This is a genomic window from Paenarthrobacter sp. 10L412 (assembly GCF_056395565.1).
Map to the genome: position 1 here is coordinate 1 of NZ_JBFTJT010000008.1, position 57671 is coordinate 57671.

Genomic DNA, 57671 nt, shown 5'->3' on the forward strand with positions numbered 1-57671 from the left:
GCCGAAGGAAAACGCCACAACCAGGCAATCATTGCCCTGGCACGACGCCGCTGTGACACCCTCTACGCAATGCTCCGCGACGGCGCCCTCTACCAACCCCCAACACCCGCCACCACTTGACGAAAAACATAGGGGCACTCTCACATCCCCACCGCCTTTTCGCATCCCTCTCTCACATCCCCACCGCCTTTTCGCATCCCTCTCTCACATCCCCACACGTCTCCCCCAACGTTCTCTCACATCCCCACGGTGGCCGTTGCGGTCGGACTCTCCTCGCTGGCCCGTGGTTGCACGTCGGAATTGCGGCCCACTGGTCTTGGCAGAGGCAACCCGCTGAGGGGAAATGCAAGAGCATCCGGCAGAAATGGGCACGATGTGAGAGAACATCCGGTCCCCCAAATCAGCCCCTGACGGAAACTTCTGCTGACGCGCTGAAATGCAGGCTTCCGGGTGCCAGCCAGAACGTGCTTTCACATTCCGGGTGACCGCTCGGCCCGTTTCCCCTTCACCATCGAAAGAAAAATCAACCCAACCCCAGGATCCACCGCCAAACGGATGCTCCTCCGAGCAACGGCCAAAACCTTGCGGGACGCGAGAGAACGTTCCTCAAGAACCTGCAGGACGCGAGAGAACGTTCCGCAGAAACCTGCAGGACGTGAGAGAACGTTCAGAGGCGGGGCGGCGGGTATCCGGAAGCGTGCGTCAAAGCGACGAAGGAGCAGCACGCCGAGGATGCGCGCCGCCCCGCCGCCACCAACGACCCGTAGGACGTGAGAGAACGCCGGTCAAGAACCTGCAGGACGTGAGCGAACGTTCCTCAAAAACCCGTGGGATGTGAGAGAAACGTTCACAGGCGGGGCGGCGGGTATCCGGAAGCGTGCGTCAAAGCGACGAAGGAGCAGCACGCCGAGGATGCGTGCCGCCCGCCGCTACGAAACTACTCGCCGAGGATTTCGGCGGCCTCCAGCCATTCGAGCTCCAGGCCTTCTTTCTCCTCCAGGAGTTCCTGCAGCTTGGCGTTGAGTTCGCCCAGTGCGTCGAAGTCCCCGGATTCGGACTTCGCGGCCATCTGGGTGTGGAGCTTTTCCTCCTGCTGCGCTATCTTGCCGAGCTGGCGGTCGATCCTGTTGAGGTCCTTGCGGGCTTCACGCTTCTCGGCTTCACTGGCGCCTGAAGCAACGGGCGTAGAGCCACCGCCCGCCGCCGTCGGTGCACCGGATCCCCCGCCAACAGCGCCGGAAGCCAGCGCCGCTTCACGAAGTTCGAGGTATTGGTCCACGCCGCCAGGCAAGCCACGGAGTTTGCCATCGCCAAGGAGTGCCATCTGGTTGTCCGTGACGCGCTCAAGCAGATACCTGTCGTGGCTCACCACAACCAGCGTGCCAGGCCAACCGTCCAGGACATCTTCGACGGCGGCCAGGGTGTCAGTATCGAGGTCGTTGGTGGGCTCGTCGAGCATCAGTACGTTGGGCTCCCCTACCAGCAGGCGCAGGAGTTGGAGTCGACGGCGCTCACCTCCGGAGAGGTCGCTGACGGGTGTCCACTGCTTTTCCTTGGTGAATCCGAGCTGCTCTACGAGCTGGCCGGCGGTGAATTCCTTACCGCCTACGCTGAAGGACCGCTTTTCCCGCTCGATCACCTCAATGACGCGCAGGTCCGAGACGTCGTCGAGCTCTTTCACGTCCTGGGTGAGCACGGCGGTGACCACGGTCTTGCCGCGTTTGACTTTCCCTGACGTGGGCTGGATTTCGCCGTTGAGGAGCTTGAGGAGGGTGGACTTGCCAGCCCCGTTGACGCCCACCAAACCAAGTCGTTCGCCAGGTGCGAGCCGCAGGGTGATGTTGTCGAAGAGTTTCTGCCCGTCCGCTCCGTCGACAAAATCAAGGGTCACGTTCTCAAGGTCCAGCACGTCTTTGCCCAGGCGGGCAGTTGCCATCTTGCTGAGGGCGACGGAATCCCGGGGATCCGGCACGTCAGCAATGAGGTCGTTGGCTGCTTCGATGCGGAACTTGGGCTTGGCAGTCCGGGCCGGGGCGCCGCGCCTGAGCCAGGCCAGTTCCTTTTTAACGAGCTGCTGGCGTTTACCTTCGACGACGGCGGCCATCCGGTCGCGCTCGGCGCGCGCCAAAACGTAGGCGGCGTATCCGCCGTCGAACATGTCCACCATGGCGTCGTGGACTTCCCAGGTGTAGTTGCAGACTTCGTCAAGGAACCAGCGATCGTGTGTGACCACCAGGAACGCCCCTTGGTTGGCGCGCCAGCGCGTCTTGAGGTGTTTTGCCAGCCAGGCCACGCCCTCGACGTCGAGGTGGTTGGTGGGTTCGTCCAGCATGATGACGTCGTGGTCTTCGATGAGGAGCTTGGCCAGCGCTACACGGCGCTTTTGCCCGCCGGAGAGTGCATGTACGTTGGCGTGCCAATCGACGTCGGCAACCAAACCGCCCATGACTTCGCGGATCTTGGGGTTGGCCGCCCATTCGTGGTCCGCGCGGTCGCCGACGATCGCAGCGCCGACTGTCAGGTCGCCGTCGAGCACGTCGCCTTGGTCAAGGTAGCCGACGTTGACGTCCCCGCGTTTGGTGACGCGGCCGGAGTCGGGCGTCGAGCGCAAGGCGAGCAAACGCATGAGGGTCGATTTTCCGTCACCGTTGCGGCCGACCATGCCGATGCGGTCGCCATCCTCCAAACCGAGGGTGACGCCGTCGAGGACAGTGCGGGTCGCGAACGAAACGGTGAGGTTTTCGCCGCCAAGCAGGTGGGCCAATGGGTACTACTTTCTACTGCTGGAATGCGGGAGCTACTAAAGGAGGGTATCGGAGATGATCCGGGCGCCGGGCACGGGTCCGTGGACGGCAACTGCAGTGTGGCCTCGATGGCTCAGCTCTTCAGCGAGGACGCTGGCGGACACCGAGTCCCTGGCGAGCAGCGCGATGGTGGGCCCGGAGCCGGAGACCATACCTGCCAGGGCGCCCCTGGCTTCGCCCAAGCCGATGGTGTCCCTCAGCTGTGGGGCAAGCGCGATGGATGCCCGCTGGAGATCATTGATCAGCACCCGGCTGAGGGCCTCGGGATCGCCGTGGCGCAGGGCCTGGAGGATGGTGGGGTCAACGTCCACGGGCTCCGGAATTTCCACGCCTTCGGAGTCGCGGAGTCCGTCGAGGGTGTGGAACACGTCAGGCGTGGACAGCCCGTAGTCTGCAAATACCAGCACCCAGTCCATTTGTGCCTTCGCCAGTGCGGGCGACAATTTGTCGCCAACACCGAGTCCGACGGCGGTCCCGCCCAGCAGCGAGAACGGAACGTCCGCGCCCAGTTCGGCTGCCAGGTGAGCGAGTTCCTCACGGGAAAGGCCGCTGTTCCACAGGGCATCGCACGCAAGCAAGGTAGCGGCGGCGTCGGCGGAGCCCCCACCCATACCTCCGGCAACCGGCACGCGCTTGGTGATTTCAAGGTGGACGCCGGTTGGTTTCTCGGATAGCTCAGCCATGATGGCTGCCGCCTTGTACGCCAGGTTGCTTTCGTCCAGGGGAATATCGACGCCGTCCAGGTCCAGCGTGCTGTTGGGGCTGATGCTGACGGTAATTCCCTCAGCCTCGGTGCTGGTGGCTGCCACTTCCTCGTACAAGGAAACGGCCAGGTAGACGCTTGCCACGGAGTGGTAGCCGTCGGGGCGCAACGGACCAACGCTCAGGGAAACGTTGATCTTCCCGGGCGCTTTGACCCGGACTGTCCGGGCATGGAAGCGATCGCCTACGTATGGCAGGCCGCTGGGTTTGCGGGTGTTCGGACTCATGCGTCCGCTGGGTGGCGGGCTTCGGCAATCCGGACGTAGGCAGAGATGTCCAGGACCTCGCCCCGGGCTGTGGGATCAACGCCTGCGGCGACGAGGCACCGTTCGGCCTCTGCCGCGCTGCCGGCCCAGCCAGCCAACGCTGCACGGAGCGTCTTTCGACGCTGGGCGAAAGCGGCGTCAATGACAGCAAACACTTGCTCCCGGGTGGCGTGCGTGGCGGGTGGGTCATGGCGCGTAAAGGCAACGAGTCCTGAGTGGATCTTCGGAGCAGGCCAAAACACGTTCATGCCGATCACGCCGGCCTTGCGCATGTGCCCGTACCAGGCAGCCTTGACCGAGGGCACGCCGTAGATCTTGCTGCCGGGAGTTGCTGCCAGGCGGTCTGCGACCTCGTCCTGGACCATGACCAGGCCGTGCTGCAGGCTCGGGAAGTGTTGCAGTAAGTGCAGCACCACGGGGACGGCCACGTTATATGGGAGGTTGGCCACCAGTGCTGTCGGCTGCACTGGCAGTTCCGTGACCCTCATGGCGTCCGAGAGGACCAGGTGGAAGTTCTCTTCAGCCTCGGGTCGCCATGCACGAACAGTTTCGGGGAGCTTCCTGGCGAGCACGGGATCAATTTCAACGGCCACAACAGTCTTCGCCGCGTCCAGCAGGCCAAGCGTCAGGGAGCCGAGGCCCGGGCCCACCTCAAGCACGGTTTCCCCGGCGTCGATATTGGCGGCTGAGACGATCCTGCGGATCGTATTACCGTCAATGACAAAGTTCTGGCCCAACGTCTTGGTGGGGCGGACACCGATTTCCTCGGCTAACCGTCGGATATCTGTGGCGCCCATCAAAGGCACGACGGCGGCGGGTTCGGAATTCGGTTCAGTCACCTAGGTATCGTATCGTCTGTGCGGGGTCACGCTGCGTGCGCGCAGCCCCAGTCGCTGAGGCCGTTCCTGGCGTAGAGGCGGTTGGCGATATCGATCTGCTGTGCTTTGGTGGCAAGGTTGGCCGTGGGAGCGTAGGCGCCGCCGCCATTGGCCAGCCAGGTGGGGCTGGAGAACTGCAGCCCGCCGTAGTAACCGTTGCCGGAGTTGATGGACCAGTTTCCGCCGGACTCACACTGGGCGATCCTGTCCCACATGGCTTCGTTCGGGGCTCCGGTGGGACCACTGGAAGTGGCAGCCTTGGCAGCGACGGGGCGAGCCTTCGTTCCGACGGCGATCTTTTCGGTGACGGGCTGGGTGGTGACATTGCTGGAAACAAGGGTGCGGGAAGCTTCACGACCATCCACCAAGACCAGCTTGAAGGTCTTCACAACGGAACCTGCGACGCCCTTTTGGGTCACTTTCTCGTCGCCCTTGTAGAGCTCGGCACTATCGGTGCTCACGCTTTCGAACGGCACTTCCTCAGTGGCTTCGGCGGTCTTGCTGGTGTCCACGCGGGAGACCTTGATCACCATGTCCTGGATGACCGGTGCGTTTCCGGGCTGGGAGACGCGGTCGCTGGCGCCCAGTGTGACTCCGGCGTCCTTCAGGACGGTGGCGACGTCGGGCGCCGTCGTGGTGGTGCTGGTGTCCTTGCCGTCAGCTACCAAGCTGATGGTCTTGGGTGTGGAGATGGAAACGAAGGAGCCCGTGACGGCCAGGGAGGCGTCCTTGGGCTGGGAGATTTCGGAGGAGCTCGCGACTCCCAGTTCACTCACCAGGCCGGCGACGTCCGGGGCGTTGGTGTTGACGGTCTTGCGGGCGCCATCCAATTCGATGGAGACGGCCTTGGCGAGGTTGATGTTGACCACCGAGCCGTTTTCCACCTGGGTAGCAAGATCCGGGGAAACACGGTCTGCGTCCTTCAGCTCGACCTTGGCTGCTTTGACCACTTGGTCAACAGTGCCGCCGAAGGTCTGGATGGAGCTCACCTTGCCATCAACGTTCAGGGTGATGGTCTTGTTGTTGCCCACGAAGGCGACTACACCGACCACCAGTGCTGCAACAACCAGCAACTGGGCACCGACTTTGAGAAAGCTGAACTTGCCATCCGTTGTGAAGAACTTGATCACGATTGCCCATAACTCTCAGACCGTCCGGGCACGGGGAAAAGCGCAAAAAATAATGCCAGCCGCAAAACTGAGGGGCCAGGCAAAAAAGCCTGGTCCCACCCTCTGCTGCCGGCATCTGCGCCGCCAAATACATTCAACTAAAGAGCCCGGACGAATCCGGACCAGTTTTCCGAAGGCCTTCCCCGACCCCGGCTACTTGTTGTACACAGTAACCGATCTGTTATAAACGGACCAAGAATTCTACATACCGGGTATTCATCGCCGTCACTCCCACAGACGTTCGAATGCCCCCGATCAGCCCCAGGATCCGTAGGCATTTACGGTATTTTGAGCAAGCCTGGCGCAAAGTTCCGAAAGGTCATCTTCTGTCACTTCCGCCATTGAGCGAACTGTGTACGGCACCATGTAGCTCGCATTTGGCCGGCCGCGGTACGGGTGTGGCGTGAGGAATGGCGAATCTGTTTCCACCAGGATCCGGCTGGGCTCCGCAATGGACAACGCTGCCCTGAGGTTGCCCGCATTCTTGAACGTCATGGTCCCCGCAAAGGACATGTACCAGCCATTGTCATTGCAGATGCGGGCGAGTTCCTCGTCACCGGAGAAGCAGTGGAAAACTACCCGCTCAGGGGCGCCTTCCTCATTCAGCACCTGCACTACGTCATCGTGGGCGTCGCGGTCGTGGATCTGCAGCGTGAGGCCAAGCCGCTTGGCGATGTCGATGTGCCTTCGGAAGGAATACCGTTGATGTGTCAGGCCCTCACCGTGGGTTCGGAAGAAGTCCAATCCTGTCTCGCCGATGGCACGGATCCGCGGGTGGGCGGCCAGTTCCTCGATCTCTGCCAGCGCCGATTCCAGCTCCCCCCGCCCCGCGTAGACGGGTGCGTCGTTGGGGTGGATGGCAACGGCTCCCAACAAACGGGCATCGGCCTGGACGGCTTGCACTGTGAAACGCGAGGATTCCAGGTCGCAGCCAACCTGGATCGCCCCTTGGACACCAACAGCTTCGGCGGCATCCATGGCGTCCGCAACGCCGACTTCGATCAAACCGTGCCGGAAGTCCAAGTGGGTGTGGTTGTCCATCACCGGGACGGGAAGCGGTTCCGGGGCTGGCGGGTACTCTTTGCGGGAATCCGATGCTTCTGTTGCACCGGAGGACGCGCGGTAGGGAGCGGGAGCGAGGGAATTGCACATGTTCCCACCTTAATCGGACCGCGGTCCCCCATGCTTCGGGACAAATTCCAGTTGGCACATAAATTCCCGGAGCACTATGTCAGGGACGGCCAAAGTCTGGGTAGTCTGGAACGGACAGACGGCCGACACCGGCGTTGGCCACGGCTGAAGGGCAATCCATGGAGTCCAAGCGACAAGTCACCGTTGAACCTTCCCCACTTCAGGGCGAGGCGTACAGTGCGCTGCCCCGGGATGCCGCCTTGCTCAATGGACACAAGCCGCAGGTCATGGACGCCGAACGTTTCCACGACGCCAGCGAGCGCATCCTGGCATCCATCGGCAAGGTCATCGACGGCAAGGCGGACGCCGCAAAACTGGCCTTGACAGTTCTCCTGGCCCAAGGCCATCTCCTGCTGGAGGATGTGCCCGGTGTTGGCAAGACCTTGTTGGCGAAGACGCTGGCCCGGACCGTGGACTGCACTGTGTCCCGTATCCAGTTCACCCCGGATCTGTTGCCTTCTGATGTGACGGGCGTGTCCATCTACAACCAGTCTTCGCGGCAGTTCGAGTTCCGGCCGGGTGCCGTGTTCGCGAACATCGTGATCGGCGACGAAATCAACCGTGCCTCGGCCAAGACGCAATCCGCGCTCCTGGAGTGCATGGAAGAGCATCAGGTGACGGTTGACGGGCATTCGTACCAGCTGGGATTGCCGTTCATGGTGGTGGCGACGCAGAATCCCATCGAAATGGAGGGCACTTATCCGCTGCCCGAAGCCCAGCGCGACCGCTTCATGGCAAGGATTTCCATGGGCTATCCGGACAGGGATGCCGAGATCGAGATGTTGGAAACGCATCAGGCAGCCTCTCCCCTCATCAACGTAACCCCAGTGGTCACAGCGGCCGATGTGGCAGCCATGATTGCAGCCGTCCAGCAGGTCTACGTATCCACGGCCATCAAGGAATACACGGTGGCGATTGGCCGGGCCACGCGTGAAAGTGCCCGCCTTCGGCTCGGCGCAAGCCCGCGGTCCTTGCTGCAGTTGCTGCGCGCCGCGAAGGCCACGGCAGCTTTGGACGGACGCGATTTCGTCCTTCCCGACGACGTCGTGGACGTCGCCGAATCGGTACTCGCCCACCGCATCATCCTGGACCGCAAGGCTGCGAGTTCCGGCGATACGCCCCAAACCGTCCTGCGGGGCATCCTCGCTTCCCTCCCGGTTGCCCAGGAACCGCCTGGCGCGTGGCGCAGGGACAAGCAAAGCGCATAGGAGACAACGGGCATGGCACTCGTGGATCGGCTCCCCAAGCATTTGTTCACCAGCCGCGGCTGGGGATTGCTCTCCGCCGGGGTCCTCTCGCTGGTCTGCGCTTACATTATGGGCAGACGTGATCTCCTGACTCTGGCCGTCTTCTTATTGATCCTTCCCTTGGTTGCGTTGGCCGGTGTTCGGGTGTTGAAACCCAAGTTCCAGGTGTACCGGGAATTCAATCCCTCCACCGTGGAAACGTCCACCGCCACCACCGTTCGTCTGGCGGTTGCCCGGTCCACGTTCTCCACGGGCCACGTGATCATGGAGGAACAACTGCCTCCACGGTTCGGTGATCCCCCGGCTTTCCGCTTCCCGGCCCGGTCTGCAACAGGCGGCACCAGCCGCTACGAATACCATCTGCGATCCGGCAAGCGGGGACAGTTCCGCATAGGTCCTGTTACTGCCGAGTTCAGCGACCCCTTCGGCTTGTCCCTGCGGCGTCATGCCATCGACAACGGCGACCTCCTCACCGTGACGCCGGCCGCCGTCGAACTTCCCGTAACGGGACTCGCCGGGGCGCGTGGGAACGATGGCGTAACGGCCACCCGGATCAGGGCGAACCCCAGCGACGACGACATCATGACCCGCGAATACCGGCATGGGGATCCGATGCGCCGCGTCCACTGGCCCGCCACGGCGCGGCATGGACAGCTTATGGTCCGCCAGGAGGAATCGGTCACCACTCCGGAAGCCACCATCATCCTTGACCAACGGTTCGCGGCGTTCGCGTCCGGCAGTGGCTCGGTTTTCAGCTCGCACGACGACGACTCCGACCTCGTGACCAGCCCGAATTTTGAGTGGGTTGTGACCGCGGCAATGTCCATCAGCGCGCACTTGGCCGAACGGAACTACTCGCTGCGCGTCCTGGACGCCTTCGGCAGCCCCGCCTTCATCCGCTCGCCGTCGGCACCGGACCCGGGCGTGGAAGAGTTCAGTGGCGCTGCCGGCCTTCATGCCATTGCCGAAGGTTTGGCCGCCATTGAGTTGAGCGGCCCAAAACACCACTGGGTTGACCACCACAGGGCCGGAGAAAACAGTCCGGAGCATGCCCAGCGCTCCCCCGAACCCACCGGTTCCATGCCTAACCGCAGTGGGGCATCCAACCGCAGTGGGGCATCGGAGGTATCGGGCCAGGAAAGCGTTGATTCCGTCTTCGACGACCGCCTCATGGACAAGCTCGCTGCACATCGTTTGCGCGGGCCGCTTCTTGCCTTGCTTGGCAATCTGACCCTGGCCGAGGCCAAGGCACTTGCTCCGGCGGCCGGCTATGGCGCCAACGCCTTCGCGATTGTAGTCACGGACCCTCAAAGCAACAACGAGTCCCGCAACCACGACTCCCGGACTCCGGACTCCCGCAACCCGGACTCCCGCAGCAGGGACGATGTCCTGGAAACCTTGAGGCAAGGCGGCTGGAAGGCTGTCTCCGTCACGTCGAAGACACCACTGACAGCGGCGTGGTCCGGCTTCGACGAAGGCGGCCTGCTGGTTGCTGCGAGCGCTGCAATGGACGTACGGCGCGGAGCGGCGGTGCCGCGATGACCGCCACGTCCCATCGTGGGTCCCCCACCACGTACCAGCGGGGCCTACCCCAGCAGGGTGCCAGCGGAGACGGGCCTGCCCCCACTCCACTTCCACAACGACCGCAGGCTCCCGGCCTCTACCCGTGGATCATGGCTGGTTCGGTGGCCGTGGCTGTTCTCGGTGCAGCACTTTCACTGAATGGAGTATTCAGGGGCTGGGCCTGGTTCATGCCCCTGATCACCACGGTTGTAGCGGTGGCCCTGACGCTGGCCATCCTGCGGACCCTCCGGATCCAGCCTTTGGTTACAACGTTGGGCGCCTTGGCAGCGTTGGCCGGGATACTCAGTTTCACGTTCTGCCGGCAGGACAGCTTCCTGGGCTTTATTCCCACCACAGGGACCTTTGCCGCGGTAGGCCGGCTCATCAAACGGGCCGCCGAGACGGTTGTGTCCGAGAGCGCTCCGGTAGCCCCCAACGCGGGGATTGTCTTCGTCACCTGTGCCTGCCTGGGACTACTGGTGATCCTGATCGATGCTTTGGCCGTCCCGCTATCGATGCCGGCAGCCAGTGGAATCGGACTCCTTGCGGTCATGGTGGTTCCTGCAACCATTAAGCCGCAAAGCGTAGGTGTCGCAGGATTCGTTGGGGCCACCGTGGGATATCTGCTCATTCTTGGTTGCAGCCATTGGTTCGCCCCTGACGCCAGGCTGCAGTCCGGAGCACCACGAAGTTCCGGCCAGATCAGGCGTTCCCTGGTGACGGGGGCACTGGCCCTGGGTTTGGCGTTGGTTGTTCCGCTGGCCATTCCAGGGTTTGAAACCGGCACCTTCCCGCAAGGTTCACGGCTGAGCCCATGGGGTACCTCGAACGGCCTCAATCCGATGATCACACTGGGTAACAGCCTCCGGAGTCCCACGGGGGCAGGACGCATCACGTACTCCACCAGTTCCAGCGCAGCCACCTACCTGAGGTCCGTCACCGTTGACCACTTCGACGGCGAAACCTGGGCACCGGATGACCGCTCCGCCACAAGGCGGCCCGGCGTGGACCGGATAGAGCCGGGTTACTCCATCCAAGGAGAAGTCGTGAATGCGGTCACGTCCATCAACGCGGGTTTGTTCACCAGCCCGTACTTACCGGCGCCGTTCGCCCCCGTGTCCGTTAACGGGCTGAACGGCCGTTGGACCTGGGATCCGGCCACCCTCAGCATCATGAGCACCGAGACGAGCACACTGGCCCAACGGTATGTGGTCTTCTCGGCCGCACCCAAGATCACTGCACAGGCCCTGTCCCAAGCCACGGGTAAGCCAAAGTCCATTTCGGAGGACTTCCTCCGAGTTCCAGGGAACCTGCCAAGCATTGTGCGCCAGACGGCGGAGCAAGTCACGTCTTCGGCAGGCAACAACTACGCCAAGGCACTGGCCATCCAGAAATACTTGCGCTCCAGTGAATTCACGTATTCTCTTCAAGCTCCGGTGCAAAACGGGTATGACGGCAACGGGTTGTCCGTGCTGGCGGATTTCCTGGCGGTGAAGAGCGGCTATTGCGTCCACTTCTCCTCCGCCATGGCGGTGATGGCCCGCGTGGAGGGCATCCCCAGCCGTATCGCGGTGGGATACGCACCCGGCCGGCTGACGGGCGAGACCGTGGCTTTGGTTGGCCAGGGATCGTTCCCTGAGTATGAAGTAGACGCCCGTGATGCCCATGCCTGGCCGGAGCTCTACTTTGAAGGACTGGGATGGGTGCCCTTTGAGCCGACTCCATCGCGTGGCGTTGTTCCGGAATATGCCACCGAGTCCTCAGTCCCGGGCAGCCTGAGCACCAATGCTGACGAGAAGGACGTTCCAGGCACGGCAGTGACGCCTCCCCCGACCACCGTTCCGCTGCCGGGAGGCGACGCGCAAACTGCTGGCTCTGCGCCACGTGACCCTCTGCCAACGGTTATTGCCACGATTGCGGCAGTGCTGTTGCTCGCTGCTTTCCTTGGCTCGCCGAGGCTAAGCAGGGCAGTCCTGCGACGCCGCCGGCTAAATCCCAAGGAACCAGCGGATCGTGGATCACCGGCCGCCGCATCAACGGACAGCAGATCGCCGGGTTACCACGACTCCGCCGCCTTCGCATGGGCAGAGTTGCAGGACCTCGCCACGGATTATGGCGTACCGTCCACGCCCAGTGAAACGCCACGGCACTTTTCTGCCAGACTCCGTTCAAGTTCAGTCCTGGGTGAGGCCGGGGGTCTCGACGACGCCGCCCATACCGCCGTCGCTTCACTCACCGCGGACTTCGAACGGCAACGTTATGGTCGCCCGATGGAGGCTGCCTCGCCGGCGGCGGCCAGGATCGCCGTCGTTCGTGAATCGTTGCGGAACAATACCAGCTGGCTGGTTCGCTTCCGCGCCAACTGGCTGCCGCCGTCGCTCATGCGCCGCTGGTTCCACGCACTCGGTGCCCCCTTCCGCGCTGTGGGGTCCCTGTTCCGGCGGGCGGGGCAAGGGATTGCCAGATCCTGGCGCGCTCTCAGGGGACTTCTTCCGCAACGCCGCTAGGACCGCAAACACCAGAACGGCTCGCCCGGGAACAGCAAAGGGCCCGACTCCGGAACTTATGGTTCCGGCGTCGAGCCCTTTGCTTGTCTCTACCGTTCTTGTTGCGAGAGCGGTGGAGGGGACCTGGGAGCTAGTCGGCGTACGGGTCCGCGATACCTACGTACTGGGTGTAGAGGTACTCTTCGATGCCTTCGGAGCCGCCTTCGCGGCCCAGGCCGGACTGCTTGACGCCACCGAACGGTGCAGCGGCGTTGGAGATGACGCCGGCGTTGAGGCCGAGCATGCCGGTCTCGAGCTTCTCGCTGACCCGGAGGCCACGGTTGAGGTCCTTGGTGAAGACGTAGGCAACCAGTCCGTATTCGGTGTTGTTCGCCAGGCGGATGGCGTCGTCTTCGGTGGAGAACGTGACGATCGGGGCCACCGGTCCGAAGATTTCTTCCTGGAGGATGCGGGAGTCGACGGCGACGTTCTTCAGCACGGTGGGCTGGTAGAAGTAACCGGGACCGTCGACGGCGGCACCACCGGTGACTGCTGTGGCACCTCCTGCTACGGCTTCAGTGACGAGGGCGTGAACGCCGTCGCGGGCCTTGCCGTCGATCAGCGGACCAACCTTGGACTCCGGCTCAGTACCGCGTGCCGTGGTGAGGGAGCCAATCTTCGCGGCGAACTTCTCGGCGAAGGAATCGGCGATGGACTCGTGCACGATGAAGCGGTTTGCTGCGGTGCAGGCCTCGCCCATGTTGCGCATCTTGGCGGCGATGGCGCCTTCAACAGCCTTGTCCAGGTCGGCGTCTTCGAAGACGACGAACGGTGCGTTGCCGCCCAGTTCCATGGACGTGCGCAGGACCTTGTCCGCAGCTTCGCGGATCAGGGCCTGGCCTACCGGGGTGGAGCCGGTGAAGGAGATCTTGCGGAGGCGGTCGTCCTTGATCAGCGGGCCGGTGACCGCACCCGCTGTGGAGGTCTGGATGACGTTGAGGACACCTGCGGGGAGGCCGGCTTCCTGCATGACCTGAGCAAAGAGCAGGCTGGTCAGCGGGGTCAGGTTGGCGGGCTTGAGCACCATGGTGCAGCCAGCGGCTACGGCCGGGGCTACCTTGCGGGTGGCCATTGCCAGCGGGAAGTTCCACGGGGTGATGAGCAGGCAGGGTCCGACCGGCTTTTTCTGCACGAGGAGACGGTTCTTGCCATCAGGCGCTGCGGAGTAGCGGCCCGAGACGCGGACGGCTTCTTCGGAGAACCAGCGCAGGAACTCGGCACCGTAGGTGACTTCGCCGCGGGCTTCGGCCAAGGGCTTGCCCATTTCGAGGGTCATGAGCAGTGCGAAGTCTTCGGCGCGCTCGGTAACGAGTTCGAAGGCACGACGCAGGATTTCGCCGCGTTCGCGGGGCGCTGTGCGTGCCCAGTCAGCCTGTGCGGCAGCGGCGGCGTCCAAGGCGGCGGCACCGTCTTCAGCACCGGCGTCGGAGATGCTGAGCAGGACCTTGCCCGTGGCCGGGTCCTCAACATCAAAGGTCTTTCCGGATCCCGCCGGACGCCACTGACCGTTGATCAGCAGGCCGGTGGGGACGGAAGCCAGCAGTTCGCTTTCGCGTTCAACCGTGACAGTCATGGCGACTCCTTCGTCTTGGGTGCATTGGAGGGTTGCACCACTAGGGTTCCTTGCCAGAATTGGCTTGAATTACTGCCACGGTACTGCCATGCAAGAAGCAGTGTCTACGCCTTCACGCACTGCCATACGCCCGCCAAATTGTGCACCTGCACAGGGATGATCAGCGCGCTGCAAGCACCGCCGAATACAGCTCCCGCTTGCTGACACGGGCATCATCCGCCACGGCGGCAACGGCTTCCTTCAGCCGGATTCCCTGGGAGATGAGCTCGTTCACGGCAGCTACATGGTCTTCCGGTTTGCCGGGGGCCTGCTCAGGAGCGCCACCGACAACCACGGCAATTTCACCGCGAACTTCATTGTTTTCTGCCCATTCCAGGAGTTCGCGCAGTGTTCCGCGGATGACTTCCTCGTAGGTCTTGGTCAGTTCACGGCATACAGCCACACGGCGTTCCGCGCCAAAGCGCTCGTGCAGTGCCCGAAGCATCACTTCGAGCCGATGCGGAGCCTCGAAGAAGACCATGGTGCGGCGCTCGTCAGCCAAGTCCGCCAGACGGGAATTCCGCTCCCCCGATTTGCGGGGCAGGAACCCTTCGAAGCAGAAGCGGTCTGTGGGCAGCCCGGAAAGCGCAAGGGCTGTCAGCACGGCGGAAGGCCCCGGCACGGCAGTGACAGTCAGGCCAGCGGCAACAGCTCCCTCCACCAAACGGAAGCCGGGGTCAGAGACTGCCGGCATTCCGGCGTCGCTGACCATCAGGATGGTTTTGCCGGCCCGCACGTAGTCCAGCAGTTCACCGGTCTTGGCTACTTCGTTGTGTTCGTGATAGCTGATGACACGCCCGGACACCTCCACGCCCAGGGCCTGGACCAGCCGATGCAGGCGGCGGGTGTCCTCCGCTGCAACGATATCCGAGGTCGCCAGGAGTTCGACCAAGCGGGAGGACGCATCGCCCACGTTGCCGATGGGAGTGGCAGCAAGCACAATCCTGCCGTTTGCTGTGGCTGGGCTCGCGGCGGCACCGGCGTCCGGTTCATCAACCGCCGATGCATCATCAAAGGGGGCTTCGTCCGGGGTGCTGTGTTGTTCTTCCACCTGCCAAGCCTAATGCCGCGCGCACTTCAACGCCGCAGTAAGGATGGAACGGTAGCATGGGCGGGTGAGCCAGTCCCCCGTTCCCACCACCGATTCCGGAACCCCCGCAGTGTCGGCGTTACCTTCCGGAGCCACGGACGTGGCGGCAAGCACGGGCTCCGGAGAGCCAAGCCAGACAACAGCGGCCACCGCAACTACCTCATGGCGGCCTCCGTCCGGACAGGATGACTCAGGCGGCAGCAACAGCAAACTGTCTTCCGGACGTGGGCTGGCAGGCCACCGCTGGATCGCCAGTCCCACTGGGGCCTTCACGGTGGGCGCCCTGACATCGCGTTTGATCGGCGGGATCCAAAGCTGGCGGGATTACCCGCCGTCGCTGCGTTTATGGTTCTGGTTGATTCCCACCATTACCGCCGTCATCGGCGGAATCCTGCGCTTCTTCCGTCTTGAGGTCCCCCACAGCCTGGTGTTCGACGAAACGTATTACGTCAAGGACGCGTATTCGTACCTCATCAGCGGATATGAACGCAGCTGGCCAGCCAATGCCAACGATTCCTTCAATGCCGGCCATCCTGAGATCCTGCTCAACACCCCCGAGTACGTAGTTCATCCTCCGGTCGGGAAATGGATGATCGCCTTCGGCATGTGGTTGTTTGGGGCTGACAATCCGTTCGGCTGGCGTTTCGGTGCCGCTCTGACCGGGACGCTCACGGTCTTCCTGCTCTCGCTCATCACGCTGAAGCTCTTCCGTTCACACACTCTTGGCGCAGTGGCCGGGTTGCTGCTCGCGGTTGACGGCCACCATGTGGTGTTGTCACGAACGTCCCTGCTGGACATCTTCCTTGCGTTCTGGATCCTTGCCGCCTTTGGCGCGTTGCTGTTGGACCGCGACGACGGCCGGCGTCGCCTTGCTTCCAGGCTCACCGCCCTTGCGGCTGCTTCACCCGATGGCCGGCCTTCTGCCAGGCAACTGTTGGCCGGCCCCTGGTTGGGGATGCGCTGGTGGCGCCTGGTCGCTGGGATTTGCCTCGGCCTGGCCGTAGGCACCAAATGGTCGGCGCTGTTTTTCGTAGCCGCGTTCGGGTTGTTGACTGTCTTCTGGGACATGAGCGCCCGCCGCATCGCCGGGATCCGCAGCTGGCCCAGCGCAGCGGTCATCAAGGACGGCCTTCCGGCTTTCCTGACCATTGTCCCGATCGCGGCAGCCACGTATGTGGCCACATGGACCGGCTGGTTCCTCTCCAAGGATGCCTACTACCGCCAGTGGGCGGCCACCAATCCGGCTCCCGGGTGGGATTGGCTGCCCAATTCCGTGCGTTCCCTGGCGCATTACCACCTTGAGGCGTACAAGTTCCATCAGGGCCTCAGCGCGGACCACCCCTACGAATCCAGCCCCTGGACCTGGCTGGTCATGGGCAGGCCCACCTCGTTCTATTACCAATCGCCCAAGCAGGGAACTGCCGGCTGCATTGCCGAAACCTGCTCCTCGGCCATCCTGCCCGTAGGCAACCCCGTTGTGTGGTGGGGCGGCACCATAGCCCTGGTGATCCTGCTCTTCTGGTGGGCGGGCCGGCGGGATTGGCGCGCCGGGGCCATCCTCGCTGGAGTCGGGGCTGGATACCTGCCGTGGTTCATGTACCCCGAACGCACGATGTTCATCTTCTACGCAGTTTCCTTTGAACCGTTCCTGGTGCTTGCCCTGACGTATGTTCTGGGGTTGGTGCTGGGTCGCAGTACCGATCCTCCTTGGCGGCGGAGATCCGGACTCTACATAGTGGGCTTGGTTGTGGTGCTGGCCGTACTGGCCACAGCGTTTTTCTATCCTGTGCTGACCGCCGAAGTCATCAGCTATCAGGAGTGGCGGATGAGAATGTGGATGCCATCGTGGATCTAGGAGGAGGATCGTGAGGGAGGCAAGCACGGAGCTTCTGGTCGAGGCCGACGAGAATACCAACGTGACGGACCTCCTTCTGGAACGATGCGCCAAGGACCCGTTCGGCAACCTTTACGCCCACAAGACAGCCAATGGGTGGCTCAACGTGCCTGCTGCGCGCTTCCTCGCGGACGTGCAGGCACTGGCCAAGGGCCTCATCGCCGGAGGCGTCAACCCCGGCGATCCCGTAGCTGTGCTCTCCCGTTCAAGTTTCGAATGGACCTTGGTGGACTTCGCCATCTGGATGGCCGGCGGAGTTACCGTGCCCATTTATGAAACGTCGTCGGCCAGCCAGATCGAGTGGATCCTTGCCGATTCCGGTGCCCGGCGCATCTTTGTGGAAGACACGTCCAAGGCGGACCTTGTTCGTGCCCTCGTTGAGAAGTCCACAGCCTTGGGTGAGGACCCCGTGACGATCATTCGTATGGAGCACGACGGCGAGGCCCCCAACCTGACGAGCCTCGCCGCCGTCGGAATTGGCATTATGGATGCCGAACTTGAGCGCCAGCGCAGCGCCGCCAACCTGTCCGATGTCGCCTCGATCGTCTACACCTCCGGCACAACCGGCAAACCCAAGGGCTGCGAAATCACCCATGGCAACTTCGTGCTGGTTGCCCGGAACGTCATTCCGTTCCTCCCCGAACTGTTGATGCAGCACGGCGCGCGAACGTTGATGTTCCTACCCCTGGCACACGTCCTGGCGAGGGCAGTCCAGGTGGTTTGCCTTACCGCAGGCGTCACGTTGGGGCATAGCCCAGGTGCCAGTGGCCTCATGGCGGACCTGGGCGCTTTCAAACCCACGTTCCTGCTCGCGGTTCCCCGTATCTTCGAAAAGGTCTATGCCGGGGCCGGACACAAAGCGGCCATGTCAGGCAAGTCCGGACTGTTCGCCGCCGCGTCCGCTACCGCCGTTGAATATTCGATGGCGGTAGACCTCGCCGCCCGCGGGCAGGGGCCCGGTCCAGGCTGGTTCCTTGGCCTCAAGCACTCGGCATTCAACAAGCTCCTCTACCCCAAGGTGCGGGAGGTCTTCGGTGGCGCCGTTGGCTACACCGTGTCCGGGGCCAGCCCCCTCAGCCTGCGGGAGAACCATTTCTTCCACGGCGCGGGGATTCCTGTCCTTGAGGGTTATGGCCTGACCGAAACCACTGCCCCCTGCACCGTCAACACGCCAAGCATGTCCCGCATAGGGACCGTTGGCATACCGCTGCCCGGCACCACCATCCGCGTGGCACAGGATGGCGAGGTGCTGGTCAAGGGAATCGGCGTGTTCAAGGGGTACCACCGGAATGAGACCGCCACCGCTGAGGCCTTCGTGGACGGCTTCTTCCGCACAGGAGACCTGGGCGAGCTCGACCCCGACGGGTTCCTGACCATCACCGGCAGGAAGAAAGACCTGTTGGTCACCGCCGGCGGCAAGAACGTCGCTCCCGGTCCCCTTGAAGAGAAACTGCGCGAGCACCGGCTTGTGGGACAGGCCGTGGTGGTGGGCGAGGGCAAGCCGTTCGTCGCAGCGCTGGTGGCCTTGGATCCTGAAGGGCTTGAAGACTGGTGCGCCGAGAACAAACACGACGTCATGTCCCCCAGTGAAGCCGCGAGGGACGAGGCCGTTCGTGCAGCCGTTCAGTCCGCCGTGGACGAAGCCAACACTCTGGTATCGTCCGCTGAATCCATCCGTAAGTTTGGCTTTATCACTGCAGATCTCAGCGTCGAGTCCGGGCACCTGACGCCGTCGCTGAAGCTGAAGCGGGCCGCGGTGGTTAAGGACTTCTCCTCGTTGGTGGAGAAGCTTTACGAAAAGTAGCGGCTCGGTGGTTATGCGACGGTGTCGTTGGTGTCCTTGCGGAAATCAGAAGCGTCACTCTCGTCGTCGATCTCTGTTGAGGATACTTCTTCTTCGGCCGCTGACTTTGAGTCCAAACCACGGCGACGACGCGTGGGCCAGGTGAGGATGAAGGTGATCGTCGCGGCCAGGAACACGAGCGCTCCAATGACGATTCCGGCATCCACCCAGAACTGTCCCGGGAAGAGACGAATGAGCGTGTCTTCCAGGGAGAATGTCCAGGTGCCATTGGCGAAGAAGATCCGGTGGAACTCAGTGAAGAACTGCTGCCAGCTCAGGGCCGCCAAGACTGCAAGGCCAATGATGATGACCAAAGTGACGATGGAGCCGGCGAAGAGCCCACGCCGAACACCGCCTGCACTGCGCTTACGCAAGTAGGCAATGGCGATGATGCTCAAAAGAATGAGCAGCAGGCCGGCACCAAACGAGGTCAGAATGACCATCTTTACGTCCGCCATATGCGCGACTTCGCTGTCCTTGAAAAGCTTGGCGCCGTCTTGATTTACCAAGCCACCCAAATACCTGGGCCCTGACCAGTTGCTCAAGTAGTCCACGGCATAGGAGCCGTACGTCATGCGATCGTCCGTGCTGAACCCGTAGCCGTCGCCAGGGAAACCCGGCCGGTTGTATTCAACCCAGAGGAACAGGGGGCTGGTCACTGCCCGGACAGCAAGCACCAAGAGGATCACAGGGAAGAAGACCGCGAGCAGTACCTGGAAAATCCGGGGCCCGATTGGCTTGACCTTTGCTGCCTGTTCGCGTTCTGCATTACGCCTGGCAACCTCGTCCTCCGGCGGACGAACCTGGAGGGCCGACGTCGGCAACGGCTCGGAATAGTGTGCGGGTTGGCGACTTGCGGGCGCATCTGCCACGGTCTCCGCGAAAAGCGGTGGCTCCGGCTCAACGTCCGCAGCCTCGGCAGCCTTCCGATCAGCGCGGCTCTCCGGCTGAACCGGGACCGGGCCTGAGGGAGCAGCAGAAGAACCACCAGATGCCTTGGGCTTCATCCAGTCAAAGGCCGGCTCGTCGGGGTCCTCGTGGACGTCCGTCGCCGGATCTTGTGGTTTTTGGCTCTTGTCACTCACAGCGGTTTCACTTCCGTAGGCATCCCACCGGCGTAACCATGCTGCCGGCACTCTTGTCTGCATTCGAGCCTACAGTCCGGGTTTGGGCGGAGACGAGGAGCCACCCCGGGTATAGCAAGATCGAAACGCAACTGTAAGGTGCGGGCGTGTCCGCTTAGACAGCAATCCCCCGGTATCCGGCGTCATGGCTGTCAAGGTCGCCCGTAGCGCCCGAACGGAATGAACGTCCACCCATAACCAGTGTGTACGTCCAGTAGGCCGCCAGGACCAGTGCTCCGATCGCGATCTTCATCCAAACAGGCAAGGGGCTTGGTGTCACGAACGCTTCCACGAGGCCCGAGATGAGAAGTACCAGGACCAGCCCGAGGGCAACGGTGATGAGCGAACGCCCTTCGTCGGCGACGGCCTGCATCCGGGTCCTGGGTCCGGGACGGACCATCGACCAAAAAATCTTCAGCCCGGCTGCGCAGGCGATGAACACCGCGGTGAGTTCCATGAGCCCGTGGGGAAGGATGTAGCTGAAGAAGACATCCAACTTTCCCGCGGAGGCAAACACGCCGGCAGCCGCGCCCACGCCTTGGGCGTTGAGGAAGAGAATCATGGGCACCCAAAACCCCGTAATTCCGAAAGCAACGGCTTGGGCGGAAATCCAGGCGTTATTGGTCCAGACCGCACCGGCAAAGGACGCCGCCGGGTTCTCTGAGTAGTAGTCGATGAAGTCGTCCTCAATGTACTGACGCACCCTGTCATCGCTGCCAAATGCTGCCCGCAGCGCCTCGGGCGACGTCCCGATCCACAGGGCGTACGCCCCACTCACCAGCACGAAGAAAACCCCACACCACACCGTCAGCCATCGGAGTCTGTAGAACGCCGCGGGAAGTGCGATAACGAAGAAGCGGGCGAGGTCTTCCATGAAGTTCGAACGTGCCCCGGTGAACCTGGTTCGAGCCTGGGCAAGTGCGGCAGACAGGGATGAGGACAAGGCCGTCTCAGGAGCCACCGAGCGGATCAGTGACAAATGTGCGGAGACAGTCTGGTACAGGCGCAGCAATTCGTCGGCTTCGGACCCAGTGAGCCGCCGCTTATGTGCCAGAAAAGTGAGCCGCGACCATTTGTCCCCATGCACGGCCGAAAAGGCATCGATGTCCACGGCACCACCCTATCCCTGTCTGCCCTGTCCCTGTCTGCCCTATCTCTGCCTGCCCTATCCCTGTCTGCCCGGATGGGCGCGGCTAGACTCGTTGATGCGGGTACATTATGCGCCCGCCGCGATTGCTACGCACCGGGGGCGGACTTGAGTTCAATCATCACAGGCGAGGCAGTGGTCCTGGAGTTGCGCCCGGCGTCCTTCGCCGCCCGCGCTCTGGGGCTCATTCTGGACGTCATTGCCAACGTCCTGCTGTTGATCCTCCTCATCGTCCTGGTCCTCTCCGCCGCCCGGAATCTCGATGAAGCCGCGGTCCGGGCCATGGTCCTGGCCTGTGTCGTCTTCTCCTTCGTCATCGTTCCCGTCACTGTGGAGACGCTCACCCGCGGCCGTTCACTGGGGAAACTGGCCGCGGGCCTGCGCGTGGTCAGGGACGACGGCGGCTCCATCAGGTTCCGGCACGCGGTCATCCGTGGGCTCTTGGGGTTCCTCGAGATTTACATGACCTTCGGTGGCCTCGCCATCGGCGTGGCACTCTTCAACGACAAATCCAAGCGCCTCGGCGACGTCGTAGCCGGCACTTACTCCCTGAGGCAGCGCGTGCCCTCCGAGCCGCGGATCTTTCCGGGTGCTCCGCCCTACCTCCAACCGTGGGTAGCCATGGCTGACATTGGCCGGATCCCCGACGCCACAGCCCGGCGGGCCGGAACCTTCGTTCAGCAGGCATACCTCATGGCACCATCCTCACGCGTCAGGATGGCCGCAGCACTGGCCGCCGAGCTGGCCAACTACGTCGCGCCCCCACCGCCAGCCGGAACTATCCCCGAAGACTACATAGGGGCGGTCCTCGGCGAGCGACGCAACCGCGAACTTGTCCGCCTGCGCACGGCGGAACAGCGCAACGCCGCCATCGGCGAAAGGCTCCGCAAGCTGCCGTTTACACAACGCTAAAGTGCCACGTTGAGGGCGGAGGCCTCCAGCCATCCTCGGCGTGCTCGCTCGTGCCTCGCTTGGACGCACGCTGCCGGATGCCTGGAGACCGCCGTGGAAACCTGTCAGCAGTGCCAGTGCCCCGGCGTCGTGAGCCTTTCGGGTAGGCGCGTTTCGGAGTTTCCTTGTGCGGCGTTGATTTGCGGTTGGGTCAGGTAGAGAGACCTGGAGAGATTGGCACCGTGGAGACGGGTATCGCGCAGATCGGCGCCGAGGAGGTCCACCGCGGTTAAGTCGCTGCCCTCCAGGTTTGCCCCTATCAGGTAAGCACCGCGGAGGTCCGAGCCGCATAGTTGCCTCTTTGCCAAGTTGGCGCCCATGAGGTCGGCACCCGGGTGGATGCCGCCGTCGGGCCTTTCACGGCCCTCAGCCCCGTATGAAGCGCGCACCTCCTCGCTGACCTCCATGAGAAGGGCACGCACCTCAGCGTGTAAATGTCCGACGTCGGCAGCCAGGACTGCGGATGCCTCGCCTTGGGATGTGGTTTCAATTTCTGTGGACAGCCGGCGGGCGGTGGCCGCCAGCTCCGGATCGAAGGCGCGTTGCTCAGCTTCGGACAAGTACCACAACATTTCGTGCAGTTGCTTGACAACCTTAAAGACAGCGAACATCGAGGACTTGGACGCCGGATCCTGGACCCAACTCGTGCCCCCAAATGTGCGTTGGGAAACCACTTGGCCTGCGCCGAAGCAGTCAAAGACAGTACATCCGCTGAATCCGCGGGGCCGCAAACGTTGATGGATGGTGCAGGAAAAGTCGCTGGCCATGTTCGGGCAGGCCGAAGCCGCCGGTTTATCGATCGCGAAATCAGCCGAGCGGGCAAAGCCAAGGGCGGTGCAGCAGAGCGCGAAGCAGTTGCTGCAGTCCGGGCGAAGGGTTGGCGAAATAGTCATTAGTGCTCCAAGCGATGAAATGGAATCCGGTGGAAGGAGCTGGGAACCCGGCGTGGGTTCCCCTAGGGAAGACTCGTAATCACCACGGAGGGCAGCACAAATAACAGGTCCGAGCAGATGCCGGAACCGGAAAGGAGAATCAAAGACCGCAAGAAATAATCACTGCCTCGATGTTAACAGCAATTTTGTCCCCGGCTGGAAATGGTGGCTACCGCTGGGCGTAGCTGGCCCAGGGGATGTTCCAGTCGCCGAAGCCCTCCAAGGGTTCAACAGCCGGCGCACCAGTATTCAGGATCTGCACCACGTCACCGGTTTTCATATTGTTGAAGAACCAGGCAGCATCCTCGGGCAGCAAGCCAACGCAGCCGTGGGAGACGTTCACGCGTCCAATAGCGCCCCATGCGGACTCCAAGGCCTGATGGACATAGACGCCGGACCATGTGAGGCGGTTGGCATAATCCACCACCATCGGAGCGTAGTAGCCTTTATCCCCGGGTTTGAGGCCAATGCTTCCAGCGTTGAACTTGGATTTGCGTTCTTGTTCCAGGATCACGGCGTAGCCGGTGGGCGAGAGCCAGTCTTCGCCACCCAGCGATACGGGTGCGGTGTGCATCAGTTGGCCATCGAAGTACACGTTCATGGTCTTGGTGTTGTCATCCACTACCGCCACGCGCTGCGGTCCCGTAGTGAAAGTGGAAACGACATCGCCGTTGCCGATCATCTTGTTGCCGAAGTCGACGCCCAGGAGCTTCATATCCACTGTGACCGTGGTTCCCGACGCCCAGAATGCCTCCGGGCGAATGCGGACCTTCTTGTCCGAGTACCAATGCCAGGCGACTGGCTGGCCCGATGAAACAGTGATGGCAACGCGCTTTTCCATCGCGGCCTTGTCAACCACAGGTTCACTGAAGTTGATTTCGATCGGCTGGCCCGAGCCAGCAACTGTGCCGTTACGCGGATAGATGGAAGCATCGGCTTCGTAGGCAGCAGAAACCGTGGTGAAGGTCTGCGTCTTCTTGGTTTCCTTGCCTGCGGTGTCCACAACGGTGAAGGAATAGCTGTACTGGGTCTTGAACTTCAGGACCTCAAGGGTTGTCCACGTGCTGCCGTCCGCGCTGGTCTTCCCCTGCACAGGTGTACCGCCGTCAACCGGCGCCAAAACTACGTCCTTGACCTTGCCGTTGACGGCTTTGATCTGGGGGCCAACCACTGGATTCCACTCCACTGCGCCATCCAGCGGCGTGATGCCCAGCTCAACGGGTTTGGCCTCTGGCGTCGGAGTGGATTGGGTTGTTCCCACGCCATTCGGTGTGGAACCGGCCAGCAATCCAGGAACGGTGGCAACGCCAATACCGCCCAGAACGAGGGCGGCGCAGACCCCTGCAATGGCAAGGATCTTGCCCGTTTTCCGTTTGGCGACTTCCGTCATGGTTCCTGTCTTCCTGTCCCCCGGCAAGCAATACTGAACACCCAATTCTAGCCGAAAGGCCGGCCACGCAGGTCACGTGTCCGGCCCTTCACCGCGGGCTTGCGGCTATCGCTTTGAGGTTACTGGCACCGCAGACTGAACTTGGCTTAGTAGCGGTAGTGCTCCGGCTTGTAGGGGCCTGCAACATCCAGGTCCAGGTAGTCGGCCTGATCCTTGCTCAGTTCCGTCAATTCCACGCCAAGCGCATCCAGGTGCAGGCGTGCCACCTTTTCGTCCAGGATCTTAGGCAGGACGTAAACCTGCTTCTGGTATTCGCGTTCCCCGGCCGGCTGGTCCTTCTTGGTCCAGAGTTCAATCTGCGCGATCGTCTGGTTTGTGAACGAGTTGCTCATCACGAAGGACGGGTGGCCCGTTGCGTTGCCCAGGTTCAGGAGCCTGCCTTCAGACAGAACGATGATTGACCGCTCGGAGTCGGAGCCGGCATCGAAGACCCACTCGTGAACCTGCGGTTTGATCTCCACCTTCTTGACGCCGGGAATCTTGGCAAGCCCGGCGATGTCGATCTCGTTATCGAAGTGGCCGATGTTGCCCACGATCGCTTTGTTCTTCATGCCCAGCATGTGCTCGGCCATGATGACGTCCTTGTTGCCGGTGGTGGTGATGAAGATGTCACCCTGGGCAAGGACAGATTCCAGCTTGGCCACTTGGTAGCCGTCCATGGCGGCCTGCAGGGCACAAATGGGGTCGATCTCGGTAACCACAACGCGCGAACCCTGGCCGCGCAGTGCTTCTGCCGCCCCCTTTCCGACGTCACCATAGCCACAAACCACGGCAACCTTGCCGCCCATGAGGACGTCCGTCGCACGGTTGATGCCGTCCGGCAGCGAGTGGCGGATGCCGTATTTGTTGTCGAACTTGCTCTTGGTCACGGAATCGTTGACGTTGATGGCCGGGAACAGCAGCTTGCCCTGTTCCGCGAGCTGGTAGAGCCGGTGCACGCCCGTGGTGGTTTCTTCAGTGACGCCCTGGATCCGGGCGGCCACGCGTGTCCACTTCTGCGGGTCCGCGGCCAAGGTCCGGCGAAGGAGGTCCAGGATGAGGACGTACTCTTCAGGATCATCCTCGGTGGCCGCGGGAACGGCACCTGCAGCCTCGAAATCGACGCCCTTGTGAAGGAGCAGGGTGGCGTCGCCGCCGTCATCCAGAATCATGTTGGGACCCAGCTCCGGATTTTCGTCCGCTCCGGGCCAGGTGAGGATCTGCTCTGCGGTCCACCAGTATTCCTCGAGGGTCTCGCCCTTCCAGGCGAAGACGGGAACGCCTTGCGGATCTTCCGGCGTACCTTTACCGACGACGACGGCGGCAGCGGCTTCGTCCTGGGTGGAGAAAATGTTGCACGAGGCCCAACGAACTTCGGCGCCCAGGGCGGTGAGGGTTTCAATCAGGACGGCTGTCTGGACTGTCATGTGCAGCGAACCGGCGATGCGGGCGCCCTTGAGCGGCTGCGAGGGGCCGAACTCAGCACGAAGGGACATCAGGCCCGGCATTTCGTGCTCAGCGAGACGGATCTGGTGGCGGCCTGCCTCGGCAAGGGAAATGTCAGCCACTTTGTAGTCGAAAGTCATGGAAGTCCTTATAGATGTTTAGGCGTACCGTGCGGGATTGCTGTCTGGAAGTACTCAGGCTTTGGCGTGGTGCTGGCCGGAGCTTGCGGCGTAGGAGGCAGCAAGCAGTTCCGGGGGCAGAAGCAAGGGAATGCCGTCCTCGATCGCGTAACGGACCTTTTCACCGTTCTCGGCGGCAGCCGTTGAAACAAGCTCCTCGCCCTCCTGGACCAGCGGTGAGCCCGTCACGGGGCAGCGCAGGATGGACAACAGTTCAGGACTGACCTTTGGCATGAATGATGCTCCCTGGATGGCGCGGGTGTGGCGCCGCTGGCGGATTTATCTGCAGATTCCAGCCTACAGCGCAGGACCATCCACCAAGGAGCCGACGACGATTTGAGTCCCGGGGTGGCCGCACTCGTAGAGCCAGGACGGACCTAGGACGGTTCCCGCAGAATCCGCAAGTGGCCACGGCGCGTACCTTCAACCATGGCTGGCGGCTCCACATGCGGCCGACTGGTACGGGGTGGCGTGTCCGTTGCCGCTGAAGCGGCTTCCCGCACCGCGTTGGCAAGTGCCAGCAAGTCATCCGGGCCAGGCTCCGGAGGTGTTGTTGGCATAGCCAGGCGCAGGACTTCCCAGCCCCGCGGAACCGTGAGGGATTCTGCATGCTGGGCGCAAAGATCGTACGCATGCGGTTCGGCGTACGTGGCCAGCGGTCCGAGGACCGCCGTAGACTCTGCATACACGTACGTCAAAGTAGCCACCGCGGATTGGCGGCAGGCGGACCTTGAACACTGACGAATAGCACCCACAACATCCCAGATTAGCGCCCTTTGGCCCATACTCTGCGCATTGGCTGGCCGTGCCCGCCCGGAAGCTGCGGTCTGCGCTGGTCACGGCGCGCTGTTCGCCATGATGTCGCGTTGGCGGTTCCTCGGGACTAAAGTCGATATATGCAGTCACAGCCACATGTTCCTGGCTTCACAATCCGGTGGACTGACGCCGAAGGCGATCAGGCAAAGGAACACACCGGCGCGGATGTCCGTGGTTTCCGGCGGCGCCGGAGAAACCGTCACGGCAGAGGACTGCGTGGGGAACTCATGCTCCCCAGTCTTCCCGGCTTCCGGACCCGTGCCGAGCGTTTCGACGACATGGTGCTGGACTCAGCTGAACGCCTCCAGGATATGTGGGGCAAGCAGTTGGATGGCGTGCTCTTCGCCGTCGACGAAATCCCGCCGAACCTGGAGCAATTGGTCGCCGAAGGTACGGCAGCCCCCATGGGGTCCTACACTCCGGGCAGCCGCGGCGAAGCACCCATGATCGCTGTGTACCGCCGTGTGGTGGAACAGACTGCCGGAACACGGGAAGAGCTCCAGGACCTCGTCCACGACGTCGTGGTGGAGTACACCGCGGAAATGCTCGGTGTACCCCCGGAGACGCTGGATCCCGTGTACCGGCGTCGTTACCAGTAGCGCCGGTAACGCCTAGTAGCCCTGGCGCCTAGTAGCCCACTGTCACAGGAACTTTTTCGAGCCCCGCGGCAGCATCCTGGATGCCCAGCACTGAGACGTCGGCGCGGTCCTGCCTGCCCAGGATAAGTGCCCCATACACAGGGTCCCCTGATGCTGAAACCACGTACCCTGCAACCACTGCCTGTCCGGATTTTGCTGGAAGCTCGATCAGCGATGTTGTGCCACCGGACATGTCCACGTCCACGGACTTGCCCACCTTCCCATCGGCTGTCACCGGTGCGTAGCTAACAGTTGCACGTCCCTCAGGAACACCGAAGCTGAAGAAACTCTGCCCGTCACGGGGCACTGCCACCACATGCTGGCTGCCTAGGCGGGCCGAGGACGGCGACCAAGCGAAATCCGTTGGCTCCTCCGCTTTGGCTCCCCGCGCAATCCGGGTTGAAGCCACGAACGCAACATCAGAACTCGCGCTCACGGTGTAGCTGCCGGCCGCAACGCCGTCGAGGTCCAACGTAGCTACCGTGCCGCCCTTGACGGTCACTACTCCCCCATTGGGGAGCTGGCGCTCACCGTTGGCTCCGTACAGCCGGACTTGAACCACGGCGTCCGTGGACCCAGGTACGGCTATTTGAAGCGCGGGAACGGCATCGGTAAAGCCGGATTTACTGCCCAGCGCCTTGATCGCCGCTGCATCCTGGATGTCGACGCCGGCCATCACCTGCAGGTTGGACGGCCCGGAACCTGGGGACAGGAACTCCACCCCGCCCGGCACCAGTCCGCGCAGCACGCTCTGCTGGATGGTCCCTGCAACGGGTCCGCCCGAGCTGCGTACGTGCACTGCCAGTTGCGATTCGCCGGGGGCAAGGCCGGCAAGATTAACCGAACGTGTTGTCCCCGGAGCCACCAGGAGACCCCGTGCACCAGGCGCCTGGATCTGTCCCTGAGCGCCGAAGAGGTCCAGGTTGACCGTAGCGGGCGTTTCCGAGGCATTGCTGAGGTTCAAGACCGCGGTCCGGCCAAGCGCGGTATCCCCGCCCAACAGCCAAGCATCATTTCCGGGTTGCTGGCACGGAGCCGCCGCAAGGCCACGGAGGTCGCCGTCCTTGGCTGAATAGCTCAGATTCGCGGCCAAGGAGGCCTGTTCGTTTCCGATCGGGTCAGCACCCACCACGGTAGGAGCGGTCACGGGGCTGATAGTCGCAGCCGCTGCCGCCAAAACCGGTGGACCGGAAGTGGGCGATGGGGTGCTCGTGGGGGTCTTTGCAATTTCAGCGACTGCGTCGCCTGCCAGCGACGTCACTTTACTGCCCGGAATGGTACCTGCGGGGTTGCTCAGGACCACCGCGTTGAGCGCACTGGTTGCAGTGGTGGAAACCGGGCTGAACTCAGCATCCGTGTCCACATCGGTTCCCGTGACAAGGCGCGCTGGTTCCGGGCAGACGCCCAGGGAGCGGCCCGCCGGAACATCGGCTTGCCGGATGTCCACTGCAGAACCGCCAGAGGGCCCTGGAACCATGGAGGTGGCGGCAACTGCTCCGCCTCCCGCGGCAAGGATCACCGCTGCAGACAAGACCCCTGTGATGATGCCCCTGTTGGAACTGCGCGCGCCCTTGGCGGAAGTGCGGGCGTCTTTTGTGGAACCGCGCGTCCCGTGATCGTCCACCTGCTTCTTTGGGTCCTCAGACACTGCTGTACTCCTTACGGAGGGAGACTTCGTCCCTCGACATGCCGGTTCGCGAGCGGCGGGCGGGCATCGGAACAGCCAGCAGCACGGTCAGACCGAACACCACGGCTTGCAGGATCCCAAACCAAAGACCCCAAGGATTGGTGTACCGGATTTCCAGGTTGCCTCCATTGGCCGGAAGTTCGAAAGCCTGGGCCCATCCGGAGGTGGTCGACTTCAGCTGGCGCCCATCCATCCAAGCACTCCAGCCGGGATCGGACCGTTCAGCCAGGACCACCCGACGGCCCTCGTCACCCGCGGGCACAGCTGTGTCTACGGACACCTCTGCCGAGGGCAGAGAGCCGATGGCCTCACCTTGGGCGTTGAGAATGCGAACCCTATGGGCGGTGTCTGCGGCGGTGGCGGCAGCGGAATTCCGTGGGGTTACGCGCCACAACCACCCGGCGTCGGTTTGTCCAACAGCAACGAGGCCTGGAACGGCGTCGATCCTGCTGGCGGTCAGCTGGGCTGCATCATCAGCGGCCTTGAGCACCACAAAACCGGCACCGAGCTGTTCCAGATCATTGCGGGGGTCCACCCCTGTGCTCGCCACAATGGTGGCCACTGCCCTGCGGAGGGACGCGGTAGCGGCGTCGTCGGTAGCAATCTCTTCACGACCGGGTGCCCCAATAATGGTCCTGGCCGAGGCGATGGTGGACAAGCTGTCCAGCGTAGTCCCGGCACCACGCATCAGGGAGGACGTAAAGGCGCCCTGCTCGCCGCTGGTGATGACCAACGTTCGCGTACGTTCGGGTCCCTCACCACGGTCGACGGCGGTTGCCGGCAAGGTGCCGTTGTCCACGGGCCGCACCTGGCGGGCAGAGCCCAAGGATGGCTTCTTACCTGCCTCTGACGCAGGGGCGTCAGCGGTATCGGTAGCGACAGGGGCCTCGGACAGGGGCTGCAGGACGTTTTGTCCTGCCCATGCCGCAATTCCGGCCAAGGGTCCACCCAGCAGGAGGGCAAGGGCCACAGCTGAAGCCACGCGCCGCAAGGGCGACTTCCAGCGGGCCGCGTCAGGCGTCCTGGTGGGAACTGCAAAGATCTTATCGGCACCGAGCAACGCCGCACTGAGCAGCAGGATTCCGGCTGCTGAAACCGCCGGACCGGTGAAAGGACCAACAATCACGTTGTTGTTGACACCGGTTGCCACATGGCCCATCAGCCAACTGCTGGCCAAGGTAGCCAGCGCGGCCAACCAGAAGACGCGGGCCAGGACGGTGCGCTTGCCGGGAAGGAACAGCGCCGCTACGGCCAAGAGAAGTACAGGGACGCTGACCAGCAGGGCAAGCACCAGAGCCCAAGGCACAGCGCCTGGCCCGAACGTCCCAAGACCTGTGAGGCCGCCGTCGATGTCGAAGGCCAGGGGCTGGCCCAGGAACTGCTGCCACAGTGGTGCAGCGTCGAAACTGAGCGGCAGGCCCGGATCGGCAAGCAAGGAGCGGGGGCGGTCAAGAACCGAAATGCCGTAGGGAATGAACAGCGCGGCGGTGGGCAAAAGCGACCACCACAGTGTCTTTCCCCGCGGTCCGAGCACCACGGCTACCAGGACGATGACCACCGTCATTGGCCCCAAGAGCGAAGGAGCCGATGCAGTGATTGCAGCCATAGCCAAGCCGGCAGCCGCCGCGGCGGTCCAGGACGGCGTGCCGTTAATGCCCGGTTTACCGAGCACGGGCGCCGGGCGACGCGTGAAAGGTGCCCGTACGGCATGGGCCCCGCCCATCGCCGAGCCCGACGCGCGTATCAGCGCCAGCATGAGCAACGGCATCAGGACGTGGGCCACCAAGGCTCCCGGCCTGCCTTGGTTAATGGCTACCAGCAGTGCAGGTGCCCCGGACCAAGCCAGAGCCGCAACAAACCGGAACCGGCGCCGGGTGGTCAAGGCCCCGGCGGCGAACCAGGCACCGATCGCAGACAGTGGCATGGCCAGGATCAGCAACCACACAGTTGCCGCGTTGCCATCGCCACCGCCAAACAAGGAAAGAAGCCACAACACGTAAGCGAAGGGATCACCGTGCCCGGGCAGTCCCGCACCGAGGGAAATCCACCACGTGGAGGCATTGGCCCAGATATCGGAGGGTGACTCGGATAACGGGAGGAGCCCCCCTCCGGCCACAGTTCCTGTGCGAAGGAGGCCGAAGAGCCCAACGAAAGAAGCGGCGAACGCGATGAGGGCAGCAGCAACTGCGCCGGTGCCAACCCATCCGCGTTCGTTGGTGGCCAGCGCTGCGAAATCGTCAGAGGCATCGCCGCTGGGTTCGGGGGCGAGAAGATCCGAGGCCACAGTAGTTTCCTCGCTGGGGCGGATGGCCTCCAGCAGGGAACGCCTGTTGGCACGGACTTCACGCGACGACGTTTGGAGGCCCCGGACCACCGAACGGTGCACGCGGCGGGTCCTCGCCGCAATCCGGCGGCCCCTGGCAACAGCGAGGGGCCGCACCAAGCCGGCGATGGTGGCCGTGAACTGGGAGAATCCGTAGCCCGGTTCCTTGACCAAAACACTCAGCACCAGACGGACGAGTGCGCCCAAGAGCGCCCCCACTGCCTGGAATGGCAGGTTCCACCACGGCGTGTGCTTGAGGCGCATGTGAATTTGTGCCTTGCGCGCCGCCGAAGACGTCCCAAGACCGTGCGGACGGTGTTCCACATGGAACATGCGCGCGCTTGGCACCACCACCACGCGGTTACCGGCCAGCCAGTTGCGCCAGCAGAAATCGACGTCGTCGCCGCTGCCCGGCAAGGCAGGGTCAAAGCCCTGCAACTGTTCCCAGACGTCCCTGCGGATCAGCATGCCCGCAGAGTTCACGGCAAAGGTGTCAGTGCGGGCGTCGTATTGGCCTTGGTCCACTTCGTCGGCGTCGATCAGCGTGAGGCGTTCAGCCCAGCGGCTGGTGGACAAGCCGACGTCCACCACGTGGCGATCGTTGTCCCACCCAAGCTGCTTGCAGCCGGCAACAGTTACCGAAGTGGTTCGTTCCACGGCGTGGAGAAGCTCGGCCAAGGCATCCGGTGCTGGAGCGGCGTCGTCATGAAGGAGCCAGATCCATTCGACGGGACCGGGAGCTTCAGCGTTTTTGGCAACGTCCTCGTTTTTGGCAGCATCTTTGGGAGCAAGCTCGTCCAGGCCCGCCTGGACAGCGGCGCCGAAGCCAGACTTTGGCTGGACGAATTTGGTGACGTTTGGTTGCCCCAAGGCCTCACGGAGCAAGTCGAGGGAGTTGTCCGTGGATCCTGTATCAATGCCAATGGCGGCATCTGCCGAACGCGTTTGGTCCGACAGTGCCGCCAAGGTCCTGGGGAGATAGTTCCCGCCGTCGTGGGCAACCACGACGGCGGTAACGTGTACTTCCTTAAGAATTAGACTGCCCGCTTCCTTAGCCGGCGACGTTCGCGCTCGGAGAGCCCGCCCCAGATGCCGAATCGTTCGTCGTTTGCGAGGGCGTACTCAAGGCACTGCGAACGGACGTTGCACGCTCCACAGACCTTCTTTGCATCCCTCGTTGATCCACCCTTTTCCGGAAAGAATGCTTCCGGATCTGTCTGGGCGCACAAGGCGTCAGTCTGCCAACCGAGTTCGCCCTCGTCATCGAAGTCACCTTGGCTCGGCAGTCCGATCCACACCGGCTGTCCTGGGATTTCCTGAGGACGACGCAACTCCATGGGAGGGTCGTCCACGTCTTCGTCCGGCCCGGCAGGCAGGTCTCCGATCAACGCTTCGTGCGCAGCGAGGAGGGCAGTTGCTTGATCCTCCAACGACTGCTGCACGTTCTGGTTGTATCGGTCTGCCGCTTCCGGATCCGCTGGGTCCACGTACCAGTCCCCTGGTACTTCCCGCGAACGGTATTTCACCGACGCATGTTCTGCGACGACTGCATCTTCCTGGATACGCAACGCTTGCCCCATGGCGTCCCTCCTGATTTTGCAGCTGCTGCTCGGATGTATTTCCGATTCCCGGCGTTGTTCCGGGAATCTGTGCAGCGGCGTTGATTACTAATTACACGCGTGTAACTACCCACCAGTCAAGCCGCGCCGGGATAATAATCAAGAATCTGTAGAAACGTGGGATGCGCCACGCCCAACGTTTTCCGCCGTGGCGCGGCTGGCCAGGGCTAAAACGGAAGCCCAGCATCACTTTGCATGAACAACTCCTGACATTCCGCGGAATTCCCAAGACCACCCCCGGATGTCCATCGACTGGACTTAACGGAGGTGTGTTGCATTTCACATTCTCCTGCGGGCCGACGCCCCCACCGTGGCAGGATTGATCCATGAGCATCCCGGCAGCGAACCTGATGACCACCCTGCGATCCGGCCATTCCACGTCCCCGAGACTGACGTGGTACGGCCCTGATTCCGAGCGGGTGGAGCTCTCCGGGCGGGTCTTGGACAACTGGGTGGCCAAAACCAGCAACCTGCTGCAGGACGAACTGGACGCCGAGCCGGGCAAAGCTATCCGGCTGGACCTCCCGGCGCACTGGAAATCTTTTGTGTGGGCACTCGCCGCCTGGCAGTTGGGCATGGAGGTGGTCTTCGATGGCACCGCGGCGGACCTGCTGGTAACTGATACTCCCGACGACGGCGCCGGGGCCGGCTTTGAGGCGGTCGTCGCCGTGCCGCTCGCGGCACTTGCGATGCGCTGGCCCGGCGACTTGCCGCCGGGCGTCGTGGATTATGCTGCGGAAGTCCGGTCCCACGGTGACGTCTTCATGGCGCACAACGAACCGGAAGCCGACCTTCCGGCCGTCCGCGGCAGCGCGGGCCACACCCATGACAGCCTTCTGGACGGATTCGCTGCACCCCAGGAACCCGGCGTCCGGCTATTGGTTCGGGCGGCCGATGGTTTGGAGCCGGGCCTGGCAGCGTCGTTGGGCGCGTGGAAAGAAGATGGCTCAGTGGTGCTGGTGCATCCCGATCTGGAAGTGACCGGGCACCTGCTTGAGAATGAGCGCGTCAGCCGATCCTGAGATCAGTTCTTGATGGAGGGCACTTCGCCGGTCGGCGGTGCGCCTTGGCCCGCGTCCGCAGCTGACTTCTCCTTGTGATGGAGCTCCAGGATCTCGTGGTCGTGGGAGTAAGCCGGCTCGGCATCCAACTCTTCGTTGAAAACCCAAAAGCGGTATGCGAAGAACCGGAAAATGGTGCCCAGGACCAGTCCTACGACGCTTCCTGCGATAAACAGCGACGGCTTGTCATTCAAGTCCAGCACGTACTTGGCGAACCACACACAACCGGAGGCAATCAGAAGCCCGACGAAGTTCATGACGGCAAACAGGACGGCTTCACGGACCACGTTCGCCTGTTTGCGGTGGCGGAAGGTCCAGAAGCGGTTGGCCACCCAGGAGAACACGCTTGCAACGATCGTCGCAATGGCCTTCGCCCAGACTTCGCTTCCGTGCATCGGGCCCGAAAACAGCCAGATGTAAACTGCCGAGTCAATGACAAAAGCAACACCGCCTACGGCGCCGAACTTTGCTACCTCGCGCCAAAAAAGCGAGGCAAGTCCGCGGATGCGATCTGCAAGTGTGGTGATCATGACCCTCCATGGCCGTTGAAAAGTGGGCCGATGGGCCACATCCATTTTAGCGCCCATTTCCAACCGTTCCCTTTGAGTCCCCTGTGAGAACGCCGATACCGGGGCCTGCGCCACTGCCAAAGCAGGACTGAACCAACCACTAAACCGTGTCCAAATGGTGACGATATGGCGGTTGAATAGCGGCTGAATCAGTGTTCCGGCCGCTGGTTCGGTAGGCTGAACCTTGTGACTTTTCCAGTAATTGGTGTTGTTGGCGGCGGCCAGCTCGCACGCATGATGGCCCCGCCTGCTACCGCTTTAGGCTTCGAACTACGCGTTTTGGCTGAGGGCGAGGACGTTTCGGCTGTCCCCGCTGTGGCCAACGCCCCCATTGGCGACTACAAAGACCTGGACGCTCTCCTTGAGTTCTCCAAGGGCGTCGACGTCCTGACCTTCGATCACGAACACGTTCCCACGGAACATCTGCGTGCCTTGATCGACGCCGGCGTGAATGTGCAGCCCGGACCCGATGCCCTGGTGAATGCGCAGGACAAGCTCGTGATGCGCGCGGCCATCGATCGCCTCGGACTGCCCAACCCGGAGTGGGCCGCCGTTGGCTCAGTAGAAGAGTTGGTGGCGTTCGGCGACAAGATCGGCTGGCCCGTAGTGCTGAAGACGCCGCGTGGCGGCTACGACGGCAAGGGCGTCCGCATCGTTGACTCCGCCGATGATGCCGCTGGTACTGCCGACTGGTTCCAGGCCATGAGTCCCCTGCTTGCAGAAGCAAAGGTGGATTTCAGCCGCGAACTCTCGGCCCTTGTGGCCCGCACGCCCAGTGGCGAATCGCGGGCATGGCCCGTAGTTCACACCATTCAGGTTGACGGCGTGTGCGACGAAGTTATCGCCCCCGCCCAGAACATTCCACTCGAGGTTGCTGCTGCTGCCGAGGGGGCCGCACTACGCATCGCCAACGAACTCGGCGTTACGGGCGTCATGGCCGCCGAGCTCTTTGAAACCCCTGGGGTTGGTGCTGGGTTCCTCATCAACGAACTCGCAATGCGCCCTCACAACACAGGGCATTGGACCCAGGATGGGTCCATCACCAGCCAGTTCGAACAGCATCTGCGTGCGGTCCTTGACCTGCCGTTGGGCGCCACGGATGCTGTGGCCCCGGTATTTGTCATGAAGAATTTCCTGGGTGGGGACAACCAGAATCTCTTCGAAGCCTTCCCCATGGCCTTGGCTTATGAACCGGCAGCGAAGGTGCACTGCTACGGCAAGTCCGTGCGGCCCGGCCGAAAGATTGGGCATGTGAACCTGGCTGGCACCTCTACCTCAGAGGTAGATTCTGTCCGCCAACGCGCCACGGCAGTAGCCAACATCATCCGTGACGGCCGAATGCCCGCACAGACCACCCCCGAGGAGACCGAATGACATCAACATCGACAGCCCCGCTCGTAGGTCTCGTCATGGGCTCGGACTCCGACTGGCCCGTCATGGAAGCCGCTGCGGACGCCTTGGCCGAGTTCGGCATCCCTTTTGAGGCAGACGTCGTCTCGGCACACCGCATGCCCACCGAGATGATCCGCTATGGCCAGACTGCTCACGAGCGCGGCCTGCGCGTCATCATCGCCGGAGCAGGAGGCGCGGCACACCTTCCTGGAATGTTGGCTTCGGTCACTCCCCTGCCCGTAATCGGCGTCCCCGTTCCGTTGAAGACACTGGACGGCATGGACTCGCTGTTGTCCATCGTTCAAATGCCTGCCGGAGTTCCGGTTGCCACTGTCTCCATCGCAGGGGCCCGCAACGCAGGACTCCTGGCTGTACGGATGCTCGCCTCCGGCACAGACGAGCTCGCCAACCGCCTTCGCGAAGACTTGCTCAAATTCGCCCAGGAGTTGAACGACGTCGCCACCAAGAAAGGCGAGAACCTGCGCCACAAGGTGGAAGAGGTCTTTTCCCCTGCCAATGCTTCCGCCCGGAGCAGCCGCTAGAAAGGCAGCGGATGACCACCATGCACAAGAACCAGAATCAGTCCGGCACCGCCCTGACTGATCCAGTCCGCTATCCATCCGGGGCCAGCGCCCCGGTGCGGACCAAACGCGCCTTCGTGCTGGTCCTCCTCACGCTCTTCATCCCCGGCAGCGCCCAGATCGTGGCAGGTGACCGCAAGCTGGGCCGTCTCGCCCTGCGCATCACCCTCAGTGTGTGGGCGCTGGCTTTGCTGACGCTCTTGATTGCGTTGGTGAACCGGAGCATGCTGCTCAGCATCGTCACCCATCCGGTGGGATCGCTCTTCATCATCGTTGTCCTCGTTGCCCTGGCTTTGGGCTGGGCCTACCTGTTCCTGAACACCCTGCGGATCATCCGGCCCAACCTGCTGGCACCCGGGATGCGGCCTATCATTGCCGTCGTCCTTGCCATGACAACAGTGCTGGCCAGCGGGTCATTGGGCTACCTTGCGTACGTTTTGAACGTCAGCCGCAACGCGATCGGCAGCATCTTCAACGCCGGCCCTGCCATCGATCCCGTGGATGGTCGCTACAACTTCCTGATGATGGGAGGCGACGCCGGTGATGACCGGACGGGCAGGCGTCCGGACAGCCTTTCGGTCATCAGCGTCGACGCCAAAACCGGTGAAAGTGCCATCATTTCCGTGCCCAGGAACCTGCAGAACGCACAGTTCAGCGAGGGCTCGCCTATGCGGAAGATCTACCCCGATGGCTATAACTGCGGCGATGAATGCCTCATCAACGCCGTTAACACCGAGGTCACCAACAACCACAAGGACCTGTACCCAGGGGTTGCCGATCCTGGTGCGCAGGCCACCCTTGAGGCTGTATCCGGAACCTTGGGTATCACTGTGCAGGCGTATGTGCTGGTGGATATGGACGGGTTCGCCAAGCTTATCGATGCCATGGGCGGCATCCGCATCAAGGCTGGCGGCTGGGTACCCATCAGTGGACCCGTCACTGACGAGGCCAACGGGATCCACGGCATGCCCGATGGCTGGATTCCCGCTGGCGACCAGCACTTGGATGGCTTCCACGCCCTTTGGTATGGCCGTTCCCGTGAATTTGTGGACGACTACGCCCGTATTGCACGCCAGCAATGCGTACAGCAGGCCATGCTCAAGCAACTGGACCCCGGCACGCTGCTGACCAAGTTCGAGGACATCGCCAACGCAGGCACCAAGGTGGTGGAATCCAACATCTCCTCCGCGCAGCTCGGAAGCTTCGTGGACCTGGCCTTGAAGTCCAAGAGCCAACCGGTCAAGCGCCTCACTATTGGTCCTCCCGATTTCGATGCCTCGTTCTCCACGGTGCCGGACTTCGATCTGATTCACTCCAAGGTCCAGGAACTGTTGACCTCCCAGAACAGCCCCAAGGCCAATGACTCCATGGTGTCCAACAACGGCAATGCGGGCTCTCATGTCTTGGCAGCGGGCCCGGTCCAGGGCAGCTTCCCGGCCGGGATTCCCGCGGGCCAGCAGCCCTCGCCGTCGTCCTCGGATTTCACGCCGGTGACCACCACGCCGGATGGTACGCCCATCACGGAAGAACTGCTCAACGGCCTCAAGGCCCAGGGCGACGAGCAAGGCATCCGGGATCTCGTGGCAACCAATGGGCAATGCGCCCCGCTGTAGCACCAGCAGCATCACCACCTCACGTTCAGCGCGACGATAAGGACTTTCCTTCGTGTATCAGATTGAGAATGTTTTGCGACCCTACGCGTGGGGTTCGACGACGGCGATTGCCGGCTTGCTGGGGCGACCGGCGTCAGGTGGTCCGGAGGCAGAAATGTGGATCGGCGCCCACCCTGATTCCCCATCCACAGCCATTCACCCGAATGGGGTCACACAACCCCTCGACGCCCTGATCGCCTCGGATCCTACCCACTTTTTGGGACCTGACAGCCTTGCCGAGTTCGGGCCCCGGCTTCCCTTCCTCACCAAGATCCTGGCCGCAGAGCAGCCACTTTCTTTGCAGGTGCACCCTAGCTTGGAGCAAGCGCGCGAAGGCTTCGCCCGCGAGAATGCCGCCGGGATCCCCGCTGATTCCTCCGAACGCAACTACCGGGACGATAACCACAAGCCGGAGATGATTTTTGCGCTCACACCGTTCCGGGCATTGTGTGGGTTCCGCTCCCCTGCAGCAGCCCAGAGTGTTTTTGAGCACCTTGCCTCAGTGTTGGATTCCGCCGCGGTGGAGGTCCCCGCAATCATCAGCGGTGTGATTTCCGACCTCGGCATTCCCAACGAATCCGAAGCCCTGAAAGCTGCCTTCACCCGCCTGATCGAGGGCGGGAGCGACGTCTCGGATGCCATTCTCGAGGTAGAAGCCGTCCTGCGTGCAGGTGCCCCCCAAGAGCCCCACGAAGAGGCGCTGGCCGCAATGCTGGGGATCAATGAGGCTTTCCCCGGCGATCCTGGTGTGCTCATTTCCCTGCTCCTCAACCATCTTTCCCTGCAGCCGGGGGAAGCCGTGTACCTGCCGGCCGGAAACGTCCACGCCTACCTTCACGGCCTGGGCGTGGAAGTCATGGCTTCCTCGGACAATGTGCTGCGCGGCGGACTCACCCCCAAGCATGTGGACGTCCCGGAATTGATCAAGACCATCCGCTTCGAATCGATGGGCGTGCCCCGTGTTGAGGCCAGCGGAACGGAGTTTGGCCAGGAACTGTACCGCCCGCCCTTCAAGGAGTTCCAACTCCAGCGGATCGAACTCGGCCCGGGTGCCGAACCGGTGCCGCTGGCGCAGTCCGGTCCCGCCGTCGTCGTGGTTGTTGCCGGTTCCGTGGTGCTCGACTCGCCCAAGAGCGACCTCCCGCTGCAGCGGGGCGGTGCCGCGTTCATTCCTGAGGTGGAGAACCCGGTGAATGTTCATCCCGTGCAAGGCGCCACCGATACGAGTATTGCCTTCGCCGTGACAACAGGACTGGATAAGTGAGCGTGGACTTCTTTCTGCAGACGCCTGCTTGGGCTGACGTCCAGCGCTCGCTCGGCCGCCGGGTCCATGAGCAGTCAGGTCCCGGATGGAGCTTCCTCGCGATAGAGGAAAAGAACCCGGCGGGCAAAGTCATCTACGCCCCCTATGGGCCCGTGGCAAAGTCAGTGGACGCCTTCGACGCCGCGACGGCGGCCTTGGTGGAATTGGCGAAGAAGGAACGTGCTGTCTTCGTCCGCATGGAACCTGTGTCAGCGGGCTTTACTGCGTCAGAGGCCGGTGCGCTCCTCCGTTCCCGCGGCCTGCAGCCGGCGCCCGTCAACCTCCAGCCGGAGTTGAGCTGGATCGTGGACCTTGAGGGCGATTTCAAGGACGTCCTTGCCGGAATGAAGCCGACCAACCGGAACCTCTACCGCAACATCCACAAGAAGGGCGTGACGTTCCGGGCATCCCAGGATCCTGCGGACATCAAAATTCTCCTGCATTTCCTCCACCTGACGGCAGCACGCAACGGCTTCAAGCCACAAAGCGATGAGTACCTCACCCAGGTGGCTGAATGTTTGCTGCCGTCCGGCGCAGGAACGCTGTTCATAGCCGAACTCGAGGGTGAGCCGATCGCTGCCGCGTTCACCTACGATTCCTCGGACACCCGCACTTATGCCCATGCCGCACTGGACGATACCCACCGCAAGCTCAGCGCCGGTATTCCGCTCCTGGTCAACCTCATGGCAGATGCCAAGGAAAAAGGCCTGAAGCACGTGGACCTCTGGGGCGTGGCCCCTGAAGACCAGCCGGACCACAAATGGGCAGGCTTCACGTCCTTCAAGAAGTCCTTCGGAGGCCGCGAAGTAGCCTACCCCGGCACATGGGACCTCCCGGTGAACAAACTCCGCTACGGCGCCTACCAACTGGCCAGAAAACTCCGCGACAAGCTCCGCTAGGCCGCGCGCAAACCTTTGGCCCATGTAGCGTCCTGACCACCTTTGACCCCCCACTCCCTCAAACACGCCGCGGATCACTGCGTGTCGGACCACGTACAGCGTCAAAGTAAGTCGCGACGGCACACCCACAGCGGCCGACCACCCCGGAAAGCACGACGGCGGCACTCGCCCGAGCGCCGCCGTCGAACCTAACGCGGAAGCGCACCTCGTGCCCCGCCTGACGACACGCATCATCCCGGGTGACTCACAAAGACCCCCGACACCCAAATCCGCGCGTCCCCACTCCATTTGCGCAGCGAAATCGAGCTCAGGTGTCACCACTCCTCCCCCCAAAAAAATCGCGCGCCAGCGGAGCCCGTAGCGCACAAAGAAGGACGGCGAGTATCGCGAAAGCGGCATCAAATCGACGAGGTACGAGGAGATAGCCGCCGAGCGATGCTCGCCGTCCTTCTGTTAGCTACGGGGTTACGGCTTGCGCGCGTACGTCTCCCACTTGGATGCGTGGTGCTCAGCATCCACGAAGCGAACTGTGCCGGACTTGGAACGCATCACGATGGACTGTGTCAGTACGCGGTCCTTCTGGTAGCGAACGCCGTGGAGGAGGTCGCCGTCGGTGATGCCGGTGGCTGCGAAGTAGCAGTTGTCCGAGGTGACGAGGTCGTTGGTGGAGAGCACGCGGTCGAGGTCGTGTCCGGCGTCGATGGCTTTCTGCTTCTCGTCGTCCGACGTAGGCCACAGGCGGCCTTGGATAACACCGCCGAGGGACTTGATGGCGCAGGCGGCAACGATGCCTTCGGGGGTTCCGCCGATACCCATCAGTGCGTCCACGCCGGTTCCGGATCGGGCTGCGGCGATGGCACCTGCGACGTCGCCGTCCATGATGAACTTGGTGCGTGCACCGGCTTCGCGGATTTCTTCCACGAGCGGGCGGTGCCGGTCACGGTCCAGGATCATGACATTGAGCTGGTTGACCTTGACACCCTTGGCCTTGGCGATCAGGTGCAGGTTCTGCTTCACGGGCAGGCGCAGGTCAACCATGTCGGCAGCTTCAGGGCCTGTGACCAGCTTTTCCATGTAGAAAACCGCGGAGGGATCGAACATGGAGCCGCGTTCGGCCACTGCCAGGACGGCAAGCGCGTTGTTGATGCCGAGGGCGGTCAGGCGGGTTCCGTCGATGGGGTCCACGGCGACGTCGCACTCGGGACCGGTGCCGTCACCAACCTGCTCGCCGTTGAACAGCATGGGGGCTTCGTCTTTTTCGCCTTCACCGATGACCACAACGCCATTGAAGTGGACGGTGTGAAGGAACGAACGCATGGCGTCGACGGCGGCGCCGTCTGCCTTGTTCTTGTCGCCGAAACCTACCCAGTGGCCACCGGCAATTGCCGCGGCTTCGGTGACGCGGACGAGTTCAAGCGCAAGGTTGCGGTCGGGTTCGTCGAGGCCGACGGCGAGCGACGGCGAAATCGTGGAATACTGCTGGGTCATTGGTGCAGGAGACACTTGAACCTCTTCTTCGAGTGACGATTCACGGGACCGGACACGGTTGCACGAGGCAACCTGGGGTCCCTCTATGAACGATCATAGTCGCCGCATGCCTTTGGAGTCGCTGGATGACCACGGCCGGCAATTCCTGCGGTGAGGTTCCCGGTTGTGTGTTCGCAGCCGGGATGAGGGACTATGGAGGTGTGAGTGAAACGCAGGACAAGCCCGCTGCCGGCAACCAGCCCAAGGCCGCAGAGGCAACCCCCAACAGCGCCCCGGACGCCATGGATGCCCCTTATAAACCCGTCATTCCGGCAAAAGCCGCCAAGCGGGCCAACGCCTCCGTCATTGGCATGATCATTGCCCTGGTGCTGTGTGTCCTCGCATTCCTTCCTATTGTGTTGATGAACCCTGCCCCGAAGGGTGAGGGCTTTCGGCCCGCCGTTGACGTTGCTTCAATAGCCCGCAACGCTGCCGATGTGGCGGGATTCACACCTGTCACGCCGGAAACCGGCGACACATTCAAGCCGAACTACGCCCGCTGGGAATCCGGCTCGGGAACCGGCGTGCCCACGTGGGAAGTTGGTTACCTGACTCCCAAGGAGGCCTTCATCGGCCTCACCCAGACCACCAAGGCGAATCCCACGTGGGTTCTGCAGCAGACAGGTAACCTGCCCCTCACCGGCACCCGTAACGCCGGTGGCCAGGATTGGGAGCTCCACGATTCCGGCAAGGACAAGCGCAGCATGGTGCTCGACTACCGTGGAACCACCATCATCCTGAGCGGCACGGCGAACCTTGAAGAGTTCGCCACACTCGCCGCCGCCGTGGTTAAGTCTGCGGACCAGGCCGCTGCAGCTTCCGCATCTGCAGCGCCGTCCTCATAAGCACACGCAGCGCAACAGTTTTACGGGCCGCCACCTCCGGGCCGTAAAGTAATCAGGTGCCTACTTATCTGACTCCCGCCCTTGCCTGGCGCCGCCTCCAAGAGGGCAACGAACGTTTTGTTGCCGGCGAATCCCTGCACCCCAACCAGGACGCGTCCCGGCGCTCATCACTCATCGAGAACCAGAACCCCTTCGCCGTCATCTTTGGCTGCTCCGACTCCCGCCTCGCAGCCGAGATTATCTTCGATCTCGGCTTGGGCGACGCCTTCGTGGTGCGCACCGCCGGACAGGTGATCGACGACGCCGTCCTCGGTTCCCTTGAATACAGCATTGCCGAGCTCCGTGTTCCACTCATCGTCATCCTTGGCCATGACAGCTGCGGAGCCGTGAAGGCTACCAAGGCCGCCGTGGAAACCGGCGAGATGCCCGTGGGGTTCATCCGCGACCTCGTGGAACGCATCACCCCGTCCGTACTGACTTCCCTGCGCAATGAACAGGAAGACGTCAACGACATGGTGGTGGAGCACGTCAAGCAAACCTCAGCAAGGCTGGCCGACAGCTCACGTGTGATTTCGGACGCCATCGACGACGGCCGCGTGGCTGTAGTGGGCTTGTCCTACAAGCTCGATGAAGGCCGTGCGGCCCTCGTTTCCGGGATCGGCAAGCTTTAGTGGCCCGTGCTCCGGCCTCCGCGCCGGAGCACGTAGCACTCCCTTCCGGGTTTTCGATGCGGGACCCAATCGCCCTAAGCTAGCCCCATGACTTCCACCACTGAGTTCCGTATTGAACATGACACGATGGGCGAAGTTCGCGTCCCCGTGAACGCCCTGTACCGCGCCCAGACGCAGCGTGCTGTGGAGAACTTCCCCATCTCCGGCAAGACGCTTGAGCGCACTCACATCGAAGCCCTTGCACGCGTCAAGAAGGCCGCTGCACTGGCGAACGCCGAACTGGGGGTGCTCGATGGTGAGCTCGCCGAGGCCATCGCCGCAGCTGCCGATGAGGTAGCCACCGGCAAGTACGACGGCGACTTCCCGATTGACGTCTTCCAGACCGGCTCGGGCACTTCCTCCAACATGAACACCAACGAGGTCATCGCAGAGCTCGCTTCGCGTGCCCTCGCAGCTGCGGGCAGCGACAAGGTGGTCCACCCCAACGACCACGTGAACGCTTCGCAGTCCTCCAACGATGTGTTCCCGACGTCCGTCCACGTTGCCGCCACCTCTGCCCTGATCAATGACCTGATCCCGGCCCTGGAATACCTGGCAGCATCCCTGGACCGCAAGGCCGAGGAGTTCAAGGACGTCGTCAAGTCCGGCCGCACGCACCTCATGGATGCCACGCCGGTCATGCTCGGCCAGGAGTTCGGTGGCTACGCCGCCCAGGTCCGTTACGGCATCGAGCGCATCAACGCAGCCCTCCCCCGCGTCGCGGAGGTCCCCCTTGGTGGCACCGCTGTTGGCACCGGTATCAACACTCCCGCCGGCTTCCCGGAGCGCGTCATCGAACTGCTCGCAGCCGACACCGGCCTGCCGCTGACCGAGGCCCGCGACCACTTCGAAGCACAGGCAAACCGCGACGGCCTCATCGAGGGCTCCAGCCAGCTGCGCAACATCGCGATCTCCTTCATGAAGATCAACAACGACCTCCGCTGGATGGGTTCCGGCCCCAACACGGGCCTCGGCGAGATTGCCATCCCGGACCTGCAGCCGGGCTCCTCGATCATGCCGGGCAAGGTCAACCCCGTTATCTGCGAAGCCTCCATCATGGTGTGCGCGCAGGTCATCGGCAATGACACCGCGATTGCCTGGTCCGGGACCAACGGCGCCTTCGAATTGAACGTCGGCATCCCCGTCATGGCCGCCAACCTTTTGGAGTCCATCCGCCTGCTGGCCAACACCAGCCGCGTGATGGCGGACAAGATGATCGATGGCATCACCGCCAACGTTGAGCGCGCCCGCTTCCTGGCCGAGGCTTCCCCGTCGATCGTGACCCCGCTGAACAAGTTCATCGGCTACGAGAACGCCGCCAAGATCGCAAAGATTGCCGTCAAGGAGGGCCTGACCATCCGCCAGGCCACCGAGAAGCTTGGCTTCGTCGGTGAGGGCGAAGGCAAGGTCACCGAGGCAGAGCTCGACAAGGCCCTCGACGTCACCACTATGACGTCCCCCGCTCACAAGAACTAACACTCAGAGCACGACGGCGGCCGGTACCTTTCGCACGAAGGGTGCCGGCCGCCGTCGTGCCCGGGAGTTTGTGTGAGCCTCAGCTTCACCAAACGCCAAAGGATTTTGCACTTTTTCTTTAAGAGTGCAAAACTTTACTTTGTGAGCAATAGTGCAAATATCGACGGCGGCCTCCGCGAGCGCAAGCGGGCCGCCACACGTTCGGCGATTACCGCCGTCGCCCGTTCCCTGACCGCAGAACGAGGGCTGAACGGATACACCGTGGAACAGGTCTGCGAAGAATCGGGTATCTCGCGTCGTACGTTCTTCAATTACTTCCACTCCAAGGAAGACGCGGTGATCGGCGCGTTCTCGGACGAACTGCCCCAGGACGCGATCGAGGATTTCAATCGTGGGCCAGTCCAGAACGCAGACAGCATCTCGGGCACTTTGCTCGCCGCCTTGTACCAGCTCACGTTGACCATCATGGAGCGTTCGGCCATCAGCCGGTCCGAGGTCCACCAACTCATCGCCGCCATCAAAGCCGAGCCACAACTCCTTGGCCGGATGACGCTGGAAGGCGAAGCCCGTGAGCGGCAATTCGCCGAACTCATAGCGCACCGTGAGGGCCTTTCACCCGGGCACCCCGAAATCGTCATGGCCGCGGCCGTCTTCGGAGCTGTCTCAAAGAAGACCGCTCAGCAGTTCTTCTCCGAGGACAACGCCCGGCCCTACCGCGAACTTCTGCGTCAGAACCTCGCCGCAGCCCAAAAGCTCTTTGCCCAACCGCTGGACGCCACACCTGCAGAAACCCCGAAGGATCACGCATGAGTACCCTTTCCAAGGCAGCCGAGCCGCTGCTGTTGACCCAGAAAAGGATCTGGATCATTTTCTCGGCGCTGATCGCAGGCATGCTCCTGTCCAGCCTCGACCAAACCATCGTTTCCACTGCAATGCCCACCATTGTGGGCAAGCTGGGCGGGGTGGAGCACCAGGCCTGGATCACTACGGCCTATCTTCTGGCCACCACCATCGTCATGCCGATCTACGGTAAATTTGGCGACATCCTGGGCCGCCGGAACCTGTTCCTCATAGCCATCGCGTTGTTTACGCTCGCTTCGGTGGGTTGTGCCTTCGCCACGGATTTCTGGGGCTTCGTGATCTTCCGTGCCATCCAGGGCCTCGGCGGAGGCGGCTTGATGATCCTCTCGCAGGCCATCATTGCCGACGTCGTCCCGGCTAAAGAGCGCGGCAAATACATGGGTCCCTTGGGCGCCATCTTTGGCCTGTCAGCCGTGGCTGGTCCGCTGCTGGGCGGATTCTTCGTTGATCACCTGACGTGGGAATGGGCGTTTTACATCAACATCCCCATCGGCATCGCAGCCTTCATCACGGCATGGTTCACCCTGACGTTGCCGAACAAGAAGGCTGAGAAGAAGATCGACATCCTGGGTGTCCTGTTCCTCTCCGCGGCCACCACCTGCCTCATCTTCTTCACCGATTTCGGCGGCAAGAAAGATGAAGGCTGGGATTCCCCACTCACGTGGGCTTTCGGAGCCGGTATGGTTCTGGCGGCGTTTGCCTTCGTGATGGTCGAACGGCGTGCCGAGGACCCCATCATTCCTCTGAGCCTGTTCAAGAACCCCATCTTCATCAACGCAACGGCCATTGGCTTCACTCTTGGCCTGGGAATGTTCGCTGCGATCGCCTTCGTACCTACCTTCCTGCAGATGTCCTCCGGGACCTCCGCCGCCCAATCCGGGCTGCTCATGCTCCCGATGATGGTTGGCCTGATGGGAACGTCCATCTACTCCGGCATCCGCATCTCCAAGACCGGCAAGTACAGAATGTTTCCGATCCTTGGTGCCTCACTGACCATCGCGGCCATGTTGTGGCTGACCACCCTCACGGCTGAAACTCCGATCTGGGTCATCTGCGTCCAGCTCTTCCTCTTCGGCTCAGGCCTTGGCCTGATCATGCAGGTGATCGTTCTGGTGGTACAGAATTCGGTCCCGGCAGACCAGATTGGCACGGCTACCAGCACCAACAACTACTTCCGTGAGGTGGGCGCTTCCCTGGGGGTCGCCGTCTTCGGTTCCATCTTCACCAACCGCCTTGCTGAATCCTTGACCAACGCGTTTACTGGCGCAGGTGCATCTGCCGAGCAGGCTTCGCGGTCCACCAGTACCTTGGATCCCCAAGCCCTGGCTCAACTGCCTGAACAGCTTCGCGACGCGATAGTTAACGCCTACGCCAACTCGCTGGCACCCGTGTTCTGGTACTTGGTTCCGTTCATCGCCATCGCATTGCTGCTGGCCATCACGCTCAAGCAGATCCCTCTCTCGGACACTGCCGGCATGGTGGCACGAGGCGAGGCAGTGGGTGGTGCGGAGGCTGAACGCCTCGAAGCCGAACGCCTGGAAGCCGCTGTGGCCTCTGCCGAGGGACAAGAGCCCCTACGGGCACCGGCTGACGCCGGCGCCAAATAGCTTAGTCCTCCACCTGGTACGCCACGGGGCCTTCGGGCTCCGTGGCAAGCCTGATGGCCTCAAGGTTTCCCTCGCTCATGTCAGGCAGTTCGTCCAGTCCGAACCAGCCAACGGCGATCGATTCATCATCGTTTACCTGAGCGTCGCCGGAGACATATCTGCAGCGGAAGGTGATGTCCAGGAAGTCGCAGATGTCGCCATTCGGAAAGGTGACCGGACCTACAACCCCGACGGCGAGGATCCGCTCAGTTTCGGCCACAACCGCAGTTTCCTCGAAGATTTCCCTTACCAGCCCGGGAGCGGGATGCTCGCCTGGCTCAAGGATGCCGGTGATCACCGTCCAGTGGTGATTGTCCGCCCGTTGGCAGAGCAGCACCCGGCCATCGTCGTCGAAAACCACTCCCCTGACCGCCGGCAACCACAGCGGGTCATTCCCGATCTTCTCCCGAAGCTTGAGGACAAATTCCGGTGCGCCCATGGCGTTAGTTTTCCTTCAATTCGATCGTGGCGTGTGAGTTGCTCAACGTGAGCACGCCGTCGTCGAGGTTCCATTGAACAGGCTGCTCGAAGAGCTTGACGGTCCAGCCCTCGTAGCTGCCCTCAAGCTCCCGGCAGCCCATGGCCGAGGCGGCCATTGAACGCATTGCCCAGACATCGTCCTGGACCGAGACTTCCACATTGAGCACGTTGCATGGTGTCTTCACCAGCAGGGTCCACTCCCCGTTGACATGCGTAGAGCTGATCTGCAGCGGTTGCGTCCCGAGCCACGCTACCTCTCCGGTGGCATCGCTTCCGCGCACCGACGTAAAAGTGGAGCAACCCAGCGGACCGCCCTCGCAGAAGGGCTCCGGCTGATGAGTCATGAGCGGTTGGATGCTGGCCCCAGGGGTTGTACCGGGAAAGTCGCCCGATTGCCCGCAGCCAGAGATCAGCAGGGTGCAGCCCACGACCACCACGAGAACAGGCCAAAAACTACTCCTCTGCACCGCGGCCCCCTCCAGGCGTGTTGAGCGCATCAAACCATCTGGGCTAAGCATGCCGCAGCCCGGTGAACCGCAGAACACGGGAAGCGTTGCAGTTCGGCCGCAGTTGGCGCCGCGGGGTGAGTGGAAGGATCAAGCAGGTAAAAGCACCATGCTCACCAAGGCTCCCGCCAGCATGAAGGGCCCAAACGGGATCGCCGAACCCAGCGTGCCGCGCCTGGACACAAGGATCACCAGGCTCCACAACCCGCCGAGCAGGAAAGCGGCGAAGGTGCCCGCGAAGACATGGGCCCACCCGAGGTAGCCGAGGTAGAGTCCAAGCACTCCGGCCAGCTTCACGTCCCCGAACCCCATACCAGGTGGATAAACCAAGCGAAGCAGGAAGTAGAACAGCCACAGCACGCCGCCACCGGCCAGCACTCCGAGCCCAGGTATACCGAACAGCGAGGCATCCAGCCCTTCCGCGGCACCGGAGACGCCAACAAACACCAGAACCGCAGCGCCCAGCAGCAGGACCCCGCCCACCGCATAAGACGGAAAGACGATCCGGTTGGGCAGCAGATGGCTCCGGATATCAATAATGGTCAGGCGCACCGCCATCACCAGGAAGTACGCGCACGCAAGAACCACCAGCCAGAAGCCCAGCGGGCTGGCGTCCCAGAGGTCGGCGAGTCGTCGGATCACCCTGCAGATGCTATCCCGAATTGGTCCAGGGGCCGGGTTGAACGCGTAGGTAAACTGTGGATATGGCGCGCTACAGTGCAGGTGGATCAGGTTTCGGACCGGACTTCGGGTCTGGTTTTGCACCGGGTAACGGGCATGGCCGGCAGGCGCAGGACTTGTCCTCCACATTCCGCAATCTGTGCCGTTCTTCACCGTGGAAGTGGACGAGTCTTCGTTTCGAATACCTCGAAAGGCCTGGGACTGGCGCCAATCTGGTCCGTGCATGGCTCAGGCGGCCTGGTGCCCTGCGGCTGGAGACTCCTGACGGAAAGCTGCTGCACAGCACCACGGGCATCAACGATTCCCGGGACGACCTCTACGTCAGTGCCACGCGACGCTCATGGTTGCTTCCTGCACACCTGGTGACTCCGGTCTATGATGGCGCTGGCTTGGTCCGCAGGCGCCCAGAGGCGGCATACGGTGAACCGTCCTTTGGCAACGGACGGCTGGCTGCAGCCCTGGATCCGGTGGAACTTGCCGGCAATGCGCCCGTCCCGCTGGAGTTCCCGGATTCCAATCCCGTGTCCCTGGAAGAGCCCCGGGAAGTAGACCATGAGGGACGGTTGGCCTTGGAAACAGTGGTCACCCGTGGCCGGACCTACGTGCCCTTGGACCCTTCCCAACCTTTGGCCCATCCGGGGCGTACGCTGATCCGGGTAGATGCAGCGACCGGCGTCTGCGTCGCCAGTCAAAGCCTGGACGGCGATACGTCCGGCAAGGGTCATTGGCTGAAGATCCTGGCCGTCGACGAATACATGCTGGACGATCTTTTCCTTGCCGAGTCAATGAACCTTACCGACGTTCGGCGCCATATCTCCTGGGACATCGGCCCAGCTGCCTGACATCCCCGATCCATCAAGGCTGTCACCCGCCCTGTGACTCGCATGCCCTCGACAGCCGGGCTAAGCTGCACCGATGACCACGCTCGCGGAAACCTGGCCGCCCTTCGGACTCACGCTCACGACTCCCCGACTGACCCTCCGTCCAGTTCTCGACGCCGATATCCCGGCTGCCGTCGCGGCAGCCCGTTCCGGCGTCCACGAGGCCGGCAAGAGCCCTTTCAGCACCCCGTGGACAGAACTCCCCGACGACGAGCTCGCCCCCAACATGGCTCAGTGGTACTGGCGCTGCAGGGCCGGATTCACGCCTGACTCCTGGACCCTTCTCCTCGGCGTCTGGCACAACGAGGACCTCCTTGGCGTCCAGGACATCGGCGCCAAGAACTTCGCCAAGCTACGGACGGTTAGCACGGGCTCCTGGCTCAAGCAGGCGGCGCAAGGGCAAGGCATCGGCAAGGAGATGCGTGCCGCCGTCGTCAGCTACGCGTTCGACTACCTGAAGGCGGAAGTGGCCGAATCCGAAGCGGCTTCTTGGAACAAGCAATCCTTGGGTGTCTCCACAAGCCTCGGCTACGAACGCAACGGAGTCTACAAGGACGTCTGGGGAGACACAGCCCGGGAAGTCCAAAAAGTCCGCCTCACCCCGGAAACCTTCAACCGCCCCGACTGGACCCTAAAAGTCCAAGGCCACGAAGAGCTGAAAACATACCTGGGGCTGTGACGTGGAACGGAGGCGAAGGCCAGCCATCCGGCAGCGTGCGTCAAAAGCGAGGAACGAGCTAGCACGCAGAGGATGGCTGGCCTTCGCCGCAGGCGAGCAGGACTTCAAACGGGCTTAGATTTCAGCCCCTTCGAGCAGCTCCGTCACCAAGGCCGCAATCGGCGATCTCTCGGACCTGGTGAGGGTGATGTGGCCAAACAGCGGATGGCCTTTGAGGGTTTCCACGACGGCGGCCACGCCGTCGTGCCGGCCGACACGAAGGTTGTCGCGCTGCGCGACGTCGTGGGTGAGCACGATCTTGGAGTTCTGGCCGATGCGGCTCATCACGGTCAAGAGGACGTTCTTCTCCAAGGACTGTGCCTCGTCCACGATGACGAAGGCGTCGTGGAGTGAGCGTCCGCGGATGTGGGTGAGCGGCATGACTTCGAGCATGCCGCGGTCCATGACTTCTTCCACGACTTCCTGGCTGACTAACGCGCCGAGTGTGTCGAAAACGGCTTGAGCCCAAGGGTTCATCTTTTCCGATTCAGACCCTGGGAGGTATCCCAGCTCCTGACCGCCTACGGCGTAGAGGGGCCGGAAGACGATCACCTTGCGGTGTTCGCGCCGCTCCAGGACGGCTTCGAGGCCCGCACAGAGCGCCAGTGCGGATTTACCGGTGCCAGCCCGGCCACCGATGGACACGATGCCCACTGCGGGATCCATGAGGAGGTCGATGGCGAGCCGTTGTTCCGCCGAGCGGCCATGGAGTCCAAAGACATCGCGGTCACCCTTGACGAGGCGGACCTGTTTGTCGGCCCCTACGCGGCCGAGCGCCGAGCCGCGGTTGGACAGAAGGACAAGTCCGGTGTTCACGGGAAGTTCCGCGGCGGAGGGGATGAACACGGGCTCATGGCCGTAAAGTGTGGTGATTTCGTCTTCGCTGGCTTCCACTTCCGCTATGCCGGTCCAGCCTGAATCCTTGACGAGTTCGTTGCGGTATTCGTCTGCGTGCAATCCCATCGCGGAGGCTTTGACGCGCATGGGGAGGTCTTTGGACACCACCGTGACGTTGTGGCCCTCGTTTGCCAGGTTCTTCGCTACGGCCAGGATGCGGCTGTCGTTGTCCCCGCCCCGGAAGCCTGCGGGAAGGACCTCCGTGGAAATGTGGTTCATCTCGACCCGGAGCATGCCTCCATCGGCGCCAATGGGTATCGCGTGGTCCAGTCCGCCATGTTCGATTCGGAGGTCATCCAGGAGCCGCAGGGCTTTGCGGGCAAAATACCCTAGTTCGGGATCGTGGCGTTTGCCTTCAAGTTCGCTGATGACCACGATCGGGACGATGACTTCGTGCTCAGCGAAGCGCAGCAGTGCGTGCGGGTCTGAGAGCAAGACGGATGTATCGATCACATAGCTGCGGCCCACTGCAGACGATGCTGTCCGTTCCCCCGATGAAACCCGTTTGGCGCGAGAGGTAGCTGCACTTTCCCCGTCAGAAACCATTGTGGGCAGTTGCTCAGAAATAGCCACATCGACTCCAGCCCCGGGCGGTCGCCCGGCCTAATGGTGAAGCGGCTCGGCCGGAAGGCCGGGCGTGGCCTCCCATGTAACTGGTGCGATAGTTCGCTCCATCTACTGGCCTCCCCGATCAGCGGGCGGTTTTGCCTGCTGATGGGATTAACGTAATCCCCCTCACAGAAAATTCCGAAACCTGCGTCGGCAAGTCGCATTGCCAGCTGATTAATTCCTGGTGAACCGAAGCGCACCTAGGAGCCGAAGCGACGCTGGCGTCCGGCATAGTCCCGGAGCGCCCGCAGAAAATCAACCTTGCGGAACGCCGGCCAGAGGGCCTCGCAGAAGTAGAACTCGCTGTAGGCGCTCTGCCACATCAGGAATCCGGAGAGCCGCTGCTCACCGGAGGTGCGGATGACAAGGTCCGGATCCGGCTGGCCGCGCGTGTAAAGGAACCTTGAGATGTCGTCCACCGAAAGTTCATCTGCGACGTCGGACATAGTCCGCCCTTTGGCGACCGCATCGCGGAGGAGTTCCTTCACGGCGTCGACGATTTCACGCCGCCCGCCATAGCCGACTGCCACGTTCACATGGATTTTTTCATGGACCGGGGTCCGGGCGGTCAGCTTATTCAGGCGATCGGCCAGATAGTCCGGCAGAAGCTCCGGCGCACCCATGGCGTGCACGGAGACATCCTCATTTTCATCAAGCCGGTCCATGGTGTTCGCGATGATGCCCATGAGCAGGTCAAGCTCTTCGCCGGAGCGGTTCATGTTGTCCGTGGAGAGCATGTACAGCGTCACTACTTTGACGCCAAGCTCCTGGCACCAGCCAAGGAACTCGTGGATTTTGTCCGCCCCTGCCTGGTGTCCCTGGCTGGTTGGCGCGTTGAACTGGCGGGCCCACCTGCGGTTGCCATCCACCATGACACCGATGTGCCTGGGGATGCGGTCCTGCTTCAGGGAGCGAAGGAGTTGGCGCTCGTAGAAGCCATAAAGGAAACCGGGCAGCTCCACCGGACTCTCACCTGACTTCCTTGCTCTTACGACGACCGCGCACATCCAAGGCTACCTTCCCGAGCTGCCTCGCAGGTGCAGGGCTGGGTCGCATTCACGTCCAGGCAGGGTTACTTATCAGTAACTTACTGAAGCGTAGGATACTCTTTAATGATGGCCGAGCTGCTCACTATCAAGCCCGCATGGCGCGGTTGGATCCACGCCGTTGCCGCCCCTTTCGCCCTCGCGGCTGGAATCGTCCTGGTGGCGCTTGCCCCCACAGCCGACCGAAAGATCACGTCCACGATTTACGCGGTAACAGGCGTCCTTCTCTTCGGCGTCAGTGCCGTTTACCACCGTGGAAACTGGTCCCCGAAGACCCGGCTGGTGCTCAAGCGCCTGGACCACACCAACATCATGTTGGTGATCGCTGGAAGCTATACGCCGCTGGCTTGGTCGCTTCTGGAGCGCTCCCAGGCCGTCACGTTGCTGTGGATTATCTGGTCCGCGGCCATAGCCGGGGTGCTGTTCCGGGTTCTGTGGACCGACGCCCCGCGGTGGTTATACGTCCCGATCTACATTGCGCTGGGCTGCGGGGCACTCTTCTACCTCCCCCAGTTCTTCACAGCGAATGCCGCCTCTGCCACCCTCATCTGCGTGGGCGGCGCCCTCTACATAGCAGGCGCAGTCTTCTATGCCATCAAGAAGCCAAATTTCAGCGTCCAACACTTCGGGTTCCACGAACTCTTCCATGCCTTCACTGTGCTGGCGTTCGCGGCCCACTTCGTGGCCATCATGATGGCAGTCCTCAGCTAGCGCCGGAGGTCATGCGCGCCAGCGTTGATTGCACCTGCGCAACCGTCCCCACGGGCCTCTCGCACACCATCTCCCGGCACAAGTACACCTGTGGCGAGCCGTCAGGCGCGCCCGTGCGATGAACCAGCAGCGGAACCTCGCCCTCACCAGCCGGGGACACGGCGTCGTTCTCTTGCAACGCGACCACCAGGCCCGGGCTGGCGGACTTCAAGAGCGCGCCGTGCAGTTCCTGCCGCAATGACGAGTCGGGACCAGCGACGGCGGCCTCCACCGGCCCCGCCAGCGCGGCCTGCGCCGTAGCAAGGAGCCACCCGGCAACGCGGGGGGCTCGTGTGGCCAGCGGAGGAAGCAGGCCCAGGATGTTCCCGGCCATGAGGCGGTGGGCGTGCGAGCCTGAGTAGGCCGAATACGTCAGCAGCACCCCGGCAAATCCGGCGGCCCCGCTGGGCGTGGCATTATCGAACGGATCAAGAGCAGCACGCTGACCTTGGGCGTTGAACACCTGGGCGGACTCCCCGGCCGAATCGGCGAGGTGTCCATCTTCGACAAAACGCGCTTCAGCCGCCCGGATGAGGTCTTCCGCGAGACGGTACCAGCGCTTTGTTCCCGTTACGGCGTACAGGGAGAACAAGCCCTCTGCACAGAACGCGTAGTCTTCCAGGAGTCCCGCGATCCCCCGGGCCCTGGAATCGTGCGAGACCCGGACCAGCAGCCCCCGTTCGGCGTCCCAGTGCACGGTCTCGAGATACTCCGCAACATTCTCAGCTGCAGCCACAAGGTCCGGGCGGTCCAGCACCGCTCCGGCCTCGGCAAGCCCCGCGATCGCGAGCCCGTTCCAACCCGCCACAACTTTCTCGTCCCGGGCGGGCTGGTTCCGGAGATCGCGCGCGGCCAGGAGCGCGGGCCTGACGCGACGCCAGAGCGTGGATTCGGGAGGGGACAGGGGCCGCCCGGCATGCAGGGGTGAACCCAATTCCGAGACGGTGCCTTGGCCGCCAATATTCATCATGCGGGCCACCTCCTCGGCGTCACCGCGGCCGAGGACTTCCAGCAAGGATGCGGGCGTCCAGAGATACGCTGCGCCTTCATGGTGCACACCGTCCACCACGGTATCGGCATCCAATGATGAAGCCAGTCCACCCCCAGGCAGCCCCAGCGAGGCCAGCATCCAATCCCCGCACCTGGACGCTACCTCCGCCGCCTCCTCAGCGGGGAACTCCTCATTGCCCCCAAGCCGCACCCAGTAGGCGTAGACGCGCAGGAGCTGGGCATTGTCGTAGAGCATTTTCTCGAAGTGTGGCACGGACCAATCCGCCGTAACCGAGTACCGGGCGAAACCGCCGTCGAGTTGGTCGCACAAAGCCGAACGCGCCATCCCGGCCAGCGCCCGCCCAGCCATGTCCCGCGCAGCCTCCGCCGTCTCCGACCGTGCGGTTGCATGGCGGATGAGGAACTCAAGAACCGCCGACGGCGGAAACTTGGGAGCGCTGCCGAACCCACCGGCGTCGGGGTCTTCAGAGCGAGCCAAAACCCTTGCTGCATCCGAAAGCAGTTGTGCATCCACCACCTCAGGCGGGCCGTCAAGCCGAACGGCAGACGACAGCTGGGCGTTGGCCATGTTCGCGGCCAGTCCCCTCGCGTTTTGCTCAACAGCCTCACGGCGTTCAACCCACGCCTCATGGACCGCTTCAAGCACGTTTCGGAAGGACGGCCGTCCAGGCAAGGGAACGGGCGGGAAATACGTGCCCGCATGGAAGGCGAGGCCCTCCGGAGTCAGGAAAACGGACATTGGCCAGCCGCCCTCACCGCTGATGGCCTGCGTGGCCGTCATGTAGACAGAATCGACGTCCGGCCGTTCTTCGCGATCCACTTTGACGGGCACGAAGTGGGCATTGAGATAGTCCGCAGTTTCCTGGTCCTCAAAGGATTCATGGGCCATGACATGGCACCAGTGGCATGCCGCATATCCGATGGAGAGGAAGACGGGGACATCCCGGGCTGCGGCAAGGGCGAACGCTTCGTCGCCGAAAGGACGCCAGAAGACCGGGTTACCTGCGTGTTGGCGCAAATAGGCAGACGGTTCCGAACCCAGGACATTCGCAGCCCCGGGCCAGTTGTTTCCGCGTGGGTCAGCGGCTTCCGGGAGCGGCATCGCCGTTCTCATCCGTGGTGCCGGCGTCGCCGCCCGCACTATCAAGGGTTCCGGCTTCCGCAGCCAAGCGTGCCTCCTCCACCTGCGCACGGTACCGAACCCGGCGGATACGGCGAACCATGTCCACGATGAGGAACGTCGTGAGAATCACGATGAAGGCCGTGAGGACGAAGCCCCAGGTCCCGGGCGTCACCTGGTCCTCGGACAGGCCAGGCCGAAGCGTCCCGGTGGGGTCCGGCGACGGACTGACGGTCAAGGCGAGGATCAAGTGGTGCACGTTCAAACCTTCTATGGGAGCTGATGCATGTCGGCTGGCTTCAGCGCGGAGCTGGGCTGTTCGGTGGCCGCCGGCGACTTCTACAAACGATAGAAACTGGTGGCAACACCTATCTTATCCCCGCAAACAGATCCTTTTCCGGCAGCTCCGTGGACACCCTGGACTTGATCAGCGTGTAGTCCTCCCAAGGCCACGCCGTCCGCTGCAAGTCAGGTGAGACCGCGAAGAAGAAACCCATGGGATCGATCTGTGTCCGGTGCGCCCGGAGAGCGTCATCGCGCGCCTCGAAGAAGTCGCCGCAATCCACCTGCGTGGTGGTCTGGTGTGCGGGAGCAGGAGGAGTATGGCCCTCCGCATCTGCCTCAAGCCACGCCGCGAGCCGCTCAGCATAGGGCGACTGCAGCCCTGCCTCTTCCAGCGCAAAGTGCAGTGCACGGAAGCGTTCGGGGCTGAAAGCGCGGTCGTAGTAGAGCTTGCTGGGCGCCCATGGCTCCCCTGTTCCCGGGTAGCGCTCGGCGTCACCCGCTGCCTCAAACGCCTCCACCGCAACTTTGTGGGCCATGATGTGGTCCGGGTGAGGATAGCCACCGTTTTCGTCATAGCTGATGATGACGTGCGGCTTGAAGTCGCGGACCAGACGGACCAGCGGAGCCGTGGCCCGCTCCAACGGCTGCAAGGCAAAGCATCCCGGGGGAAGCGGTGGAAGGGGATCGCCCTCTGGCAGGCCCGAGTCCACAAAGCCAAGCCATCGCTGCCGAATGCCAAGCACGGCGGCCGCATTGGCCATTTCCAACCGGCGGGCACCTGCCATGTCGCGCTTGGGGTGCGGAGCGTCCACCATGCCAGGGTTCTGGATATCCCCCCTGGATCCATCAGTGCAGGTGGCGACCATGACGTCTACTCCTGCAGCGGCATACATCGCCATGGTCGCTGCACCCTTGCTGGATTCATCATCCGGATGAGCGTGGACGGCGAGCAGCCGCAGCTGCTGCTCGGAACTGCTGGACGCTGTCACTTGACGGCTCCTCTTTCATG

General features: G+C 62.7%; 48 protein-coding genes. 21 read left to right on the top strand and 27 right to left on the bottom strand.

Features of this window, described 5'->3' with window-relative positions; all coding sequences use genetic code 11:
• Positions 1 to 937: 937 nt before the first annotated feature.
• The 5 genes from AC1DD7_RS12410 to AC1DD7_RS12430 form a co-directional block, all read right to left on the bottom strand.
• Entirely contained in the window at positions 938 to 2764 is a 1827-nt protein-coding gene (locus tag AC1DD7_RS12410; RefSeq protein WP_477515191.1) for an ABC-F family ATP-binding cassette domain-containing protein, read from the bottom strand.
• A 36-nt stretch (positions 2765 to 2800) separates the two neighbouring features.
• A complete protein-coding gene (locus AC1DD7_RS12415) occupies positions 2801 to 3793 on the bottom strand; it encodes a 4-(cytidine 5'-diphospho)-2-C-methyl-D-erythritol kinase (RefSeq protein WP_477515192.1) in 993 nt (330 codons plus the stop codon).
• The gene (rsmA, locus tag AC1DD7_RS12420; protein ID WP_216924961.1) at positions 3790 to 4671 is read right to left on the bottom strand and encodes a 16S rRNA (adenine(1518)-N(6)/adenine(1519)-N(6))-dimethyltransferase RsmA; all 882 of its coding nucleotides are present in this window, start codon (positions 4669 to 4671) and stop codon (positions 3790 to 3792) included. Before rsmA ends, AC1DD7_RS12415 begins: the two co-directional genes overlap by 4 nt.
• Before the next feature lie 26 nt (positions 4672 to 4697).
• Entirely contained in the window at positions 4698 to 5840 is a 1143-nt protein-coding gene (locus AC1DD7_RS12425) for a transglycosylase family protein (protein WP_431119121.1), read from the bottom strand.
• Between the two features lie 294 nt (positions 5841 to 6134).
• On the bottom strand, positions 6135 to 7031 hold the full coding sequence (locus tag AC1DD7_RS12430; protein ID WP_477515193.1) for a TatD family hydrolase: 897 nt from the start codon (positions 7029 to 7031) through the stop codon (positions 6135 to 6137).
• A 158-nt stretch (positions 7032 to 7189) separates the two neighbouring features.
• On the opposite strand from AC1DD7_RS12430, the gene AC1DD7_RS12435 reads away from it, so the two are divergent.
• Genes AC1DD7_RS12435 through AC1DD7_RS12445 form a run of 3 tightly spaced genes read left to right on the top strand, consistent with a single transcriptional unit; the run spans position 7190 to position 12387 of the window.
• Entirely contained in the window at positions 7190 to 8278 is a 1089-nt protein-coding gene (locus AC1DD7_RS12435; protein ID WP_431119118.1) for an AAA family ATPase, read from the top strand.
• Positions 8279 to 8290: 12 nt separating this feature from the next.
• Positions 8291 to 9859, top strand: a complete 1569-nt coding sequence (locus AC1DD7_RS12440; protein WP_477515194.1) for a DUF58 domain-containing protein — start codon at positions 8291 to 8293, stop codon at positions 9857 to 9859.
• Positions 9856 to 12387, top strand: a complete 2532-nt coding sequence (locus AC1DD7_RS12445) for a transglutaminase TgpA family protein (protein WP_477515195.1) — start codon at positions 9856 to 9858, stop codon at positions 12385 to 12387. The genes AC1DD7_RS12440 and AC1DD7_RS12445 overlap by 4 nt, the downstream gene beginning before the upstream one ends.
• A 130-nt stretch (positions 12388 to 12517) precedes the next feature.
• Here AC1DD7_RS12445 and AC1DD7_RS12450 read toward each other — a convergent pair whose 3' ends face one another.
• The gene (locus AC1DD7_RS12450; protein WP_477515196.1) at positions 12518 to 13999 is read right to left on the bottom strand and encodes an NAD-dependent succinate-semialdehyde dehydrogenase; all 1482 of its coding nucleotides are present in this window, start codon (positions 13997 to 13999) and stop codon (positions 12518 to 12520) included.
• A gap of 160 nt (positions 14000 to 14159) precedes the next feature.
• On the bottom strand, positions 14160 to 15089 hold the full coding sequence (gene rsmI, locus AC1DD7_RS12455) for a 16S rRNA (cytidine(1402)-2'-O)-methyltransferase (protein ID WP_477515197.1): 930 nt from the start codon (positions 15087 to 15089) through the stop codon (positions 14160 to 14162).
• Positions 15090 to 15153: 64 nt separating this feature from the next.
• Between rsmI and AC1DD7_RS12460 the strand changes: the two genes are divergently transcribed.
• On the top strand, positions 15154 to 16983 hold the full coding sequence (locus AC1DD7_RS12460) for a dolichyl-phosphate-mannose--protein mannosyltransferase (RefSeq protein ID WP_477515198.1): 1830 nt from the start codon (positions 15154 to 15156) through the stop codon (positions 16981 to 16983).
• Positions 16984 to 16993: 10 nt separating this feature from the next.
• Positions 16994 to 18826, top strand: coding sequence for an AMP-dependent synthetase/ligase (locus tag AC1DD7_RS12465; protein ID WP_477515199.1), 1833 nt, complete (start codon positions 16994 to 16996; stop codon positions 18824 to 18826).
• Between the two features lie 11 nt (positions 18827 to 18837).
• On the opposite strand, the gene AC1DD7_RS12470 is transcribed toward AC1DD7_RS12465, so the two are convergent.
• Both AC1DD7_RS12470 and AC1DD7_RS12475 read right to left on the bottom strand, forming a co-directional pair.
• Complete coding sequence (locus AC1DD7_RS12470; protein ID WP_477515200.1) at positions 18838 to 19950, bottom strand: TIGR01906 family membrane protein; 1113 nt, start codon at positions 19948 to 19950, stop codon at positions 18838 to 18840.
• A gap of 154 nt (positions 19951 to 20104) precedes the next feature.
• The gene (locus AC1DD7_RS12475; protein WP_477515201.1) at positions 20105 to 21100 is read right to left on the bottom strand and encodes a stage II sporulation protein M; all 996 of its coding nucleotides are present in this window, start codon (positions 21098 to 21100) and stop codon (positions 20105 to 20107) included.
• 144 nt (positions 21101 to 21244) lie between these two features.
• Between AC1DD7_RS12475 and AC1DD7_RS12480 the strand changes: the two genes are divergently transcribed.
• Positions 21245 to 22048 carry an RDD family protein gene (locus AC1DD7_RS12480; RefSeq protein WP_477515202.1) on the top strand — a complete coding sequence of 268 codons (804 nt, stop codon included), beginning with the start codon at positions 21245 to 21247 and terminating at the stop codon, positions 22046 to 22048.
• Between the two features lie 104 nt (positions 22049 to 22152).
• Here AC1DD7_RS12480 and AC1DD7_RS12485 read toward each other — a convergent pair whose 3' ends face one another.
• From AC1DD7_RS12485 to AC1DD7_RS12505, 5 genes are all read right to left on the bottom strand, one after another.
• A complete protein-coding gene (locus tag AC1DD7_RS12485) occupies positions 22153 to 22980 on the bottom strand; it encodes a pentapeptide repeat-containing protein (RefSeq protein ID WP_477515203.1) in 828 nt (275 codons plus the stop codon).
• A 208-nt stretch (positions 22981 to 23188) separates the two neighbouring features.
• Positions 23189 to 24409, bottom strand: a complete 1221-nt coding sequence (locus AC1DD7_RS12490; RefSeq protein ID WP_477515204.1) for a L,D-transpeptidase — start codon at positions 24407 to 24409, stop codon at positions 23189 to 23191.
• Positions 24410 to 24555: 146 nt separating this feature from the next.
• Positions 24556 to 26034 (bottom strand): adenosylhomocysteinase, encoded by a 1479-nt coding sequence (gene ahcY / locus AC1DD7_RS12495; RefSeq protein ID WP_477515205.1) that lies wholly within the window; start codon positions 26032 to 26034, stop codon positions 24556 to 24558.
• A 54-nt stretch (positions 26035 to 26088) separates the two neighbouring features.
• A complete protein-coding gene (locus AC1DD7_RS12500; protein ID WP_477515206.1) occupies positions 26089 to 26307 on the bottom strand; it encodes a Trm112 family protein in 219 nt (72 codons plus the stop codon).
• Positions 26308 to 26450: 143 nt separating this feature from the next.
• A complete protein-coding gene (locus tag AC1DD7_RS12505; protein ID WP_442002683.1) occupies positions 26451 to 26858 on the bottom strand; it encodes a DUF3499 domain-containing protein in 408 nt (135 codons plus the stop codon).
• Between the two features lie 111 nt (positions 26859 to 26969).
• On the opposite strand from AC1DD7_RS12505, the gene AC1DD7_RS12510 reads away from it, so the two are divergent.
• Positions 26970 to 27488 (top strand): metallopeptidase family protein, encoded by a 519-nt coding sequence (locus AC1DD7_RS12510; protein ID WP_431119093.1) that lies wholly within the window; start codon positions 26970 to 26972, stop codon positions 27486 to 27488.
• A 28-nt stretch (positions 27489 to 27516) separates the two neighbouring features.
• Here the strand turns inward: AC1DD7_RS12510 and AC1DD7_RS12515 are convergent, their stop codons facing one another.
• From AC1DD7_RS12515 to AC1DD7_RS12525, 3 genes are read right to left on the bottom strand one after another with little or no spacing between them, the layout of a single operon-like run.
• Positions 27517 to 29175: a DUF5719 family protein gene (locus AC1DD7_RS12515; protein WP_477515207.1), complete on the bottom strand. Its 1659-nt coding sequence runs from the start codon at positions 29173 to 29175 to the stop codon at positions 27517 to 27519.
• Positions 29168 to 32542, bottom strand: a complete 3375-nt coding sequence (locus AC1DD7_RS12520; RefSeq protein ID WP_477515208.1) for a glycosyltransferase family 2 protein — start codon at positions 32540 to 32542, stop codon at positions 29168 to 29170. The genes AC1DD7_RS12515 and AC1DD7_RS12520 overlap by 8 nt, the downstream gene beginning before the upstream one ends.
• A 29-nt stretch (positions 32543 to 32571) precedes the next feature.
• Entirely contained in the window at positions 32572 to 33117 is a 546-nt protein-coding gene (locus AC1DD7_RS12525) for a WhiB family transcriptional regulator (RefSeq protein ID WP_431119087.1), read from the bottom strand.
• Between the two features lie 365 nt (positions 33118 to 33482).
• Here AC1DD7_RS12525 and AC1DD7_RS12530 point away from each other — a divergent pair, with 365 nt between their 5' ends.
• A complete protein-coding gene (locus tag AC1DD7_RS12530; RefSeq protein WP_477515209.1) occupies positions 33483 to 34178 on the top strand; it encodes a TIGR03089 family protein in 696 nt (231 codons plus the stop codon).
• Between the two features lie 2 nt (positions 34179 to 34180).
• On the opposite strand, the gene AC1DD7_RS12535 is transcribed toward AC1DD7_RS12530, so the two are convergent.
• Positions 34181 to 34747, bottom strand: coding sequence for a GtrA family protein (locus tag AC1DD7_RS12535; protein WP_477515210.1), 567 nt, complete (start codon positions 34745 to 34747; stop codon positions 34181 to 34183).
• 225 nt (positions 34748 to 34972) lie between these two features.
• On the opposite strand from AC1DD7_RS12535, the gene AC1DD7_RS12540 reads away from it, so the two are divergent.
• Genes AC1DD7_RS12540 through AC1DD7_RS12560 form a run of 5 tightly spaced genes read left to right on the top strand, consistent with a single transcriptional unit; the run spans position 34973 to position 40613 of the window.
• Positions 34973 to 36160, top strand: coding sequence for a 5-(carboxyamino)imidazole ribonucleotide synthase (locus AC1DD7_RS12540; RefSeq protein ID WP_477515211.1), 1188 nt, complete (start codon positions 34973 to 34975; stop codon positions 36158 to 36160).
• Positions 36157 to 36720 carry a 5-(carboxyamino)imidazole ribonucleotide mutase gene (gene purE, locus AC1DD7_RS12545; protein ID WP_431119080.1) on the top strand — a complete coding sequence of 188 codons (564 nt, stop codon included), beginning with the start codon at positions 36157 to 36159 and terminating at the stop codon, positions 36718 to 36720. The genes AC1DD7_RS12540 and purE overlap by 4 nt, the downstream gene beginning before the upstream one ends.
• Before the next feature lie 11 nt (positions 36721 to 36731).
• A complete protein-coding gene (locus tag AC1DD7_RS12550) occupies positions 36732 to 38372 on the top strand; it encodes an LCP family protein (RefSeq protein ID WP_477515212.1) in 1641 nt (546 codons plus the stop codon).
• A 52-nt stretch (positions 38373 to 38424) separates the two neighbouring features.
• Positions 38425 to 39675: a mannose-6-phosphate isomerase, class I gene (gene manA / locus AC1DD7_RS12555; protein WP_477515213.1), complete on the top strand. Its 1251-nt coding sequence runs from the start codon at positions 38425 to 38427 to the stop codon at positions 39673 to 39675.
• Between the two features lie 2 nt (positions 39676 to 39677).
• Complete coding sequence (locus AC1DD7_RS12560; RefSeq protein WP_477515364.1) at positions 39678 to 40613, top strand: lipid II:glycine glycyltransferase FemX; 936 nt, start codon at positions 39678 to 39680, stop codon at positions 40611 to 40613.
• A 465-nt stretch (positions 40614 to 41078) separates the two neighbouring features.
• Here the strand turns inward: AC1DD7_RS12560 and glpX are convergent, their stop codons facing one another.
• Complete coding sequence (gene glpX / locus AC1DD7_RS12565) at positions 41079 to 42101, bottom strand: class II fructose-bisphosphatase (RefSeq protein ID WP_477515365.1); 1023 nt, start codon at positions 42099 to 42101, stop codon at positions 41079 to 41081.
• Between the two features lie 200 nt (positions 42102 to 42301).
• Here glpX and AC1DD7_RS12570 point away from each other — a divergent pair, with 200 nt between their 5' ends.
• The 5 genes from AC1DD7_RS12570 to AC1DD7_RS12590 all read left to right on the top strand — a co-directional run bounded on the left by AC1DD7_RS12570 (position 42302) and on the right by AC1DD7_RS12590 (position 47639).
• Positions 42302 to 42985: a DUF4245 domain-containing protein gene (locus tag AC1DD7_RS12570; RefSeq protein ID WP_477515214.1), complete on the top strand. Its 684-nt coding sequence runs from the start codon at positions 42302 to 42304 to the stop codon at positions 42983 to 42985.
• 56 nt (positions 42986 to 43041) lie between these two features.
• Positions 43042 to 43656: a carbonic anhydrase gene (locus tag AC1DD7_RS12575; protein WP_477515215.1), complete on the top strand. Its 615-nt coding sequence runs from the start codon at positions 43042 to 43044 to the stop codon at positions 43654 to 43656.
• An 87-nt stretch (positions 43657 to 43743) separates the two neighbouring features.
• Positions 43744 to 45171, top strand: a complete 1428-nt coding sequence (locus AC1DD7_RS12580; RefSeq protein WP_442002671.1) for a class II fumarate hydratase — start codon at positions 43744 to 43746, stop codon at positions 45169 to 45171.
• Between the two features lie 141 nt (positions 45172 to 45312).
• Complete coding sequence (locus AC1DD7_RS12585; RefSeq protein WP_477515216.1) at positions 45313 to 45981, top strand: TetR/AcrR family transcriptional regulator; 669 nt, start codon at positions 45313 to 45315, stop codon at positions 45979 to 45981.
• Positions 45978 to 47639: an MDR family MFS transporter gene (locus tag AC1DD7_RS12590; RefSeq protein WP_477515217.1), complete on the top strand. Its 1662-nt coding sequence runs from the start codon at positions 45978 to 45980 to the stop codon at positions 47637 to 47639. Before AC1DD7_RS12585 ends, AC1DD7_RS12590 begins: the two co-directional genes overlap by 4 nt.
• A 1-nt stretch (position 47640) precedes the next feature.
• On the opposite strand, the gene AC1DD7_RS12595 is transcribed toward AC1DD7_RS12590, so the two are convergent.
• The 3 genes from AC1DD7_RS12595 to AC1DD7_RS12605 all read right to left on the bottom strand — a co-directional run bounded on the left by AC1DD7_RS12595 (position 47641) and on the right by AC1DD7_RS12605 (position 49306).
• Positions 47641 to 48117, bottom strand: a complete 477-nt coding sequence (locus tag AC1DD7_RS12595; protein WP_477515218.1) for an NUDIX hydrolase — start codon at positions 48115 to 48117, stop codon at positions 47641 to 47643.
• 4 nt (positions 48118 to 48121) lie between these two features.
• Positions 48122 to 48502, bottom strand: a complete 381-nt coding sequence (locus AC1DD7_RS12600; RefSeq protein WP_477515219.1) for an META domain-containing protein — start codon at positions 48500 to 48502, stop codon at positions 48122 to 48124.
• Between the two features lie 252 nt (positions 48503 to 48754).
• Positions 48755 to 49306, bottom strand: coding sequence for a prepilin peptidase (locus AC1DD7_RS12605; RefSeq protein WP_477515220.1), 552 nt, complete (start codon positions 49304 to 49306; stop codon positions 48755 to 48757).
• 62 nt (positions 49307 to 49368) lie between these two features.
• Between AC1DD7_RS12605 and AC1DD7_RS12610 the strand changes: the two genes are divergently transcribed.
• A complete protein-coding gene (locus AC1DD7_RS12610; RefSeq protein WP_477515221.1) occupies positions 49369 to 50187 on the top strand; it encodes a hypothetical protein in 819 nt (272 codons plus the stop codon).
• Positions 50188 to 50260: 73 nt separating this feature from the next.
• Positions 50261 to 50905: a GNAT family N-acetyltransferase gene (locus AC1DD7_RS12615; protein ID WP_477515222.1), complete on the top strand. Its 645-nt coding sequence runs from the start codon at positions 50261 to 50263 to the stop codon at positions 50903 to 50905.
• 114 nt (positions 50906 to 51019) lie between these two features.
• Here AC1DD7_RS12615 and AC1DD7_RS12620 read toward each other — a convergent pair whose 3' ends face one another.
• Entirely contained in the window at positions 51020 to 52387 is a 1368-nt protein-coding gene (locus AC1DD7_RS12620) for a PhoH family protein (RefSeq protein ID WP_477515366.1), read from the bottom strand.
• Between the two features lie 263 nt (positions 52388 to 52650).
• Positions 52651 to 53457: an isoprenyl transferase gene (locus AC1DD7_RS12625; protein ID WP_223948379.1), complete on the bottom strand. Its 807-nt coding sequence runs from the start codon at positions 53455 to 53457 to the stop codon at positions 52651 to 52653.
• A gap of 105 nt (positions 53458 to 53562) precedes the next feature.
• Between AC1DD7_RS12625 and trhA the strand changes: the two genes are divergently transcribed.
• Complete coding sequence (gene trhA, locus AC1DD7_RS12630; RefSeq protein WP_477515223.1) at positions 53563 to 54207, top strand: PAQR family membrane homeostasis protein TrhA; 645 nt, start codon at positions 53563 to 53565, stop codon at positions 54205 to 54207.
• Here trhA and AC1DD7_RS12635 read toward each other — a convergent pair.
• From AC1DD7_RS12635 to mca, 3 genes are all read right to left on the bottom strand, one after another.
• Positions 54200 to 56359, bottom strand: coding sequence for a thioredoxin domain-containing protein (locus AC1DD7_RS12635; RefSeq protein ID WP_477515224.1), 2160 nt, complete (start codon positions 56357 to 56359; stop codon positions 54200 to 54202). The genes trhA and AC1DD7_RS12635 overlap by 8 nt on opposite strands.
• The gene (locus AC1DD7_RS12640) at positions 56337 to 56636 is read right to left on the bottom strand and encodes a hypothetical protein (protein WP_477515225.1); all 300 of its coding nucleotides are present in this window, start codon (positions 56634 to 56636) and stop codon (positions 56337 to 56339) included. Before AC1DD7_RS12640 ends, AC1DD7_RS12635 begins: the two co-directional genes overlap by 23 nt.
• Positions 56637 to 56745: 109 nt before the next feature.
• Entirely contained in the window at positions 56746 to 57651 is a 906-nt protein-coding gene (gene mca, locus AC1DD7_RS12645; protein ID WP_477515226.1) for a mycothiol conjugate amidase Mca, read from the bottom strand.
• Positions 57652 to 57671: the final 20 nt, after the last annotated feature.

Bases quoted from the DNA above. Each gene is read 5' to 3' on its own strand.
- AC1DD7_RS12530 (WP_477515209.1), top strand. From the start codon at position 33,483: ATGAGCATCCCGGCAGCGAACCTGATGACCACCCTGCGATCCGGCCAT.
- AC1DD7_RS12550 (WP_477515212.1), top strand. From the start codon at position 36,732: ATGACCACCATGCACAAGAACCAGAATCAGTCCGGCACCGCCCTGACT.
- AC1DD7_RS12415 (WP_477515192.1), bottom strand. From the start codon at position 3,793: ATGAGTCCGAACACCCGCAAACCCAGCGGCCTGCCATACGTAGGCGAT.
- AC1DD7_RS12510 (WP_431119093.1), top strand. From the start codon at position 26,970: ATGCAGTCACAGCCACATGTTCCTGGCTTCACAATCCGGTGGACTGAC.
- AC1DD7_RS12525 (WP_431119087.1), bottom strand. From the start codon at position 33,117: ATGGGGCAAGCGTTGCGTATCCAGGAAGATGCAGTCGTCGCAGAACAT.
- AC1DD7_RS12625 (WP_223948379.1), bottom strand. From the start codon at position 53,457: ATGTGCGCGGTCGTCGTAAGAGCAAGGAAGTCAGGTGAGAGTCCGGTG.
- ahcY (WP_477515205.1), bottom strand. From the start codon at position 26,034: ATGACTTTCGACTACAAAGTGGCTGACATTTCCCTTGCCGAGGCAGGC.
- AC1DD7_RS12595 (WP_477515218.1), bottom strand. From the start codon at position 48,117: ATGGGCGCACCGGAATTTGTCCTCAAGCTTCGGGAGAAGATCGGGAAT.
- purE (WP_431119080.1), top strand. From the start codon at position 36,157: ATGACATCAACATCGACAGCCCCGCTCGTAGGTCTCGTCATGGGCTCG.
- AC1DD7_RS12505 (WP_442002683.1), bottom strand. From the start codon at position 26,858: ATGGGCCAAAGGGCGCTAATCTGGGATGTTGTGGGTGCTATTCGTCAG.
- AC1DD7_RS12580 (WP_442002671.1), top strand. From the start codon at position 43,744: ATGACTTCCACCACTGAGTTCCGTATTGAACATGACACGATGGGCGAA.
- AC1DD7_RS12500 (WP_477515206.1), bottom strand. From the start codon at position 26,307: ATGCCAAAGGTCAGTCCTGAACTGTTGTCCATCCTGCGCTGCCCCGTG.
- AC1DD7_RS12445 (WP_477515195.1), top strand. From the start codon at position 9,856: ATGACCGCCACGTCCCATCGTGGGTCCCCCACCACGTACCAGCGGGGC.
- AC1DD7_RS12610 (WP_477515221.1), top strand. From the start codon at position 49,369: ATGGCGCGCTACAGTGCAGGTGGATCAGGTTTCGGACCGGACTTCGGG.
- AC1DD7_RS12440 (WP_477515194.1), top strand. From the start codon at position 8,291: ATGGCACTCGTGGATCGGCTCCCCAAGCATTTGTTCACCAGCCGCGGC.
- AC1DD7_RS12620 (WP_477515366.1), bottom strand. From the start codon at position 52,387: ATGGTTTCTGACGGGGAAAGTGCAGCTACCTCTCGCGCCAAACGGGTT.
- trhA (WP_477515223.1), top strand. From the start codon at position 53,563: ATGATGGCCGAGCTGCTCACTATCAAGCCCGCATGGCGCGGTTGGATC.
- AC1DD7_RS12490 (WP_477515204.1), bottom strand. From the start codon at position 24,409: ATGACGGAAGTCGCCAAACGGAAAACGGGCAAGATCCTTGCCATTGCA.
- AC1DD7_RS12430 (WP_477515193.1), bottom strand. From the start codon at position 7,031: ATGTGCAATTCCCTCGCTCCCGCTCCCTACCGCGCGTCCTCCGGTGCA.
- AC1DD7_RS12635 (WP_477515224.1), bottom strand. From the start codon at position 56,359: ATGCCGCTCCCGGAAGCCGCTGACCCACGCGGAAACAACTGGCCCGGG.
- AC1DD7_RS12590 (WP_477515217.1), top strand. From the start codon at position 45,978: ATGAGTACCCTTTCCAAGGCAGCCGAGCCGCTGCTGTTGACCCAGAAA.
- AC1DD7_RS12535 (WP_477515210.1), bottom strand. From the start codon at position 34,747: ATGATCACCACACTTGCAGATCGCATCCGCGGACTTGCCTCGCTTTTT.
- AC1DD7_RS12435 (WP_431119118.1), top strand. From the start codon at position 7,190: ATGGAGTCCAAGCGACAAGTCACCGTTGAACCTTCCCCACTTCAGGGC.
- AC1DD7_RS12450 (WP_477515196.1), bottom strand. From the start codon at position 13,999: ATGACTGTCACGGTTGAACGCGAAAGCGAACTGCTGGCTTCCGTCCCC.
- AC1DD7_RS12485 (WP_477515203.1), bottom strand. From the start codon at position 22,980: ATGACTATTTCGCCAACCCTTCGCCCGGACTGCAGCAACTGCTTCGCG.
- AC1DD7_RS12600 (WP_477515219.1), bottom strand. From the start codon at position 48,502: ATGACTCATCAGCCGGAGCCCTTCTGCGAGGGCGGTCCGCTGGGTTGC.
- AC1DD7_RS12615 (WP_477515222.1), top strand. From the start codon at position 50,261: ATGACCACGCTCGCGGAAACCTGGCCGCCCTTCGGACTCACGCTCACG.
- glpX (WP_477515365.1), bottom strand. From the start codon at position 42,101: ATGACCCAGCAGTATTCCACGATTTCGCCGTCGCTCGCCGTCGGCCTC.